Origin of the sequence: Maribacter antarcticus DSM 21422, from assembly GCF_000621125.1 — a bacterium.
GTDB classification, from domain to species: Bacteria; Bacteroidota; Bacteroidia; order Flavobacteriales; family Flavobacteriaceae; genus Maribacter; species Maribacter antarcticus.
This window is the reverse complement of record NZ_JHZC01000012.1, coordinates 57,672-115,342: the sequence shown is the minus strand read 5'-3', so window position 1 is coordinate 115,342 and position 57,671 is coordinate 57,672. Positions and strand designations below refer to the sequence as shown.

Annotated in this window: 50 protein-coding genes, 2 tRNA genes and 1 riboswitch (2 of these 53 cut by a window edge); of the genes, 34 read left to right on the top strand and 18 right to left on the bottom strand. The window is 38.6% G+C overall.

Going from position 1 to position 57,671, the window contains the following annotated elements; translation table 11 throughout:
- The 8 genes from nhaD to Q360_RS0112490 form a co-directional block, all read left to right on the top strand.
- Positions 1-899 carry the 3' portion of a sodium:proton antiporter NhaD gene (nhaD, locus tag Q360_RS0112525; protein ID WP_027077421.1) on the top strand. Its footprint begins 436 nt before the window's first position, so the window shows 899 of its 1,335 coding nt (coding positions 437-1,335); its start codon lies beyond the left edge, outside the window; its stop codon occupies positions 897-899.
- A 52-nt stretch (positions 900-951) separates the two neighbouring features.
- Complete coding sequence (locus tag Q360_RS0112520; RefSeq protein ID WP_027077420.1) at positions 952-1,641, top strand: MotA/TolQ/ExbB proton channel family protein; 690 nt, start codon at positions 952-954, stop codon at positions 1,639-1,641.
- Between the two features lie 9 nt (positions 1,642-1,650).
- A complete protein-coding gene (locus Q360_RS0112515; protein ID WP_027077419.1) occupies positions 1,651-2,037 on the top strand; it encodes an ExbD/TolR family protein in 387 nt (128 codons plus the stop codon).
- Positions 2,037-2,975, top strand: a complete 939-nt coding sequence (locus tag Q360_RS0112510; RefSeq protein ID WP_027077418.1) for an energy transducer TonB — start codon at positions 2,037-2,039, stop codon at positions 2,973-2,975. The genes Q360_RS0112515 and Q360_RS0112510 overlap by 1 nt, the downstream gene beginning before the upstream one ends.
- Positions 2,972-4,183, top strand: coding sequence for a bifunctional folylpolyglutamate synthase/dihydrofolate synthase (locus Q360_RS0112505; protein WP_027077417.1), 1,212 nt, complete (start codon positions 2,972-2,974; stop codon positions 4,181-4,183). Before Q360_RS0112510 ends, Q360_RS0112505 begins: the two co-directional genes overlap by 4 nt.
- 58 nt (positions 4,184-4,241) lie before the next feature.
- Positions 4,242-4,316, top strand: a tRNA-Val gene (locus Q360_RS0112500).
- A 419-nt stretch (positions 4,317-4,735) separates the two neighbouring features.
- Positions 4,736-7,249 carry an Ig-like domain-containing protein gene (locus Q360_RS0112495; protein ID WP_027077416.1) on the top strand — a complete coding sequence of 838 codons (2,514 nt, stop codon included), beginning with the start codon at positions 4,736-4,738 and terminating at the stop codon, positions 7,247-7,249.
- Between the two features lie 65 nt (positions 7,250-7,314).
- Positions 7,315-7,389, top strand: a tRNA-Val gene (locus tag Q360_RS0112490).
- 52 nt (positions 7,390-7,441) lie between these two features.
- On the opposite strand, the gene Q360_RS0112485 is transcribed toward Q360_RS0112490, so the two are convergent.
- Positions 7,442-8,719: a UDP-N-acetylmuramoyl-tripeptide--D-alanyl-D-alanine ligase gene (locus tag Q360_RS0112485; RefSeq protein WP_027077415.1), complete on the bottom strand. Its 1,278-nt coding sequence runs from the start codon at positions 8,717-8,719 to the stop codon at positions 7,442-7,444.
- A gap of 63 nt (positions 8,720-8,782) precedes the next feature.
- Positions 8,783-10,450 (bottom strand): gliding motility lipoprotein GldJ, encoded by a 1,668-nt coding sequence (gene gldJ / locus Q360_RS0112480; protein ID WP_027077414.1) that lies wholly within the window; start codon positions 10,448-10,450, stop codon positions 8,783-8,785.
- A gap of 407 nt (positions 10,451-10,857) precedes the next feature.
- Between gldJ and porV the strand changes: the two genes are divergently transcribed.
- The 9 genes from porV to Q360_RS0112430 all read left to right on the top strand — a co-directional run bounded on the left by porV (position 10,858) and on the right by Q360_RS0112430 (position 21,126).
- The gene (gene porV / locus Q360_RS0112475; protein ID WP_027077413.1) at positions 10,858-12,012 is read left to right on the top strand and encodes a type IX secretion system outer membrane channel protein PorV; all 1,155 of its coding nucleotides are present in this window, start codon (positions 10,858-10,860) and stop codon (positions 12,010-12,012) included.
- Positions 12,013-12,145: 133 nt separating this feature from the next.
- Positions 12,146-12,634, top strand: coding sequence for a cytidine deaminase (cdd, locus tag Q360_RS0112470; RefSeq protein ID WP_027077412.1), 489 nt, complete (start codon positions 12,146-12,148; stop codon positions 12,632-12,634).
- 167 nt (positions 12,635-12,801) lie between these two features.
- Complete coding sequence (gene pdhA, locus Q360_RS0112460) at positions 12,802-13,800, top strand: pyruvate dehydrogenase (acetyl-transferring) E1 component subunit alpha (protein WP_027077411.1); 999 nt, start codon at positions 12,802-12,804, stop codon at positions 13,798-13,800.
- Between the two features lie 5 nt (positions 13,801-13,805).
- The gene (locus Q360_RS0112455) at positions 13,806-15,440 is read left to right on the top strand and encodes a pyruvate dehydrogenase complex dihydrolipoamide acetyltransferase (protein WP_027077410.1); all 1,635 of its coding nucleotides are present in this window, start codon (positions 13,806-13,808) and stop codon (positions 15,438-15,440) included.
- A gap of 413 nt (positions 15,441-15,853) precedes the next feature.
- A complete protein-coding gene (locus tag Q360_RS0112450; RefSeq protein WP_027077409.1) occupies positions 15,854-16,891 on the top strand; it encodes a M28 family metallopeptidase in 1,038 nt (345 codons plus the stop codon).
- Positions 16,891-17,571 carry an SDR family NAD(P)-dependent oxidoreductase gene (locus Q360_RS0112445; RefSeq protein ID WP_027077408.1) on the top strand — a complete coding sequence of 227 codons (681 nt, stop codon included), beginning with the start codon at positions 16,891-16,893 and terminating at the stop codon, positions 17,569-17,571. The genes Q360_RS0112450 and Q360_RS0112445 overlap by 1 nt, the downstream gene beginning before the upstream one ends.
- A 399-nt stretch (positions 17,572-17,970) precedes the next feature.
- Entirely contained in the window at positions 17,971-18,573 is a 603-nt protein-coding gene (locus Q360_RS0112440; protein WP_027077407.1) for a SprT-like domain-containing protein, read from the top strand.
- Between the two features lies 1 nt (position 18,574).
- On the top strand, positions 18,575-19,654 hold the full coding sequence (locus Q360_RS0112435; protein WP_027077406.1) for a mannose-1-phosphate guanylyltransferase: 1,080 nt from the start codon (positions 18,575-18,577) through the stop codon (positions 19,652-19,654).
- A gap of 2 nt (positions 19,655-19,656) precedes the next feature.
- Positions 19,657-21,126: a DUF389 domain-containing protein gene (locus tag Q360_RS0112430; RefSeq protein ID WP_027077405.1), complete on the top strand. Its 1,470-nt coding sequence runs from the start codon at positions 19,657-19,659 to the stop codon at positions 21,124-21,126.
- A 54-nt stretch (positions 21,127-21,180) separates the two neighbouring features.
- Here the strand turns inward: Q360_RS0112430 and Q360_RS0112425 are convergent, their stop codons facing one another.
- Positions 21,181-21,948, bottom strand: a complete 768-nt coding sequence (locus tag Q360_RS0112425; protein ID WP_027077404.1) for an ABC transporter ATP-binding protein — start codon at positions 21,946-21,948, stop codon at positions 21,181-21,183.
- Positions 21,948-22,685: an MlaE family ABC transporter permease gene (locus Q360_RS0112420; RefSeq protein ID WP_027077403.1), complete on the bottom strand. Its 738-nt coding sequence runs from the start codon at positions 22,683-22,685 to the stop codon at positions 21,948-21,950. The genes Q360_RS0112425 and Q360_RS0112420 overlap by 1 nt, the downstream gene beginning before the upstream one ends.
- Positions 22,686-22,796: 111 nt before the next feature.
- Between Q360_RS0112420 and pafA the strand changes: the two genes are divergently transcribed.
- Together pafA and murI are read left to right on the top strand one after the other, a co-directional pair.
- Positions 22,797-24,467, top strand: a complete 1,671-nt coding sequence (pafA, locus tag Q360_RS0112415) for an alkaline phosphatase PafA (protein WP_051554692.1) — start codon at positions 22,797-22,799, stop codon at positions 24,465-24,467.
- A gap of 8 nt (positions 24,468-24,475) precedes the next feature.
- Positions 24,476-25,264 carry a glutamate racemase gene (gene murI, locus Q360_RS0112410; protein WP_027077401.1) on the top strand — a complete coding sequence of 263 codons (789 nt, stop codon included), beginning with the start codon at positions 24,476-24,478 and terminating at the stop codon, positions 25,262-25,264.
- Here the strand turns inward: murI and Q360_RS0112405 are convergent.
- Entirely contained in the window at positions 25,261-25,761 is a 501-nt protein-coding gene (locus Q360_RS0112405; protein ID WP_156950100.1) for a dihydrofolate reductase, read from the bottom strand. The two genes, murI and Q360_RS0112405, sit on opposite strands and share 4 nt — an antisense overlap.
- A 154-nt stretch (positions 25,762-25,915) precedes the next feature.
- Here Q360_RS0112405 and Q360_RS0112400 point away from each other — a divergent pair, with 154 nt between their 5' ends.
- Together Q360_RS0112400 and Q360_RS0112395 are read left to right on the top strand one after the other, a co-directional pair.
- Positions 25,916-27,001, top strand: a complete 1,086-nt coding sequence (locus tag Q360_RS0112400) for an aminotransferase class V-fold PLP-dependent enzyme (RefSeq protein WP_027077399.1) — start codon at positions 25,916-25,918, stop codon at positions 26,999-27,001.
- 152 nt (positions 27,002-27,153) lie between these two features.
- Positions 27,154-27,450, top strand: coding sequence for an isoamylase early set domain-containing protein (locus Q360_RS0112395; protein WP_027077398.1), 297 nt, complete (start codon positions 27,154-27,156; stop codon positions 27,448-27,450).
- Between the two features lie 73 nt (positions 27,451-27,523).
- On the opposite strand, the gene Q360_RS0112390 is transcribed toward Q360_RS0112395, so the two are convergent.
- The 10 genes from Q360_RS0112390 to Q360_RS0112345 form a co-directional block, all read right to left on the bottom strand.
- Positions 27,524-27,805: a DUF427 domain-containing protein gene (locus Q360_RS0112390; protein ID WP_027077397.1), complete on the bottom strand. Its 282-nt coding sequence runs from the start codon at positions 27,803-27,805 to the stop codon at positions 27,524-27,526.
- 9 nt (positions 27,806-27,814) lie between these two features.
- Positions 27,815-28,789 (bottom strand): L-histidine N(alpha)-methyltransferase, encoded by a 975-nt coding sequence (gene egtD, locus Q360_RS0112385; RefSeq protein WP_027077396.1) that lies wholly within the window; start codon positions 28,787-28,789, stop codon positions 27,815-27,817.
- A 16-nt stretch (positions 28,790-28,805) separates the two neighbouring features.
- Positions 28,806-29,966, bottom strand: a complete 1,161-nt coding sequence (egtB, locus tag Q360_RS0112380; protein ID WP_027077395.1) for an ergothioneine biosynthesis protein EgtB — start codon at positions 29,964-29,966, stop codon at positions 28,806-28,808.
- A 318-nt stretch (positions 29,967-30,284) separates the two neighbouring features.
- Entirely contained in the window at positions 30,285-31,505 is a 1,221-nt protein-coding gene (locus Q360_RS0112375) for a porin family protein (protein ID WP_156950099.1), read from the bottom strand.
- Positions 31,506-31,596: 91 nt separating this feature from the next.
- Positions 31,597-32,421, bottom strand: coding sequence for a thymidylate synthase (locus tag Q360_RS0112370; RefSeq protein WP_027077393.1), 825 nt, complete (start codon positions 32,419-32,421; stop codon positions 31,597-31,599).
- A gap of 258 nt (positions 32,422-32,679) precedes the next feature.
- Positions 32,680-33,000, bottom strand: coding sequence for a hypothetical protein (locus Q360_RS0112365; RefSeq protein ID WP_156950098.1), 321 nt, complete (start codon positions 32,998-33,000; stop codon positions 32,680-32,682).
- A gap of 617 nt (positions 33,001-33,617) precedes the next feature.
- Positions 33,618-35,075 carry a NupC/NupG family nucleoside CNT transporter gene (locus tag Q360_RS0112360; RefSeq protein WP_027077391.1) on the bottom strand — a complete coding sequence of 486 codons (1,458 nt, stop codon included), beginning with the start codon at positions 35,073-35,075 and terminating at the stop codon, positions 33,618-33,620.
- 15 nt (positions 35,076-35,090) lie between these two features.
- Positions 35,091-35,723 carry a bifunctional nuclease family protein gene (locus Q360_RS0112355; protein WP_027077390.1) on the bottom strand — a complete coding sequence of 211 codons (633 nt, stop codon included), beginning with the start codon at positions 35,721-35,723 and terminating at the stop codon, positions 35,091-35,093.
- An 85-nt stretch (positions 35,724-35,808) separates the two neighbouring features.
- Positions 35,809-36,777 carry an electron transfer flavoprotein subunit alpha/FixB family protein gene (locus Q360_RS0112350; RefSeq protein WP_027077389.1) on the bottom strand — a complete coding sequence of 323 codons (969 nt, stop codon included), beginning with the start codon at positions 36,775-36,777 and terminating at the stop codon, positions 35,809-35,811.
- A 41-nt stretch (positions 36,778-36,818) separates the two neighbouring features.
- Complete coding sequence (locus Q360_RS0112345) at positions 36,819-37,559, bottom strand: electron transfer flavoprotein subunit beta/FixA family protein (protein WP_027077388.1); 741 nt, start codon at positions 37,557-37,559, stop codon at positions 36,819-36,821.
- A gap of 175 nt (positions 37,560-37,734) precedes the next feature.
- Between Q360_RS0112345 and Q360_RS0112340 the strand changes: the two genes are divergently transcribed.
- The 4 genes from Q360_RS0112340 to Q360_RS0112325 all read left to right on the top strand — a co-directional run bounded on the left by Q360_RS0112340 (position 37,735) and on the right by Q360_RS0112325 (position 44,477).
- On the top strand, positions 37,735-38,712 hold the full coding sequence (locus tag Q360_RS0112340) for a pyruvate dehydrogenase complex E1 component subunit beta (protein ID WP_027077387.1): 978 nt from the start codon (positions 37,735-37,737) through the stop codon (positions 38,710-38,712).
- A gap of 103 nt (positions 38,713-38,815) precedes the next feature.
- Positions 38,816-41,317 carry a DUF5686 family protein gene (locus Q360_RS0112335; protein ID WP_027077386.1) on the top strand — a complete coding sequence of 834 codons (2,502 nt, stop codon included), beginning with the start codon at positions 38,816-38,818 and terminating at the stop codon, positions 41,315-41,317.
- Positions 41,318-41,431: 114 nt separating this feature from the next.
- A complete protein-coding gene (locus tag Q360_RS0112330) occupies positions 41,432-41,959 on the top strand; it encodes an inorganic diphosphatase (protein WP_027077385.1) in 528 nt (175 codons plus the stop codon).
- A gap of 106 nt (positions 41,960-42,065) precedes the next feature.
- A complete protein-coding gene (locus Q360_RS0112325; protein WP_027077384.1) occupies positions 42,066-44,477 on the top strand; it encodes a sodium-translocating pyrophosphatase in 2,412 nt (803 codons plus the stop codon).
- A 137-nt stretch (positions 44,478-44,614) separates the two neighbouring features.
- Here the strand turns inward: Q360_RS0112325 and Q360_RS0112320 are convergent, their stop codons facing one another.
- Positions 44,615-45,316 carry an energy transducer TonB gene (locus Q360_RS0112320; RefSeq protein WP_027077383.1) on the bottom strand — a complete coding sequence of 234 codons (702 nt, stop codon included), beginning with the start codon at positions 45,314-45,316 and terminating at the stop codon, positions 44,615-44,617.
- 226 nt (positions 45,317-45,542) lie between these two features.
- Here Q360_RS0112320 and Q360_RS27195 point away from each other — a divergent pair, with 226 nt between their 5' ends.
- Together Q360_RS27195 and Q360_RS27430 are read left to right on the top strand one after the other, a co-directional pair.
- A complete protein-coding gene (locus Q360_RS27195; protein WP_316931518.1) occupies positions 45,543-46,070 on the top strand; it encodes a hypothetical protein in 528 nt (175 codons plus the stop codon).
- A 214-nt stretch (positions 46,071-46,284) separates the two neighbouring features.
- Positions 46,285-46,503: a phosphatase domain-containing protein gene (locus Q360_RS27430; protein ID WP_394331950.1), complete on the top strand. Its 219-nt coding sequence runs from the start codon at positions 46,285-46,287 to the stop codon at positions 46,501-46,503.
- 39 nt (positions 46,504-46,542) lie between these two features.
- On the opposite strand, the gene Q360_RS0112305 is transcribed toward Q360_RS27430, so the two are convergent.
- Positions 46,543-47,157: a deoxynucleoside kinase gene (locus Q360_RS0112305; RefSeq protein WP_027077382.1), complete on the bottom strand. Its 615-nt coding sequence runs from the start codon at positions 47,155-47,157 to the stop codon at positions 46,543-46,545.
- Between the two features lie 388 nt (positions 47,158-47,545).
- Between Q360_RS0112305 and metK the strand changes: the two genes are divergently transcribed.
- From metK to Q360_RS23095, 4 genes are all read left to right on the top strand, one after another.
- Positions 47,546-48,802, top strand: a complete 1,257-nt coding sequence (metK, locus tag Q360_RS0112295) for a methionine adenosyltransferase (RefSeq protein WP_027077381.1) — start codon at positions 47,546-47,548, stop codon at positions 48,800-48,802.
- Between the two features lie 172 nt (positions 48,803-48,974).
- Positions 48,975-50,912 carry a CocE/NonD family hydrolase gene (locus Q360_RS0112290; RefSeq protein ID WP_027077380.1) on the top strand — a complete coding sequence of 646 codons (1,938 nt, stop codon included), beginning with the start codon at positions 48,975-48,977 and terminating at the stop codon, positions 50,910-50,912.
- A 445-nt stretch (positions 50,913-51,357) separates the two neighbouring features.
- A complete protein-coding gene (locus Q360_RS26350) occupies positions 51,358-51,588 on the top strand; it encodes a sialidase family protein (RefSeq protein WP_051554691.1) in 231 nt (76 codons plus the stop codon).
- A gap of 19 nt (positions 51,589-51,607) precedes the next feature.
- Positions 51,608-52,486 (top strand): sialidase family protein, encoded by an 879-nt coding sequence (locus tag Q360_RS23095; protein ID WP_051554690.1) that lies wholly within the window; start codon positions 51,608-51,610, stop codon positions 52,484-52,486.
- A gap of 52 nt (positions 52,487-52,538) precedes the next feature.
- Here Q360_RS23095 and Q360_RS0112280 read toward each other — a convergent pair whose 3' ends face one another.
- The gene (locus Q360_RS0112280; RefSeq protein ID WP_027077379.1) at positions 52,539-53,408 is read right to left on the bottom strand and encodes a DUF808 domain-containing protein; all 870 of its coding nucleotides are present in this window, start codon (positions 53,406-53,408) and stop codon (positions 52,539-52,541) included.
- 11 nt (positions 53,409-53,419) lie between these two features.
- On the opposite strand from Q360_RS0112280, the gene Q360_RS26990 reads away from it, so the two are divergent.
- The 3 genes from Q360_RS26990 to thrA all read left to right on the top strand — a co-directional run.
- On the top strand, positions 53,420-53,548 hold the full coding sequence (locus tag Q360_RS26990) for a hypothetical protein (RefSeq protein ID WP_262493220.1): 129 nt from the start codon (positions 53,420-53,422) through the stop codon (positions 53,546-53,548).
- A gap of 216 nt (positions 53,549-53,764) precedes the next feature.
- A riboswitch (SAM riboswitch) is annotated at positions 53,765-53,906 on the top strand.
- 124 nt (positions 53,907-54,030) lie between these two features.
- Positions 54,031-55,323, top strand: a complete 1,293-nt coding sequence (locus tag Q360_RS0112275; RefSeq protein ID WP_027077378.1) for an O-acetylhomoserine aminocarboxypropyltransferase/cysteine synthase family protein — start codon at positions 54,031-54,033, stop codon at positions 55,321-55,323.
- 89 nt (positions 55,324-55,412) lie between these two features.
- On the top strand, positions 55,413-57,671 hold the 5' portion of the coding sequence (gene thrA / locus Q360_RS0112270; protein WP_027077377.1) for a bifunctional aspartate kinase/homoserine dehydrogenase I. 1,128 nt of this gene lie beyond the right edge of the window; 2,259 of the gene's 3,387 nt are visible here — the first part of the coding sequence; the start codon lies at positions 55,413-55,415; its stop codon lies off the right edge, out of view.

Genomic DNA, 57,671 nt, shown 5'->3' with positions numbered 1-57,671 from the left:
ACAGGAATACAAGGTTGTGGTTTGCAGGGATGATTATTATTTCCGCAAATGCTGGTGGAGCATGGTCGCCTATCGGTGATGTTACTACCACAATGCTATGGATTGCCAATAAGGTTACGGCAGGGCAGTTGATTTTACATGTGTTGATACCGTCAATAGTTTGTATGGTAATACCGACGTTAATTGCTGGTAAAAAAAAGGCGTTCCAAGGTGTTATTGAAGGAGATTTTGTTAAAGAGACCCAAAAATCTAAATATGGAGCTACCATGTTATACCTTGGTTTAGGAGCAATTGTATTCGTTCCTTTTTTTAAGACAATCACCCATTTACCTCCTTATGTTGGTATGATGCTTTCGCTAGCGGTAGTAGCTGCTTTTGCAGAAATTTTTAGTAATAAAAAATTCAGTATTTCCTCAGTCGATGGCGGAGAACACGATGAAGGAGGTCACCATAGCCCGGTACATAGCTCGCTTTCTAAAATTGAGCTCCCCAGTATCCTTTTCTTTTTAGGAATTTTATTGGCCGTTGGAGCACTAGAATCTCTTGGTATGCTGTTTCATTATGCCGAGAGTCTTAATACCGCCATTCCGAATACGGATATTGTTGTACTTTTATTTGGTGTAGGGTCCGCCATTATAGACAACGTTCCTTTGGTTGCTGCCAGTATTGGTATGTTCGGTGAGCCTATCGATAATCCACTTTGGCATTTTATAGCGTATTCTGCTGGAACTGGTGGTAGTATGCTTATTATTGGTTCAGCGGCAGGTGTTGTGGCTATGGGAATGGAAAAAATAGATTTTTTTTGGTATCTTAAAAAAATAGCATGGTTGGCATTCATTGGTTTCATTAGTGGTGCCGTGGTATTCGTATTGATGAGAGATTTTGTCCTGAACGTATAATAACATTCTTAAAACACCGTTATAACAGCAAATTCAATAATTGAAAAACACTATGTTATTATTCCAAGATTTGGCCCAAGAGGGAGCCGAAGAAATACTTTCTGAGGAAAAGACCTTATCTGTTATAGATTTGGTTTTTAATGGTGGTACAGGAAGTGTGATTATTATTTCCGTACTTTTTCTAATGCTAGGTGTTGCGCTATATATATATTTCGAGCGTCTATTGGCTGTGAATGCAGCTTCTAAAATCGACAAGAACTTTATGAATCAGATACGAGATCATGTCACAACTGGTAAATTAGAGGCGGCAAAATTACTTTGCGCGCAAACCGATTCTCCTGTTGCTAGGTTAACAGAAAAGGGAATATCTAGAATTGGGAAGCCTCTGGACGACATCAACACGGCTATTGAAAATGCAGGGACTTTAGAGGTGTACAAATTGGAGAAGAACGTTAGTGTTCTTGCCACCGTAGCAGGTGCTGCGCCAATGATCGGATTCTTAGGTACTGTAATCGGAATGATTTTAGCCTTTCATGAAATGGCAATTAGTGGTGGTCAGGCACAAATGGGTTCTTTGGCCTCAGGTATTTACACTGCAATGACCACTACGGTAGCAGGTTTGATTGTTGGTATTATTGCATATATAGGGTATAATCACCTAGTGAATAGAACGGATAAAGTTGTTCATAAAATGGAAGCGAATGCCGTAGAATTCCTAGATCTTTTGAACGAACCACTTTAATTCTTCATTATGAAACTAAAAGGAAGGAATAAGGTGAGTCCGGATTTCAGTATGTCATCTATGACAGATATTGTATTCCTGTTGTTAATATTCTTTATGTTAACGGCAAACTCGCCTAACGCATTAGATTTATTATTACCAAAAGCGAAAGGAAAGTCTACCAACACACAGAATGTTTCTGTAAGTATCGATAAGAACTTACAATACTATGTGAACGACGAGAGAATTAATGGGGAGTATATTGAAATTGAACTAAAAAAAGCACTCGAAGGTCAAGACAAACCTACAATTATTCTAAGGGCAGAGGAGAGCGTTGCCATCAAAGAGGCAGTAAACGTTATGGCTATAGCCAATAGAAACAATTATAAGGTTATTTTGGCAGTGAGGCCCAACTAATGGCGTTTCTAGACACTACACATAAAAAGAAATCTTTTACATTAACAACATTACTTCTAAGTGCACTGTTGTTAGTGCTTTTTTATATAGGTCTAACTTACATGGACCCACCAATAGAGAATGGTATCTCTGTGAATTTTGGTACTACGGATTTTGGTAGTGGCAGCGTTCAGCCTAAGGAAAAAATTAAGTCTGAACCATTAGATACGCCCCCTGTGGAGTCATCAAAACAAGAAGTGGCACAGCAAATTGAAGAAATTGAGGAGGACATACCTGAAGAAACTGCTGATGAGCCTGCGCCATCTGAAAAGGTACTTACCCAAGAAAATGAGGAATCCATCCGAATAAAAAAAGCCGAAGAAGCAAAACGAAAAGCAGAAAATACAGCTGCTGAAGCCAAGCGAAAGGCTGATAATGAGGCTAAAAAGTTGAAAACGGAGGTCGCACGTGTAGCAAAAGAAAAGCGTGATGCCGAAGAACTTGCACTACGAGAGCAACAAGCAAAAAAGGACAAGTTGGATGCCCTTATGGGTGGCCTTAATAAATCTGATGGGACCGTTTCTGGTAGTGAAGGAGATAGCAATAACGTCGGTGATAAAGGAAGTCCGGACGGCAATCCGTATGCAACTAGTTATTATGGTAGTCCCGGTTCTGGCCGCGGAATAGGTGGGTACGGACTTAATGGAAGATCTTTGGTCAACAAAGGTAAAGTTCCACAAGAATGTAACGAATCTGGTAGAGTGGTTGTTAAAATTGTGGTAGATAAAAACGGAAAGGTGATTACCGCTACGCCAGGTGTTCGGGGCACCACTAACAATAACCCCTGTTTATTGGAGCCTGCAAAAAAGACGGCTTTTTTGCATAAATGGAATTTGGATTCCAATGCACCTAATCAGCAGGTTGGTTTCGTTGTGGTTAATTTCAAACTGGGAGAATGACCTATACAGAAACTTTGGACTGGATGTTCGCCCAGCTTCCAATGTATCAACAAAAAGGAAAAATAGCGTATAATTCTAAGTTAGATGGCATTCTAACCTTAACTAATCATCTAGATAACCCACAGAAGCAATTCAAAAGTATTCATGTAGCGGGAACCAACGGCAAAGGCTCTAGTAGCCATATGTTGGCCTCGATTCTGCAAGAGGCAGGCTATAGGGTAGGCTTGTATACATCGCCGCACTTAAAAGATTTTAGGGAACGCATACGAATAAATGGAAAGCCTGTAAGTGAAACCTATGTAGTTAATTTTATTGCTGCTCACAAAGGTTTTATCGAAGCACGTAGCTTTTCTTTTTTCGAAATGACCGTAGGTATGGCGTTCGACTATTTTGCAAAAGAAAATGTAGATGTTGCTGTGATAGAAGTTGGGTTAGGGGGTAGGTTGGATTCTACGAATATTATAATTCCAGAGATTACGCTCATTACCAATATTGGGTACGACCATATGGATATACTTGGGGATACTTTAGAGAAAATAGCAGTAGAGAAGGCCGGAGTCATCAAACAGCATGTTCCAGTCGTTGTAAGTGAATATCAACCTGATATTGCTTTGGTATTTCTAGAGAAAGCCAATGAAAAAATGTCAGAAATTACCTTTGCAAGTCAAAAGAAGCTGTCTTTTTATCCTACTTCTTTATTAGGCGATTATCAAAAAAGAAATATAAAAGGTGTGCTAGTTACTTTAGATAAGTTAAAAAATTTCAAGGTAGATGAAGCTCATATCAAGAACGGACTACAAAACGTTGTTATGAATACGGGACTTCAAGGACGGTGGCAACTATTAAGGAAGAACCCAAAGGTTATCTGTGATACGGCACATAACTTAGAAGGCCTCTCTTTGGTTTTAGCTCAGCTTCTAAAAGAGAATTATAAGACCTTGCATTTCGTTTTGGGATTTGTGAAGGAAAAGGATTTGGATGCTATTCTGCCGTTGTTCCCAACAAATGCATGCTATTATTTTTGCAAACCGAATATTCCAAGAGGATTAAATGCTGAAATACTGCTGGAGCAGGCAAAAAAATATAATTTGAAAGGGAGGTGCTATGCTAGCGTTATGGATGCGTATAAAGCTGTAAATGAGCAGGCTTCAAAAGCTGATTTGATTTATATTGGTGGCAGTAATTTTACGGTAGCCGAAGTTCTTTAAATTTTATTGATTTTTCTTTTGGGGTACATAAAACTATTCTATATTTGCACTCCTTTTGGGGCTCTTAGCTCAGTTGGTTCAGAGCACCTGCCTTACAAGCAGGGGGTCACTGGTTCGAATCCAGTAGGGCCCACACTAAAAAACTTCCGAGAAATCGGAAGTTTTTGTTTTAAAATTTCTTTTTTTAAGGATTATTCTACAGTGTCAAAAATTTCATCCACGTACATGTATACCAACTATCATTCTTTACACTCGTAGCGAGATGGTTCTCGTTAATTAAACAACATTTTATAGATTTTGGGAACCACCCTGTGTAGTTCGTCGATTTTTTTCTTTTTTTTTGGTATTTGATAGGCTAAAAAGATACTTTCACCGTATTAAGGTTATAATTCATCAGTACGAATTCATAATTTATTTTAGTTTATTATGAATTCTGAAAATGGGTTATGTGCAAAAGCCTTATAAATTAGAGAATATTTTTATATCAAGGATGTCCCCCAATTCTTACACAGATTAAACATATCAATTAACTCCACTAAGCACGTATTTATTATGAAAACAAAAATTACTTTATTTTTATTACTGCAAGTTTTTTGCTTAAATCATATCAATGCCCAATGTTCGGGTGTAGACTTTGAAGAACAAAATGGTATTGCTATTTTGGAAATGGAATCCAAGAGTAACAGCGGTTTTAAAAATGAGGCGTTCTCAGGTGCATCTAACGGGCGAACTTTGGCATACCGAGGTAGCGACTCCTTCAATAATCCAGGTAGTTCAACTCTAACCTATAGCGTTAGAATAACTTCTCCTGGGACATATAGGTTTGTCTGGCGGAACAAAATAGGAATAATAGCTTCCTCAAATGCTAGTACCGAGCATAATGACGCTTGGTTAAAAATTAATGCTTCTAATTTTTATGGACAACGAGGTTCTGGTAGGGTTTACCCAGGAGGGTCAGGTAAATCACCTGTTGCAGAAGGTTCTACATCGGGAGGTTGGTTTAAAGTCTATACCAATACGATCGACTGGAGTTATACTACAAACACAAGTGATTTTGACGCACATGCTATTTATGCTTCCTTTAATAGCGCTGGCACCTACACGATTCAAGTATCGGGTAGATCTAAAGGGCATTTTATAGACAGAATGGTACTTTACAAAGAAAGTATGTACAGTTCCACTCAGGCCCAAAGTCTTTCAAGAGGGCAAACGAATTGTTCCGGTGGCACACCACCACCGCCACCACCACCACCAACGCCACCGGCAGATAACGTTTCTCCTGTGGTAACGTTCACTAATATTTCTAATAATCAGGTTTTTGATTTAGGAGATAGCGTAACCATTGCTCTAAATGCCAGTGACTCTGACGGAACTGTGGTTAAGCATGAGATATTCGTTAATGGCAGTCTTGTAGATACAGACGGATTAAATTATTCACCTTATCAATTAGTATTTAATCAGCTAACAAATTATACGGTAAAAACTTCTGTTACGGATAATGATGGAGCGGTAACCTCCAACACTGTTGCTTTGGTTATTGAGGGCGATGGTTCAACACCACCACCAGTACCACCCGGGGATAATGCTTCTCCTATGGTAGGGTTCACGAATATTTCTAATAATCAGGTTTTTGATTTGGGAGATAGGACGAGCATAGCTTTGAATGCTGGTGATTCTGACGGAACTATAGTTAAGTACGAGATATTCGTTAATGGTAGTCTTGTGGATACTGACGGGTTAGATTATACACCTTATCTATTAGTGTTTAATCAGCTTGGAAGTTATACGGTAAAAGCGTCTGTCACCGATAATGATGGAGCGGTAACCTCCAACACTGTTACTTTGGTTGTTGAGGACGATGGTTCAACACCACCACCAGCACCACCCGGGGATAATGCTTCTCCTATGGTAGGGTTCACGAATATTTCTAATAATCAGGTTTTCGATTTGGGAGATAGCGTAAGCATAGCTTTGAATGCTGGTGATTCTGACGGAACTGTAGTTAAGTACGAGATATTCGTTAATGGTAGTCTTGTGGATACTGACGGGTTAGATTATACCCCTTATCCATTAGTGTTTAATCAGCTTGGAAATTATGCGGTAAAAGTTTTTGTTACGGATAATGATGGAGCTATAACCTCTGAAACCATTACCTTAATTGTAGGTGAGGATACTCCTCCAACTCCTCCAACTCCTTCTGAAAATAGCTTACCAAACGTAAGCTTTGTAAACTTGACTAATGGGGAAAACTTTAGTGTAGGAGAGACCATAACCGTTAATTTAAATGCTTCTGATGCTGATGGTAGCATAGTAAAACATCAAATTTTTGTAAATAACAATCTAGTAGATACGGATGGGGTCTTATTTACGCCATATTTAATTAATAATGCTCAAGTTGGTGATTTCACAATAAATGCTACTGTAACCGACAATGAAGGTGCAATAGTATCAAAAATAATTACGGTTAAGGTTTCTGATGGTAGTTCTTCACCTTTAAATACAGCTCCTACAGTAGCATTTTTGTCACCTATAGATGGCCAAGTTTTAACTATTGGAAGTGATGTTATAGTTAATTTGAATGCTTCGGATACTGATGGTAGTATAGTGAAATATCAAATTTTTATTAATAATAGATTAGTAGATACTGATGGAGCTAATTTTACACCTTACGTTATTAATAATTTGAAATCAGGTACATATGATTTAAGAGCAGAAGTTACTGATAATGAAGGTACAGTTTCGAGCGCTTCTATAGTAGTATCTGCAGGTGGAATTACTGGTTTTAAACTTCAGGCCTATAATGTAACTGAAGCTACTTATGTCTATCCTAATCCGATTTTTTCAGATGAAATTCTAACTATACAGCTTAACGAAAAAAGTAATGCTCCCTATGATTATAGCGTCATTAGTACAGCAGGTGCTCAAGTAGGGGAAGGAAGTTTCTTAACGATTGATGGGCAGGCAGAAATTGATTTTAATATTCCTTCCTGGGTTAAAGGTGTATACTATGTTAAAGTATTTTCTGCTGGGAAAATTATAGAAACAATTCCATTAATTAGGAAATGATTATTTTTGGGTCTTCATGAAAAGACTAACCCTATGGTTTTTCATGGAGACCCTTTTTATATTATGGGATATTAGCTCAGTTGGTTTAGAGCGCTGCCTTGACAGGGCAGAGGTCACCGGTTCGAATCCAGTATATCCCACTATATTTCAAAGGCTCTGGTAAGGATTGAAACTCTAATTAGGGTGATTTTTTTAAATGGAATCTAACATACGTTCCAAAGCCATTCCTCTAGAACCTTTTATAAAAAGTGTAGCGCCTGTTTGAATGCTATTCGCTATTAAAAAGTCGGCTACTTCATCATATGTTTTGAACTTATTATAGTCGCTCTGTACCTTAAAGAAGTTTTCTCCGATTAGATATGCGTTTTCGAAGCCTAGTTGTTTTGTAAGTTCAGCAATAGCTTGATGTTCTGCGTGGGCTGTATCGCCCAGTTCAAACATATCGCCTAAAAACACTATTTTAGTTTTGGCTTTTAGGTTGGCGAAATTTTCAAGGGCTGCCGTCATACTGCTCGGGTTGGCGTTATAAGCGTCTAAAATAACGGTAAAACCATTTTTTTCTAATACCTGTGATCTATTGTTGTCAGGTAGGTAATTCTCTAATCCTTTTTTAATTTGTGCTAAGGGGACATTAAAATACGTTCCCATAATAATAGCAGCACAGCAATTAGTGAAATTATAACTCCCTATCAATTGGGTTTTAATCGTAGTTCCTTCAACAGTAATTTCTACAAAAGGATCTGCCGCGGTCATTGTAATGTTGTAAAATTTGGAATCTGTTGTGCTAAAACCGTATTTGTGAACATAATGGTCTAATTTCTCTTTTTGAATGGGGTCGTCGGCATTCATGAACACCGCTTTACCATTCGCTGTAAGATAATCGTACAGTTCACTTTTTCCTTTTATAACGCCTTCTACACCGCCAAACCCCTCTAAATGCGCCTTTCCAAAATTTGTAATATAGCCGTAATCAGGTGCTGCAATGCTGCTGAGGAATGCTATTTCTTTTTGATGGTTCGCCCCCATTTCTATAATAGTAATTTCTGTACAGGGGCTAATATCAAGCAGGCTTAATGGGACACCAATATGATTGTTGAGATTTCCTTTGGTGGCAATTGTTTTATATTTTTTAGATAATACTGCGTTTATGAGCTCTTTGGTTGTGGTCTTTCCATTACTTCCGGTTAGTGAAATAACTTTGGTATCGCAATACTGTCTATGAAAGCTGGCTAACTTCTGCAAGGTGGTTAATACATCAGCAACAAGGATAGTCCTTTCGCTAATTGCGAATTCCTTCTCATCTATGATTACATAGGACGCTCCTTTTTCAATCGCTTTAAGTGCATATTCGTTGCCATTGAAATTATCACCTTTCAGCGCGAAGAAAATATCGTTTTTACTTATTTTCCTTGTGTCTGTACTTACGTTGGGATGTAGAAGAAATAGTTGGTGTAATTCGGCTATATTCATAAAATCGAAGATAAAAAAAAGCCCTTTAAAAAAGGGCTTTGTTAGTATCGAAAATGTAAGAAGTTATTTTGCTTTCTTACCTCTTACTGTCTTATTTTTAGTTTTGGATTTAGAACCTACTCTAGACATTGCACATCTAAAGCCAATGTAATCCGTAGCCATATATTGCGGCATATATCTTCTTTGTGCGGGGTCTAGCCAATACGCTCTATCAGTCCAAGAGCCTCCTTTGTAAACCCGTACTTCATCATTAATAAGCGAAGTTCTTGTGTTTGATTCGTCGTATTGTCTTGTAATACTACCGGTAGAATCCCGATCTATATTATGTTTTGGAGAATTGTACATTTTGATTTTGTCAGAACCTTCATCCTCATCGCTGAATCGATTAAAAAATCTAGAGGAGCCTGCGTCACCATCTCTATAATCGATGTTATCACTAGTAGAGAAATTAGTTCTTAAATAAGTTTCATCCTCATCAATAGGAACCATTTTTATTTCGCCTGGGAGGTTTACAGCAATAAGTTTTCCATTAGGTAGGGTGTCATAAACGATAGAATCCCTTAGAATAGTTACCTTACCATCTTCCCCTATAGCACTTTTCATATAAACGTTACCTCTGTAATAGTTGAAATCACTTACTTCATCATCTACAATAGGTCTATATACATCGGCAACCCATTCGGCAACGTTTCCTGCCATATCATATAGCCCTAAATCATTTGGTTTGTAGGACATTACCTGTGCAGTAATATCTGCACCATCATCAGACCAGCCAGCAATACCGCCATAATCTCCTTTTCCTTGTTTGAAGTTGGCTAATTGGTCACCTCTACCCACACGTTGACCGCTTCTTGTGTAATCACCGTTCCATGGATATTTTTTTCTACCTCTATAGTTATTATATTCTCTATTGCCTACTTGAGCCTGGGCTGCATATTCCCATTCTGTTTCTGTAGGAAGTCTATATTCTGGCATTATAATACCGCTGCTTCTTTTTGCAAAAGTAGATGTACTATCCTTTTTCATTTTCCCTTGTAAGGAATCTATTTGTCCATTATATACAGATTCTGGTTTATTTAAATATGCTTCTGTACTAAATGTTCCTACAACCTCTCCGCTCGCAGCTTGGTATTTTGCGTCTTCGGAAAGATACCCTTCACGCTCCAGCATTACCTCGTTTACTCTGTCTGTTCTCCATTCTGCAAATTGTGTTGCTTGAATCCAGTTGACACCTACTACGGGGTATTCTGCATAAGCGGGGTGTCTTAAATAATTATTGGTCATGGTCTCGTTAAAACCTAATCTATTTCTCCAAACTAAAGTATCCGGTAAAGCACCTTTGTAAATATTGGTATATTTTGGATTATCGGGTGGATAAACACTCTTTAAGTAATCTAAATATTCTAAATACATGACATTAGTAACCTCTGTTTCATCCATGTAAAAAGATTGTACATGCTGCGAGGTGGGTGAGTTGTTCCAATCATGCATTACATCATCTTGAACCTTACCTTTTGTAAAAGTTCCTCCTTCTACAAATACCAGTCCTGGCCCCGTTTCTTGCTCCTTAAAATCGGTATTATACTGGAACCCCCCTTCTTTAGCGTTGATATTCCAACCTGTAGCTCTGGAAACATTCTTGGAAGAGGTGGATTTTGAACAGCTTGTGACTGTTAAACCTCCAGCTATAACGGCGCATGAGAGTACACCTTTAATAAACTTGTTTTTCATAAATCTAGGACTTGAGTTCAATCTTTTAATCTAAAATTTCGACGTTTCTTATTTTGTCAACACATTTTACGCCACTTTCGCTGAATAAAACGGTGTTTTCATCAGAATATTTCATTCGCTTTAAATTATTTTCACAATGCGTGTAAATCATAAAATAAATGGATGAATCAGCATCCGGTTAAGATTATAACGAGTTTAATAGAGTTGTAGTATACCTTATCATCCTGTTTTGTTCTCTTAGTTCGGATTATGAAGTAAGGCTTCTGGCTATCTTTAAACTAAAATATTTAGGATTTTGCACAAGATTTCGTTCAAAAGTCCGTTTTTACCGTAATATGACGATTTTTTTAGAGTAAGATAAGCGAAGGCGTTAATTTTACTTCTTTAGAACTAATTTAATATTTTAAATGAAAAATAATTCAATAGTATTTGTTTGTCTGATGCTAGCAGGTTTGACCGTGTGGGCTCAAGAAGACCAAAGAGTGATAACCACTGCAGTGCCATTTTTGACCATTGCAGCAGACGCGCGTTCCGCTGGTATGGGAGATATGGGAGTTGCTACGTCTACAGATGTATTTTCACAACAGTGGAATCCAGCTAAATTTGCATTTGCCGACCGTAAGATGGGTATTGGTGTAAGTTATACCCCTTACTTGGAAAGTATTATTACCGATATCTCTTTGTTGAATGCCAGTTTTTATAATAAAATAGATGATAATAGTGCTTTTGCTCTTAGCTTACGCTATTTTACGTTAGGTGAAATAGAGTTGAGACAGTTTGCCGGCGATCCCGGAACTTTGGCTAAGCCTAACGAATTAGCATTGGATGGTTCATACGCCCTTAAACTAAGCCCTACGTTCTCTATGGCCGTAGCAGGTAGGTATATCCGTTCTAATTTAAGATTACCTCAAAACGGCACAGAAGATTCGCAAGCAGCGAGCACTTTTGCTGTTGATGTAGCCGGTTTTTACCGTTCAGACGAAATAGCCTACAACAGTTTTGATGGGCGTTGGAGAGGTGGCTTTAACTTCTCCAATATTGGAGGTAAGATTCAATATGACGAAGGGGGTCAGGAAAACTTTTTACCAAGCAATTTAAGAGCCGGAGTAGGATTTGATTTTATCCTAGATCAGGATAACGTAATCGGTATTACTACGGAGTTTAGTAAGCTCTTGGTGCCAACACCCCAAGATTTTGACAATGACGGAGATATCGATGCCGATGATAATGAAATCTACCAAAATGAAAGTGGGTTTAGTGGTATTTTTGGTTCCTTTGGGGATGCTCCAGATGGTTTTTCAGAGGAGTTACAAGAATTTACATGGTCTTTAGGAGCAGAGTACACTTATCAAGATGCTTTTATGGTACGAACAGGGTACTTTAATGAAAGCGAAGAAAAAGGATCTAGAAAATTTTTTACTTTGGGTGCAGGATTTAAGTTTAAGTCTGCCCAAATAGATTTATCGTATTTATTCTCTACATCGCAGGTAAGAAATCCGTTAGAAAATACCTTGCGTTTTGGATTAACGTTTAATTTAGGTGAAGAATATTATAACGACTAAAAATTAGTTCAATTATATAATATTAAAATCCCGCTATAAGGCGGGATTTTTTTGTTCTAAAAGCAACGTGAAGATGCACTATTATTTTAGGGAAAGAAATTACCTTTGGGAACACCTTAATTTAATAGACACTATGTCCGAACAAAAAAACATAAGTTTTGATATTACCATTTACGATAGCATAGACGAACTCGCACAGGATGACCAGTCGCTTATGCTAGAGGCTGTTGCAGTAAGAAAAAATGCATATGCGCCGTATTCGAAGTTTAGGGTAGGTGCCGCTGTAAAAATGGCCAATTCGGAGATTGTTATTGGTAGTAATCAGGAGAATGCTTGTTACCCCTCCGGACTTTGTGCAGAACGTGTGGCTATTTTTCATGCGGGCGCTAAGTTTCCAGGTATCTCAGTAAAGACCATTGCGATTACGGCGGCTTCCGATAATTACGAGGTAAGTGTACCGGCGGCACCCTGCGGAAATTGTAGGCAGGCTATTTTTGAATATGAATTTAAACAAAAGCAGCCTATACGGCTATTGCTTATGGCTGAAAAAGGAAGTGTTATCGAGTGCAGAGCCATCGAAGACATACTTCCATTGGGTTTCAATAGTACATTCTTAGCGTAGTTTTAAATACACCTTGGGGCTTTTTTGTGTCAAGAGGTAATTTCTTGGTGCTTTTGCTGTGTTTTTTTTTATCCGTTCATTTATATGTGTATTTTTGTTCTCTTTTGTGGTAAAAATTTGCGCTCGCTTTTTTTGTCCCCTAAATTTGTAATAAATACATAATATCAATGGAAAAAGTCACCAAGGAAACATATTTGAAATGGTACGAGGACATGCTTTTCTGGAGGAAGTTCGAGGATAAGCTTGCAGCCGTTTACATTCAGCAAAAAGTAAGAGGATTTCTCCATCTTTATAACGGACAAGAAGCCGTTTTGGCCGGAGCATTACATGCGATGGATTTGTCGAAGGACAGGATGATAACTGCCTATAGAAATCACGTGCAACCTATTGGAATGGGTGTAGACCCTAAAAGGGTTATGGCCGAGCTTTACGGCAAGGTTACGGGCACCTCTAAAGGAATGGGTGGTTCTATGCATATCTTTTCTAAAGAACACAGGTTTCACGGGGGTCACGGTATTGTTGGTGGCCAAATTCCGTTAGGAGCTGGCATGGCTTTTGGGGACAAATACAACGGTAGCAATGCCGTTACACTATGTTATATGGGTGATGGCGCGGTAAGACAAGGGTCGTTGCATGAGACCTTTAACTTGGCAATGCTTTGGCAGTTACCGGTTGTTTTTATATGTGAAAATAACGGATATGCCATGGGAACATCAGTAGCAAGAACTTCCTATTCCACCGAAATATGGAAATTAGGTTTGGGATATGAAATGCCATGTGGACCCGTGGATGGGATGAATCCCGATACTGTTGCGCAGGAAATGAGCAAAGCGATTGAGAGAGCAAGATCCGGAGGCGGACCAACATTCCTTGAGATGAAAACGTACAGGTATAGAGGGCACTCTATGTCCGATGCACAGCAGTACAGAACGAAAGACGAAGTAGCGGAATATAAAAAAATTGATCCTATCACTCAAGTTTTGGATGTGATTAAGGAGAATAAATATGCGACCGATGAGCAAATCAAAGCGATAGGTAAAGGGGTTAAAACGTTAGTTTCGGAATGCGAGAAATTTGCTGAGGAATCCGATTACCCACCAGTAAATCAATTATACGATATGGTTTACGAGCAAGAAAATTTTCCATTCGTTCAACATAAATTATAGAATACATGGCGATAGTTGTAAATATGCCCCGTTTAAGCGATACCATGGAAGAAGGTACCGTTGCCGCATGGTTGAAAAAAGTCGGAGACAAGATTGAAGAAGGAGATATTTTAGCTGAAATTGAAACCGATAAAGCGACGATGGAATTTGAGTCTTTTAACGAAGGCGTATTATTACACATTGGTATACCGGAAGGCGAAACGGCTCCGGTAGATTCATTGTTGGCTATTATTGGAGATGAAGGGGAAGATATTTCTGGCTTGTTAAATTCAGGTCCTGCCGCTGAGGAAAAAGAAGAAGAACAACCTGCTGCCGATACCAAGATAGAAGAAACTTCCACTTCTGACGTTCCGGCTACAGAAATACCTGAAGGAGTAGAAGTCGTTAATATGCCCCGTTTAAGCGATACCATGGAAGAAGGTACTGTTGCGGCATGGTTGAAAAAAGTAGGTGATACTGTTGAAGAAGGTGATATTTTGGCTGAAATCGAAACAGATAAAGCTACGATGGAATTTGAATCGTTTTATTCGGGAGTCCTATTGTATATAGGAATTCAAGAAGGCGAGTCTTCTCCTGTAGATGCTGTTTTGGCTGTTATTGGACCAGAAGGTACCGATGTAGATGCAGTTTTAAATAGCGCATCTGCTGGCGATAAACCTGCAAGTACGGAAAAGGGAACTACAGAAACGAAGAGCGAAGAAAAAAGTGTTGCTGCGGTTGAAGAAGTTTCAAAACTTGTAAGTGACGGCAAACGTATTTTTGTTTCTCCGTTGGCTAGAAAAATTGCTACGGACAAAGGAATAGATTTAGCTGCTGTTTCCGGTTCTGGAGATAATGGTAGAATTACAAAGAAAGACATAGAGAATTATAAACCATCTGAGGTTAAGGCTACTGCTACTGCCGTTACAGCAGAACGCGTTGCCCCTGCAACGGCGTCTATTGCCTTACCAGTAGGTGAGGAAGGTTCGGAAGAAGTGAAGAATTCCAATATGCGTAAGGCAATTGCCAAGGCCTTGGGGAATTCAAAGTTTACTGCCCCGCATTTCTATTTAACTATCGAGGTAGATATGGATAACGCCAAAGCGTCTAGAGTGCAAATAAATAACTTGCCAGATACAAAAGTATCGTTCAACGATATGGTATTGAAAGCATGCGCCATGGCACTTAAAAAACATCCTCAAGTAAATACCTCATGGAATGGCGCTACCACGCGTTATAATAAACACATCCATATGGGTGTGGCAGTTGCTGTAGACGAAGGCTTAGTGGTTCCTGTAGTAAAATTTGCAGACCAGTTAAGGCTTACCCAAATAGGTGCTATTGTAAAAGATTTAGCAGGAAAAGCACGAGCAAAGAAAATAGTACCGTCCGAAATGGAAGGTAGTACGTTCACAGTCTCAAACCTGGGTATGTTCGGAATACAAGAGTTTACCTCTATTATTAACCAGCCTAATTCGGCAATACTTTCTGTAGGTGCTATTGTAGAAAAGCCGGTGGTTAAAAATGGCGAAATTGTAGTAGGTAACACGATGAAGTTAACCTTAGCATGCGATCACAGAACTGTGGATGGTGCGGCGGGCGCGCAGTTTTTGCAAACGTTGAGATATTTTGTGGAGAATCCAGTAACCATGCTGGCTTAAGTACCATGCAATACTAGTTTTTAAAAGCATCCCGATGTCGGGGTGCTTTTTTTGTTGCCACACTTTGTAGTTCTAGTGGTTTTTGCTTGTAGTGCAATGTAAAGTAAAAAGTGTATTTAGAATCCTTTTTGCCACGATAGCTTTTCGATATATTTTAATTTCCGCTTTTGCTCAATGAAAATGCTCGGAGTGACAATGTTTTATTTATTTACCCCTGTCAGTTCGAGTGAAATCTTGAAATAGACGTTGTATAAAGAACCCAATTAAAGTAATATAAACCATTAAAAACTATCCTCGTTGCGGTGTAACTCCAAGCGTTTTTGAAATGCGTTCATAGAATCTCGAATTGATGCTTTATGATACCTTTTTAACAAGCATCTTTTTCTATCTTTAGCTTTTATTAATACAAACAGATGAAACATATTCTTTTTATTTTTTCTTTACTAGTTTTGATTTCCTGCGGTGCAGGGAAGACGGATAAAACAAGAGTTTCTGAAACTGTTTCTGGGCCAAACGGCCTTACCGCTCGTGTGGTTGAACCCAATGGAGATTCAGAAGCTACGTCACTCAAGTCTGCTTTAAAAGGATTTTCTGATGTGTCAGCTGTAGCGCAATCCATGGAGTTTTTGGCTTCGGATGCATTACAGGGAAGGGATTCGGGTAGTGAAGGTATTGATGTCGCAGCTGATTTTATAGCAAAGCGCTTTGCAGCGCAGGGTATTGAACCATATTTTGAAACCTACAGAGATACCCTTAGTAATTTTAACGAAGCTACCTTCAATGTTGTGGGTGTTTTAGAAGGGTCTGACACCCTCCTTAAAAACGAATATATCCTAGTGGGTGCCCATTACGACCATATAGGTCTAATTACTCCGGAAAACGACGACGCCATTGCCAACGGTGCTAATGATAATGCTTCTGGAACAACGACGGTTCTAGAAATGGCACGCTATTTTGGTAAAGAAAGAACCAATAAGCGCAGTATTATTTTTGCTTTGTTCAGCGCTGAAGAAAAAGGACTTTTAGGATCTAAGCATCTTGCCGAAAAAATAAAAGCAGATAGTTTGGATTTATATGTGATGCTGAATTTTGAAATGGTAGGGGTTCCCATGGTAGGGAAAGGCCATCTTGTCTATCTAACAGGCTATGAGCTTTCCAATATGGCAGCTATAAGCAATGGCTATGCCAATGAAAAAGTAGTTGGTTTTTTACCAAAAGCAAAGGAATTAAGTTTGTTTAAGCGATCAGATAACTACGCCTTCCATACCGTCTTTAATGTGCCGTCACAGACCTTTAGTACTTTTGACTTTACAAATTTTGATCACTACCATAAAGTCGGGGACGAAAACGAGAAAATGGATTACGAGCACATGGCACTTGTAATTAATAAAATGATACCCGTGGTAGAAGGTATCACTAATGCTGCGGTAAAAGAAATTATATATAAATAATGGCAAAGGTTATTATAACAGGTTCAAGTAGGGGTATAGGATTTGAAATGGCACGGCTTTTTGCAGATGCCGGTCACAGTGTTTTGGCATTGTCCAGAAATGTAGAGCCTATTACCGATTTACAACATAAAAACATTCATGCTTTTTCTTTTGATTTAGCCAAAGAGAGCGATTTACAAAAACTAGATGCCTTTATACAAGAGGAATGGCTTAGTGTAGATGTGCTGATAAACAACGCCGGAAAACTAGTCAATAAACCCTTTTTGGAAACTTCAATGGAAGAGTTTAAGGATGTTTATGCTGTAAATGTGTTCGGCGTTGCCGCTGTAACCAAGATAGTGGTCCCATATATGGGCAAGGGTGATCATGTAGTCACAGTAAGTTCTATGGGTGGCGTCCAAGGGAGTGCTAAATTTCCTGGGCTATCCGCTTACAGTTCTAGTAAAGGAGCAGTAATTACCATGACCGAGCTTTTGGCGGAGGAGTTTAAGGAAACAGGCCCCTCTTTTAATGTATTGGCACTGGGTGCCGTACAGACCGAAATGTTAGCCGAAGCTTTTCCGGGCTATCAAGCGCCAGTTACGGCGCTTCAAATGGCAAATTATATTGTGAATTTTGCCTTAACGGGGCAGGCTTTGTACAATGGTAAGGTGTTACAAACGAGTAGTAGTACGCCTTAGGTTTTTTCAATTTTTAAAATACAAAGACAAATATAAAATAGAAGTTTAACAACAGGGTTATTACTCTCTTTGCAGCGTCGCGTATTCTCTTTTTGTCATTCGTAAGTAGATGACAAATGTGGTAATCTTTTTATAGGGAATACCAATGGCTATCTGAGAGACTATGAAGAAGATTGTAAAGTTTCCGCAGCGCTTTCACAACTATATATAAGTATGGTTGTGTTGGTTTTCTTGCCGCCAAGTACAAATGGTTTTCTCCTGTGCTCAACCTATATGAGGGACTCAAAGTGTACCTAGCGTTGTTTGTTTATTACTTTTTCGACTATTTACTTTTTTCGCTAGCTTAAATTCTCACCACAATATTAATCCAATCCTATTTTTTCAGGTATTTTTGTTAGAATGGAAAGCGTCCTTAGTACATATTTGCCCGAACGTGCTGTTGCGCCATGCATGGCGCTTATTAAAGCGAATGCCGTGCATTTAAAAATAGTGAACGAAAGGGTCACGCGACATGGAGATTATAGGAGGCTTGAGAGCGGACAGCATCAGATTACGGTAAATGCCACACTAAATAGGTATCGCTTTTTAATTACGCTAGTGCATGAAATTGCCCATTTGGTCGCTTTTGAAAAATACGGTAAGCGTATTAAGCCACACGGATTGGAGTGGAAGCATACATTTCAATATATGATGCTTCCTTTTATACGACCGGAGATATTTCCTTCTGGCTTACTTCCCTTATTGGCACGGCATTTTAGAAACCCAAAGGCAAGTAGCAGTACAGATGCGCATTTGTCCATAGCCCTAAAAAAGTTCGACGAACAACAATCAGATAAGTCTTACGTTTTTGAATTGCCGGTAGGGAGTATTTTTCGAATGTATAATGGAAAACTTTTTAGGAAAGGCAATAGACGAACGAAAAGATACGAGTGTGTTGAGGTGAATTCAGGAAAAGTATACCTTTTTCAACCCAATGCCGAGGTAGAACTTATAAACAACTAAGATGAACAAGAATTATTATGCAGTATTAATGGCCGGTGGAGTTGGCTCAAGATTTTGGCCTGTAAGCACCTCCGATAATCCAAAACAGTTCCATGACATGTTAGGTACGGGAACCACCTTGATACAAAAAACATTCCAACGATTAAATAAATTTGTTCCTACTGAGAATATTCTCATCCTAACGAACGAACGGTATAACGATTTGGTGCTAGAACAATTGCCTATGGTAAAACAAGACCAAGTTGTTTTGGAACCTGCCATGCGGAATACGGCCCCATGTATACTATATGCAGCCTTAAAAATTCAAAAAATGAATTCGGATGGTGTAATGATTGTAGCGCCAAGCGACCATTGGATAGAGGATGAAGCAGCGTTTGCAAAAGACGTCACTGCCTGTTTTGAGAAATGTGAGCAAGAAGATGTGTTGTGTACGTTAGGCATAAAACCAACCTTTCCCAACACCGGTTTTGGGTATGTTGAATTTGATAAGACGGATGACGCTCAGATCAAAAAAGTAAACCAGTTTCGCGAAAAGCCCGACTATGAAACGGCGAAGGAATTCTTGGCCCAAGGCAATTTTTTATGGAATGCTGGAATTTTTATGTGGAGCGTAAAAACGATTGTTGATGCGTTTAAATTGCATCAGCCAAAGCAGTATGAACTTTTTGCTACAGGGATGGAAGCGTATAATACATCAGAAGAAAGTGCTTTTATTGCAGAGAATTATCCGAAAGCCGAAAATATTTCTATTGATTATGCAATTTTGGAACAGTCCAAGGCCATTTATGTTTTGGCAGCTACCTTTGATTGGAACGATTTGGGCACCTGGGGTTCTTTATTTGATAAACTAGATAAAGACACATCTGGTAATGCCGTAGTAAACGCACAAGTATTGGCCGAGGATGCGTCTGGAAATATGATACGTTCTCCCAAAGATAAGATTGTAGTGGTAGACGGGTTACAGGATTATATTATTGTAGATAAAAATGATGTACTTTTAATATACCCTAAGTCTAAGGAGCAGGATATTAAAAAAGTGCTGAATAAAGTAAAAGATAAATTCGGCGATAAGTACGCATAAGTATGCAAGATAAATCAGGACATGATAATAGCACACCCACAGATAGTACGATCGAAAGTGGGGAGGATGTAAAGAAGGATATACAGGGATTGTTGGGGAGTGCTAAAAAGTTCTTGTCCGAACTTTTGGATATCCGTACCAATACAGATCAGCAAGCAACGAAAGAAGCGATTATAGCTGACATTCCCTTTAAAGGCCACACGTCTTGGATTCTTATCTGCTCTATATTTATTGCTTCAATCGGATTAAACGCAAACTCCACAGCGGTGGTTATTGGGGCGATGCTTATTTCTCCTCTTATGGGGCCTATATTGGGTATAGGTCTTTCTATTGGCATTAATGATATAGATACACTAAAGCGGTCCTTAAAGAATTTTTCGGTCATGGTTGTGCTTAGTGTATTGACCGCATTTTTATTTTTTAAGTTTTTTCCGCTTCGGGATGAATCGTCTGAATTGCTTGCTAGAACCGCACCTGATATTAGGGACGTATTGATTGCTTTTTTTGGGGGATTAGCACTGGTAATAGCGAGAGCAAAAAAAGGAACTATAGCCAGTGTTATTTTTGGGGTCGCTATTGCTACCGCTTTAATGCCGCCTTTGTGTACGGTTGGTTTTGGCTTGGCTATTGGTAATTGGGATTATGCTGGCGGTGCCATGTACCTATTCACCATCAATACCATATTTATTGCTTTAGCTACTTTTTTAGTCATAAAATTATTGCGATTTCCTATGGTGCGTTACGTGAATTCGCAACGGCGTAGGTTCATAGCACGTATGGCATCACTGGTAGCCGTTCTTGTAATGGTGCCTGCAGGGTTTACGTTTTATAATGTCTTTCAGGAATCACTATTCCGTAAGGATGCAACTAGTTTTGTGGAGGAGAAAATTGCCTCCTACCAATTTTCAGGGGAAGGTAGGTTCTTAGATAATTTTACCGATATAGCGTTTAATGAGGGGAACCCCCCCTTGATAGAGGTCGTTTTTATGGGAAATGAGACGATTCCAGAGAATATTATTGCCACTTGGAAAACGCAGATGAACGAATATCCCAAGCTAAATGGGACAACCCTTAACGTTGTTCAAGGGTCCAAAAATGAAGCTACCGACCAGCTGAAATATGTAAACGAATTATATGAGTCCCAGAAGAACCAACTGTCTAGTAAGGATGAAAAAATCTCTTTTTTAGAGTCGGAACTAATGCGACTGAACAAGGGAACGGCAGGACAGATTCCTTTTCCGGAAATAAGCTTAGAGGCTAAAACCAATTATGAGAACTTATCTCGATTGGCGTATTCTTATATGATTTCGACCGACTTTGCAAAAACGGATACGATTCCTGTTTTTGAAGTGACTTGGAAAAAGGAAGCCAAGCGCTTAGACACAGACAAAGATGTCAAAAAATTACATGAGTGGTTAAAGCTTCGATTACGGAACAAAGACCTTCAGATTAAAGAGGTAGTTTCGGATTAATGGCCGTTTATAACAATAGCTAACAATTGGCAGCACTAGATTCGTAGGAACCCTCTAATTTCGCTCCTCAATATACATTTGCCGTACTTTTTTGAAAAGGTCTGAAGAATACACAAAATCGGTAACCGCTTGGTTATCCGTTTTAAAGATTTCATTCTTAGTGCCTTCCCATTCCATGAGTCCATCTTTTAGAAATAGAATTTTCTCTCCAATTTGCATGACAGAGTTCATATCATGGGTATTTATAACAGTGGTAATATCGTATTCCTCTGTAATTTCTTTGATGAGGTTATCTATCAAAATAGCGGTTTTTGGATCTAGGCCGGAGTTTGGCTCATCGCAAAACAAGTATTTAGGATTCATAACAATGGCGCGTGCTATAGCAACTCTTTTTTGCATCCCACCAGATATTTCAGAAGGAAATTTATGGTGTGCATCAACCAAGTTTACCCTTTTAAGAACCGCATCCACCCTATCTATCATTTCCGATTTAGGTTGATTTGTGAACATTTCTAAAGGAAACATAACATTTCCAGCGACCGTCATACTATCAAAAAGGGCACTGCCTTGAAAAACCATGCCCATTTCTTGCCGTAGGTTTCTTTTTTCTTTAGTAGGAAGAGAAGCATAGCTATTTCCGTCATACACGATATCTCCTTTTTCTGGGTAGAATAAGCCTAAAAGACATTTTAAGAACACCGTTTTACCGGAACCACTTTGACCTATAATCAAATTAGTTTTTCCATTCTCAAAAACCGTACTTATGCCTTTTAGCACATGAGTATCTCCAAATGATTTGTGTATGTCGTTTACTTCTATCATTAGCCTAGCAAGAGTTGTGTTAGCAGATAATTTAATATAATAATGACTACACTGGTCCATACAAAGGATGTGGTACTCGCTTTACCAACTTCCAGTGCGCCCCCTTTCATGTAAAACCCATGATAGGAAGGAATAGTCGCAATAACGAAGGCGAAGATTAATGTTTTTATAAAAGCGTAGGCGATATGAAACGGAACAAAGTCCATCTGTAATCCTTCAACAAAATTTGCACTCGTTAGAAATCCGCCAAAAACACCGGCAAACCATCCACCAAAAATACCTACATACATAGATATAGCGATGGCAAATGGATAAAAGAGCATGGCTATTATTTTTGGAAATACAAGGTAGTTTAAGGAATTTACACCCATAACTTCCAAGGCGTCAATCTGTTCAGTAACGCGCATGGTACCTATACTAGATGTGATGTAAGAACCTACTTTTCCTGCCATGATTACCGATACAAAAGTGGGGGCAAACTCTAGAATAACTGACTGCCGTGTCGCAAATCCGATAAGATTGCGCGGAATTATGGGGCTCGTGAGGTTTAGTGCTGTTTGTATGGCAACCACTGCTCCTATGAAAAAAGAAATAAAAATTATAATGCCCAGAGAACCGTAAATGAGTTCATCAATCTCTTTTAAAATCAAAGATTTCATGATGCGCCATTTGGTAGGCTTTTTAAAAACTTCCTGTACCATAACGGCATAGCTGCCAATAGACGCTAAATAGTTCATGCGTTATAAATAGATTTCTTAATGTAAAAGTAACAATAAAGGGCTGGATTTAACCTTGATTTTATCTTTTAAGGTAGATTTTATTTACATTTACCCTACAAAAATATAGGTATGGATTTTACACGTTGTTTCGTTTTTCGTTTCGTTTTTATTGGTCTCTTTTCAGTCTTTACCCTAACTGGGCAAAAGAAGTCTAAGGTGGAAGATGATACCCATTTGAGGGCTAAACCAAAGTTAGTGGTAGGTATTGTAGTCGATCAGATGCGTTATGACTACATAACACGCTTTTACAATCACTACGGAGAAGGTGGTTTTAAGCGCATGATTACCGAAGGCTTCAACTGTAAGAACAACCATTTTAACTATGCGCCAACAAGTACTGGTCCAGGGCATGCATCGGTTCATACAGGAACAACGCCTGCAACACACGGTATTATTGGTAATAATTGGTACGATAAAGAAAATGATGAGACGGTATATTGTGCGGGTGACGATAGTTACACTTCGGTAGGTACTACAAGTGACGCCGGACAAATGTCGCCCCACCGCATGAGGGTTACAACAGTCTCGGACGAACTACGATTGCATACCCAGATGCGAGGCAAGACCATTGCTATCGCTTTAAAAGATAGGGGAGCCGTAATCCCTGGTGGGCATACGGCGAATGCTGCCTACTGGTTTTATGGTGATAATGAAGGGAAGTGGATAAGCAGTACCTATTACATGAGCGAATTGCCGACCTGGGTAGCCGATTTTAATACTTCTGGTGCGGCGCAATCCTATAAAAGAGCCTGGACAACCATAAAGGATATAAGTACGTATACCGAAAGCGGCCCAGATAATAATGCCTATGAAGGGCTTTTAGAAGGTGAGTCTGCACCAACATTCCCTCATAATTCGACCAATTTGCTAGACAAGGATAAAAATTTTGAGATTATAAAAGGCACGCCTTTCGGAAACAGTATTACCGCCGATTTTGCCATTGAAGCTTTAGATAAGGAGGAGTTGGGAATGGATGAGGATACTGATTTTTTAGCCATTAGCTTTTCAAGTACAGACTATGTAGGACACAAATACGGGGTAAATTCAAAGGAAATACAAGACACCTATTTGCGATTAGATGCCGATTTGGAACGATTACTTACTGCTTTGGATAAAAAAGTAGGTGAAGGTGAATACACCGTTTTCTTAAGTGCCGACCATGGAGCAGTCGAAGTGCCAACCTATTTAAAGGATATGAAAATACCCGCTGGTTATGTGGACTACAGCACCATAAAAACTAAATTCTCTGATTTTTTGAAATATAAATACGGTACCGAGGACATCGTTAAGAATTTTTCCAACCTACAAATTTTCTTGGACCATAATATTATCAAAAACCTGGATTTGGACGTAAAGCAGGTGCAAGAGGATATAGCAAAGGAATATTTAGGGTATGAATTTATAGATCGCGTATACACGGGAGACCAAATGTGGCAGAACGAGTATACGAGAGGAATTCCATACATACTCCAAAACGGATACAACCAAAAACGTTCTGGCGATGTGCTTTTGGTGTTGAAACCAGGATTTATAAGCTATGGTAAAACAGGTTCTACGCATGGATCACCCCAAATTTATGATACCCATGTACCGTTGCTTTTCTTTGGGAAAGGGATAAAAAAGGGAAGTACGGTAGAACGCACCGAAATTCCTGATATAGCCCCCACCATATCTGCATTATTGGGTATTTCATTTCCTAGCGGAAGCACAGGAAAACCTATTTCAGTTGTGCTGCAGTAACTAGCGCTATGAACAAGCATCCAATAGGTATTTTTGATTCGGGGGTAGGAGGAACGTCGATATGGAAGAAGATTCAGGAACTGTTGCCTTATGAGTATTGTATTTATTTGGCAGACAGTAAGCATGCGCCCTATGGTGATAAATCTGCAGATGAGATTCTTCAGCTCGCAATAAAAAACACAGAATACTTACTGGATAAGGACTGCAAATTGATTGTAGTGGCTTGCAATACAGCTACAACAAACGCTATTAATTACCTGCGAAATAACTACCCTATCCCTTTTATAGGTATTGAGCCTGCTATAAAGTCTGCAGCGCTGAACACTAGGTCTAAAACCGTAGGTGTTTTAGCTACCAAAGGCACATTGACCAGTAGTTTATTTCACAGCACGATACAAAATCATGCTAGCAACATCACGATTATTGAACAACAAGGAAAGGGTTTGGTAGAATTGATTGAAAGCGGTAATATGAATGCTGACGAAACTAGGATGCTTTTGAAAACATACGTGCAGCCCATGCTAGATAAGGGGATTGACTATTTGGTGCTTGGCTGTACCCATTACCCATACTTGATTCCGCTATTGAAAGAAATGCTCCCAGATGATGTTAAGATCATTGATTCGGGCGAGGCCGTAGCACGCCAGACCAAAGCTATTTTACAAAAGAATAGGCTATTAAATACAGCTAGTACGATAGGGAAACAGCAATTCTTTACCAATACAGACGCCGAACTATTGGAGTATTTTGTGTTGTCCGTTCCGGTGGATAAAGAGGTGCGATTTTTAGACTTTTAAAAATCTTCAACTCTAGCATAGGTTAAATAGGTGAAAGCATGCTTATGTTTTTCATCCTTGGGGTGATGCTCTTCTTTCATAAGTTTCCAACAAGCTACGTCTATTTCGGGAAAGAAGGTATCTGCTTCCATACTAGCATGCACGCGTGTTAACTCTATGACATTTGCAAAAGCCTCCCCTTGTTTGTAGATTTCTCCACCACCAATAATAAAGGCATTCTCTTCGGAAACTTGCTTTAGAGCATCCTCTAAAGAATGTACAATGATACAATCCTCATAGGGGACACTATAGTGGGTGTCTCTTGTGATGATGATATGGGTGCGTTTGGGTAAGGGTTTCGGAAAACTTTCAAAGGTTTTGCGACCCATAATGATTTTGTGTCCAATAGTTAGCCGTTTAAAACGCTTAAAATCATCTGGTAAATGCCATAAGAGGTCATTATCCTTCCCCAAGGCATTATTTTCTGCAACAGCAGCTATTATTGTAATATTGTTCACTAAAATTAATTTTTACAGTATAAGAAATAGAATGGCAAAAAGGATGCTATCAATATGATACTATTTCTATCTTTAGGCTAAAGATACGGTAATTGTGATTTTCACATACCTATTCGTTTGGCGTTATTTAAACAGAATTAAGTATAAACAATAAATGGAAAAAATAAGATCCGAATTTCCGGTTATACGAAAGGGTATTTATGCTAATACTGCAGTCTACGGCCCTATGTACGATTCGCTCTTAGATTGGCGGCAGGAGCATGATTTGGACTTTCTGTTGCACGGCAGCGCCATGCGAGAAAGGTCATTGAAAATTCTCTCCAATACGCGAAGTACGGTTGGGGAATTTTTTAATTGTAAACAAGAAAATGTGGCTTTGGTCTCTAATTTTTCAACAGGACTCAATCTCTTGTTAGAAGGTTTACAACCGAAAACCAGAGTATTGTTGTTGGAAAATGACTATCCCTCGGTAAACTGGTCTTTTGAAAATAGAGATTTTGATATTTCTTACCTCAAAATGGATATAGATATAGAGGAGCGTATCCAAGAAACGATTCGTGCGAATACTATTGAGGTGTTGGCTTTGAGCATGGTGCAATGGTTGGATGGTTTCCTTATGGATACTGATTTTTTCAAGGAGCTGAAAAAGGCCCATCCTAATATAATTATTATGGCAGATGGGACCCAGTTTTGTGGTACCCGAACTTTCGATTTTGCCAACTCTGGTATAGATGTATTAGGTGCTAGTGCTTATAAATGGCTTTTGGCAGGATATGGAAATGGTTTTATGTTATTTTCTAATGCCGTTCAAGAGCGATTTGCAGTGCGGAGTATTGGATTCAATGCTGCTAATGGCGATTTGAGTAAAAAAGATAGTATCCGGTTTGCCAAAAAGATGGAGCCCGGCCATTTATCCTGCCTTAATTTTGGAAGCTTAAAATTCTCCTTGGATTTTATGTCCAACATAGGAATGGATAAAATTACAGCCCACAATAAATCACTGTCCATAAAAGCAAAGCAGGAGTTTGCAGCATTAGGACTTTTGGAACAAGGTATCTTAAAGCGAAAAGGACATAGTACCATTTTTAATATAAAGGGGGATGCAGCTGTTTTTAAAACCTTGTTGGAAAATGATGTACTTTGTGCACAACGAGGAAATGGTATCCGTGTGAGTTTTCATTTTTATAACACACAGGATGAGATAGATGAGATTGTAAGAATAGTAAAAACAGTACGGTAGCATTTACTGACTTATTATTTTTAAAAGCGCTAATTTTCAGACATTTGTTAATTGTTGCCAAATTATTATGAAATTCATAAAAGTGATTCGGATCATTGTAAATGAGCGTCTTAATATAGTAGTTTTGCCGTATATCTTAATAAATACATATCATGGCAATTGCAAAACAATTTTTAAAAACTAAACCCGTCTGTAAGGTAACATTTACTGTGCCAGCAGAAGAGGCGAAAAAAGTGGCTGTAGTAGGTGATTTCAATAATTGGAACCCTAAAGGTAGCACATTAAAGAAATTAAAGAACGGAACTTTTAAAGGAACGTTTGATCTTCCAAAGGAAAACAGCTACGAGTTTAAGTATATCGTAGATGGTGCATTCGTAAACGATGCTGAAGCTGACCGTTACCAGTGGAACGATTATGCCGGTTCTGAGAATGCTGTTCTAGAATTGTAGTTACCTTATACTAAATTACAAAGAGGCATAGTAATTTCCTGTGCCTCTTTTTTTTATAACTACTACAGAAGATTTATTGCTCTAAAGAAACACCTTTCCAAAAAGCAACCCGGCCTTTGATACCTTTTGCCAATTCGCTTACTTCTGGGTAATACCAAGCTGCATCGGGGTTTTGCTTGCCGTTTACTTCTACTGTGTAGTAGGAGGCCATTCCTTTCCATGGACACGAGGTATGGGTGTCACTCGTTTTAAAATATTCTTTTTTGATACTTTCTGCAGGAAAATAATGATTGTTTTCTACGACCAAAGTTTCATTGCTTTCTGCGATTATAGTATTGTTCCAAACTGCCTTCATAATTTTTTTTTAAACTGATTTTGTAAATAGATAATTTTTGTAATAATTCTTTGCGTCACTAAATGTTTCCAACACCTTCAACCCAGACTTTTCCGCAAGCCAATGCACCGTTTTGTCGTCGTATTTTTGGGAAATTTCAGTATGTATGGTTTCCCATGCGTCGAAAGTAACATCCAGACTCAGCTTTTCTATATGTACTTGTTGTGGCGATTGTGCTACCAAATAACTTTTTGCTGTGCCACTCTCCGGATCGTACACTTCCCAATGCATAAAACTATCCATATCAAAATTAGCTTCTAGTTCTCGATTAATTCGTACCAATAGGTTTTTATTGAACCTTGCTGTAATTCCTGTTGTATCGTTATACGCATCCAATAAGATTTGGGGATGCTTTTTCTGGTCAAAACCTATAAACAGTAAGTCATTCGGTTGCATGTATTCCTGTATTTTCGAGAGAAATTCAATCGCTTGGTCATGTAAAAGATTTCCTATATTGGAACCAAGGAAGAGAATGACTTTTCGTTCATCCGTAGCGAAATTGAGTTTTTTTAGCGTTTCAAAATACGTGCCTTGCATCGGTTCCGTAGCTAATTCTGGAATTTCATCTTTTAGATTGGCCTGTAGGGAATCCAATGCATTCTGACTAATGTCGATAGGGCGAAAGGTAAAATCGAGTTTTTTGTCAGTAAAATGATGTAAAAGAATCTTGGTCTTTTTTCCATCGCCAGCTCCCATTTCTATTAAATGAAAAGGTTTTTCGTTATTAAAAAAATATTGGGCAAGTTGTTCCTTGTACGTTTCCAAAATACTGAATTCCGTATTGGTGAGATAGTACTCTGGCATGTTCATAATGTCCTGAAAAAGGGCATCTCCTGCCTTATCATAGATGTATTTGGAGGATAGGAACTTCGGGTATGACGTAAGGCCTTGGTATACCTCTTGTTTAAATTGCGTATCTAATTTAGGTGCTAACTTTTTATGCATGTAGTGTAGGTCGTAATTATTTGGCTAACCTTAATCCGGTAAATTGCCATCTTAAATTAGTTTGAAAAAAATTGCGGTAGGTAGGTCTTGCATGTTTACTGGATGTAGCTACCGAACTGCCGCGAAGAACTTTCTGGTTCACCATAAACTTACCGTTGTATTCGCCCAAGGCACCATCCGCTTTTTTGTAATTAGGGTAAGGTAGGTAGGCACTTTCCGTCCATTCCCATCGCTGGCCCCAGGCAAAAAGATGCTGCGCAGCTTCCCATTCAAATTCTGTAGGCAAGCGGCAACCTTTCCATTGCGCATAGGCAAAAGCTTCAAAATAGGAGAGGTGAGTTACTGGGGTTTCAGTAGTTATTTTTTGCAAACCGTTATAGGTGTAGTGGTGCCAGATTCCGTCTATGATGTGCCAATACAAAGGAGCAGAAATTTGTTCTCTGTTTACCCAATCCCATCCTTCGGCATGCCAAAGGTCAAATTTTTGGTAACCACCGGCTTCTATAAAAGCCATATACTCTGCATTGGTTACCAGCGTATTGGAAATAGCATAGGAATGTAGATACACCTTATGTCTCCCTAGTTCATTATCGTAGCAGAAATCTGTGGATTTGTGGCCTATTTCGTAAATCCCTTCCTCCATGGGGACCCATTCTTGAGCCCGTTCTAAGGAGTTATGTTCTTTGAAATTTTTCGTGTACTTGGGAAGCAAGGGATTATTGCCCAGAATGTACTTGATATCCGTCAATAACAATTCCTGATGTTGTTTCTCGTGATGGATGCCAATTTCTAAAATATCCAAAACCTCTTTTGAATTTTTCTTTTCCAAGAAACTTTTTAAAGCTCCCGTTACATGGTTTCGGTATGCATATACCTTTTCCACGGAAGGCCTGCTCATATTACCACGGTCTGCCCTAACAACTCGTTTGCCAACAGTTTCGTAATAGCTGTTGAAGACAAAGGAGAAATCGACATCAAAAATGCTGTAACTTTTTGCGTAAGGTTTTAAGATGAATTCCTCAAAGAACCACGTCGTATGGCCTAAATGCCATTTGGGTGGACTTACGTCTATACTGGGTTGGACAACGTAATCTTCAATTTCTAAGGGTTTGCAAATGGACTCAGTATACTCACGGGTTTCTAAAAAGAAATCCAGCAGCGAATCGGTAAGGTTCATGAAGGTAATTTGATTTTAAAGATAACCAAATATTATGGCCCCATTTGCTCTTTAACGTTCTTTTAATCCAAATTATACATAGGTAAACTAAAAATAAAAGGCGGTTTTTCATTAGATTTGCTAAGCACAATGATGCTGAAATTGTTCAGCTCCATTATTTTTTTGACCATAGCAAGACCGAGCCCTACCGCCACTTTTTGTTGGCCCGTTTTAGTTTGTCGATGCGTTCAAAAATCAAAGCCTGATATCTTAGTTATAGCTTATGCATATAATTAGGAGAGTAGGTCAAACACAGAATAAATAATTTTTTAACCAACCCTAAAAAAGTGTGTAACCAAAAATTACAGAATAGCTATTAAATTCTGAATCTGCAAAAAGTATAGTTCTGTGTGATAGTGTCAAAAGCCTAAACTCTAAGCTAAATTTATCAAGATATTTATATCCGAAACCACCAGAAAAACTTCCAAATGTTCTAAAGTCTCCAGATCGAAGAACCGTTTCGTCGGCTCGAGTAAATTCAAATTCAGTTTTTATTGTAAAGTCCATCGTATAGGCCATATTAATAAAAAGTTTGGAATTTTTACTTAAAAACATATAGTGTCTAACTCCTAATGGAATTTCTATGGAGGAGTATGCTAGAGTTGAGTTTACTATTCCACCTGATACGTTAGAAGTTTCAAATATATTTTGATTGCTAAATTCTTGATAGGCGGCCTCTGCGATAATACTCCACTTATTCTTATTAATAGGTAGAATAATTTCAGTTTCAATACCGAATCCAAAACTTTGTTTTTGATTCATTGTTAAATTTGCTGATGCGAATGGAGGGCCAGGTGTCATAGTTGATGAGTAGTTCATCCTTGGTCTTAAATTAAGGTTGAATTTTGTTTTTTCCCTCTTTTTTTCAACGTTTGAGGATTCTTGGCCAACACAAGTATTGTATTCCTTAACTATTTTTTGCAGACTCTTTTTGATGTAAACTACCTCTTGCATTTTTTTAAACGAGAACTCAGGACATTTTAAATTATCTAGTAACTGTTCTCTAAAAGTATTGTTCTCTCCAAAATTATTTCTTCCTACCAAATAACGTTTAAAGATTAATTGCTTAATTCTAGAACTATCTTTACTAAAAAAGAAGAGTTCACGGTTATCTTCTATCAAAGAATATAAGTTGACCGGTCCTTTAACGAGTTCGCGTACAAACACAGTTTTGGTTTCTAATATAGGTTTCCAGCTTTTATCTATAGTATTTATACTTTGGCTAGATTGATCTATATCTGCTGTGACTCTTATGAATTTTGCGCTATTATAGATTTCAAACTGCTTAACATCATTAATAGAAAGTCTTACTGTGTTGTTATTTGTAGAAGACCTAAACATTATGTCCGTAGGGTTACTCCTACGACTGTAATTTTTTATTAGACATTCAGTCCTTTGGTTTTGGTTATTTATGTAATAACCTTCTTCAAACGTTACTTGGGAATAGGATGTAAAATATATTCCAACAATCATGGTTAAACTCAATAATAGTCTTTTCATAAAAGAAATTGATACATGAAAGTATTCTGGTTTAACTATTTCTAATAATAAATTAAAAATTTAATGGTGTCGGCAGTTTAAGCGCGTGGGTTTAAATAGCAACTGTCCCTTTAATATGCGGATGCGGATTATAATCGACCAGTGTAAAATCTTCAAACTTAAAGTCAAAAATATCGGTTACTTCTGGATTGATCACCATTGTTGGTAAGGGTCTGGGTTCTCTGCTCAATTGAAGCTCCACTTGCTCCATGTGATTATCATAAATATGGGCATCTCCAAACGTATGTATAAAATCTCCTACTTCGTAACCACATACTTGCGCCATCATCATCGTGAACAACGCATAAGAAGCGATGTTAAAAGGAACGCCCAAAAAGATGTCTGCGCTTCGTTGGTATAATTGACAGCTTAATTTGCCATCGGCCACATAAAATTGAAAAAAAGCATGGCAAGGCGGTAATGCGGCTTTGTTATTTGCAACATTTTCCGCAAAAGATTTGGAGGTGTCTGGTAGTACACTAGGATTCCAAGCGGAGACTAACATCCTCCTACTGTTAGGATTATTTTTTAACGAAAAGACGACATCTTTTATTTGATCTATTTCGTCGTCGTTCCAATTACGCCATTGTTTTCCATAAACGGGGCCTAAGTCGCCATTTTCGTCTGCCCAATCGTTCCAAATACGAACACCATTTTCTTTTAGGTATCCTATATTGGTGTCGCCTTTCAAAAACCAAAGCAGCTCATAAACGATGGACTTTAAATGTAATTTTTTAGTGGTCACCATCGGAAAACCTTTACTTAGGTCAAATCGCATCTGATATCCAAAGACACTTTTTGTGCCGGTTCCCGTGCGGTCTCCTTTTTGATTTCCTTCTGCTAAAACATGCTTTAATAAGTCGTGGTACTGTTTCATCTAGATGCTAATTCGCTAACAGGTTGTTTTAAATTGAATACCTATTTTAGGTGTTCATAAGTAAGATTTTATTCCAGAAAGTGGAATCAAAACAAAAATATGATTTAAGAAGAAGTAAAGTTGTCGAATCTCTTATCGGTTATAAAAATTTATTAACGAAGGTGCCAAATTATCGTTTACTAATTTTTTGATATTCTAAAATCTTGTTTTCACTTTGAATCGCAATAAAGTATATGCCAGATGCTAGTGAGTTGAAATTTAAGGTAATAGTACGAGTATTGGTAAAGGATTCTTTTTGATTAATTGCCTCGTAGCATTAACTATTGTAAGTTCAACCTCGGGGATTAAGACTTCAAAATCTATTTCTATGGTATTTGAAGTAGGATTGGGATACGTTTTGTTTATAATTTCATTAGAAAATGGCCTCAGGACTGCCGATATATACCCTATTATAGGTTTTTCATATGAAATTATAAATTTTTCAACATCTTTAATGCTGTCGTTGTTAGCTCTTATAAACCATAAAGTTTCAGGGTTTACTTCAGCATCTAAATCCCCACAATCTGTTGTTGGAATCACACTATTGGTATACATTGTTCTAGGACTGATGCAGCTTTCTAGTTTGGGCAAAACGGCGTAGCCATCATTATTAGAGTCAAAGCACCAAGTGGAGACTTCGAATACACTGGCATTGGTATCGTCACGATTGGTAGGTCGAATTACTGCTGTTACAGTTTATGTCTAGCACAGAAACATCACTAGGTAATTTTTCGGCGTTGCCACTTAAAAATTCATTGGTGCTATTTCTGCTTGTGGCACATAACCTGTAAAATCATTAGTCCCCATTATCGCGCCGCTCTCCGTTAAAGTCTTACCTCGGGAAATGATTTTTTTAAAAGTATGTGAGTCCGGTATCGTATATTCAGTTGTCCTACTAGTCGGTATTACGGATTAAAAACCCCCAATATTATGCCCAAATAAAAAAGAGCTGTATAGGAAACATAGTAGACTGATTTTCATAGAGGTGTTGGTTGTGTGTGTCAAAAAGATAAGCATACTAATCATTTGCTATAAGGGAAAATGAAAAGTATATTTTTTTATCGTGAAAGAAAAACCAAGGTTTAAAGGAGTTATATATCAGATAAAAATTACCTCTAATGTTCTGTTCTCATGATAAAGAACAAGTGAGTTTTTATCTACCCTAATATCATACCAGCAATTGTTGCTGAAAGTAAGGAGGCCAATGAACCTCCCAAAACCGCTTTCATCCCAAATTCAGAAAGTGTTTTCCGTTGCCCAGGAGCTAAAGAGCCGATACCGCCAATTTGGATGCCAATAGAGGCAAAGTTAGCGAAGCCACAGAGCATGTAGGTCGCCATGATAATGGATTTATTGTATTTTAAATGGGGCATGCTCGCCATATCCTTTAATTCCGCTAATTGGATATAGCCCACAAATTCGCTTGCTGCTAGTTTAATACCTAGTAATTGTCCCATCAGCATAACATCTTCTTTGGCAACACCTATTAGCCACATTAAGGGAGCGAACACAGTACCTAAAATTGCCTCCAAAGAAAATCGTTGATACGATGTGTTTTCGGCAATCCAATCGTTGAGGTTGATTAAATCTCCCGTCCACTCCAAGATTCCGTTGATCATAGCGATAATCGCGACGAATACCAATAGCATGGCACCCACGTTCACGGCAAGTTTTAAACCTTCCGTGGTGCCATTAGCAATGGCATCTAAAACATTGGAGCCTATTTTTTCAGAAGAAACGCTCACGTCTGTATTTACCGCTTCGGTTTGTGGGTATAACATTTTAGAGATTACAATAGCGCCAGGAGCTGCCATTACCGATGCTGCTAACAAATGCTTGGCAAACAAGAGTTGTAATGCTTCGTCTTCTCCACCTAAAAATCCAATATAGGCAGCAAGCACTGCACCTGCTACCGTTGCCATGCCGCCAATCATTACGAGGAGGATTTCAGAGCGGGTCATTTTCTCCAAATATGCCTTTATTAGAAGCGGGGCTTCCGTCTGTCCTAAGAAAATGTTTCCAGCTACGGATAAGCTTTCTGCGCCTGATATACCCAAACTTTTTGATAACAACCAAGCCAATGCTTTTACCACTTTTTGAATCACTCCTAAGTAAAATAATAGTGAGGTAAGTGCTGAAAAGAATATGATGGTAGGCAGCACTTGAAAGGCGAAAATATAACCGAAAGTGCCGGTGTCGACAACCAGTCCTTCAAACAAAAATTTACTTCCGGCACGAGTGAATTCTAAAATACTTACGAAAATCTTTCCTATTTGTTCAAAGATGAGTTGAATGAACGGTACTTTTAATACACCAATAGCGATTACCAATTGTAACGTAAGGCCAACGCCAACAGTTTTCCAATTTATGGCCCTGCGATTAGAGCTGAATAAAAAAGCTAAAAGCAATAGCGACGCCATACCAATTGCACCGCGCCAAAGGCTGTTCAGAGAAAATCCTTCGTTGGGTGCTAGAATCTTGCTTATGGTTGAAATATCGTTGAGAACGGCAGAATCCACAAAAGTCACGATGGTGTCATTGGTTTCTGGGTTCTGAGCAAAAAGAGTAAAAGGGAAAACAATAAAAAAAGAGATTAACCACGTACTTTTCTTCATGTGAAGGATTTGGTTTTAATTCCTTTTGGATATTTCGTCTCGTAGCTTGGCTGCTTTTTCATAATCTTCAGCGGTAACAGCTTTTGTAAGTTCTTTTTCAAGTTCATCTATGGTAAGCTCCGTATACCCATCAGAGGCACCGGATTCTATGTGAACGGTTTCCCCCTCTTGTAGAATCTCATCCACTATGATACTATCTCCGCTAGCGTCATCCGATTCTTTATCCTTGGACGAAAATTTCAGGAAAATTCCTGCTTTGTCCAAGATGGTCTTGTAGGTAAATATAGGAGCATTAAAACGCAATGCCAAGGCAATCGCATCACTTGTACGGGCATCAATAATTTCTTCGATACCATCACGTTCACAGATGATACTGGAATAAAAAACGCCATCTACCAGTTTATGAATAATTACTTGTTTTATAACGATATCAAAACGGTCAGAGAAGTTTTTAAATAAATCATGCGTCAACGGTCGCGGCGGCTTTATTTCTTTTTCCAAAGCTATAGCTATGGACTGCGCTTCAAAAGCACCGATCACAATCGGTAATTTACGGTCTCCTTCAACTTCATTCAATATAAGGGCGTACGCGCCATTTTGGGTTTGGCTGTACGAAATTCCTTTTATTTTTAAACGGACTAAACTCATAATAGTTAAAATAAAAAAAGGACTGTTCAAATACTTGGGTTGCCAATTATTTGAACAGCCCTTTGGGGGCACAAATTAACAAAAATTAAGCGTTTTGGGCTTTAAATTCCTTTAATTTTTCTATCAAAGCTGGTACTACTTCAAACGCATCGCCTACGATACCATAATCTGCCGCCTTAAAAAATGGGGCTTCGGGGTCTGTGTTAATCACTACTTTTATTTTTGAAGAACTTACACCAGCTAAATGCTGTATGGCTCCGGAGATTCCGATAGCGATATACAAGTTGCTAGCTACAGGTTTCCCTGTTTGCCCTACATGTTCTCCGTGAGGCCGCCATCCTAAATCTGAAACAGGTTTTGAGCATGCGGTGGCTGCACCGAGCACATCAGCTAATTCTTCTATTATTCCCCAGTTTTCAGGACCTTTTAGACCTCTTCCTGCTGAAACCACGATTTCCGCGTCTGCAATAGTAGCTTTTCCGATAACCTTATCGATTTCAACTGATTTGGTTCCAAAAGAACCATCTTTCAATGAAATTAGTAAATCTTCAATAGAAACCTCCGTTTTATTTTCATGTATGCCAAATGAATTATTAGAGACTCCTATGACCTTATGGTCTGTATGTATTTGGGTATGTGCAAATCCCTTGTTACTAAAAGCGGTTCGTTTAACCGTGAACGGTGAAGTAGATTCAGGAGCTGCGACCACGTTTGGTACATACCCTGCCTCTAGGGCAGCGGCCAATAATGGAGCCATATACTTAGTATCTGCACTTGAACTTACAATAATCGTAGTAGCTCCTTCTTGTTTGGCTGCCTGAACTACTGCTAGGGCATAAGCATTGGCGTTGAATGTCTTTAATGAATCGTTAGAGATATGCAACACCTTAGAAATGCCATAATCCCCTAAGCTTTCATTTTCGTTTGAATTAAAAGATACTGCCGTGGCAGTTGTTCCAAGTTGCTTAGCTACTTCCGTGGCATAGGAGGCTACTTCAAAAGCACTTTTTTTAAAATTTCCGTTTTCGGATTCTGTATATACTAGTACTGACATATTTTTTAAATTATAATGGTTAACCTAAAATTGGAAATCGATTAAATCGCTTTTGCTTCGTTGTGAAGAAGATTTACCAATTCGTCCACGGTATCAACAAGCTTTATGGACCCTTTAGGTTCTGGTTTGTCAAAGGATACGTCTTGGGTTGCTTTAGTTGCGGTAATAGGCTCTATAACACTCAATTTTTTCTGACGCGCCTGCATAATCCCCCTCATATTAGGGATGCGGAGGTCGCTTTCTTCTACAAGTCCTTTTTGTCCACCAATAACCAAGGGAAGGCTAGTACTCAAAGTTTCTTTACCGCCATCTATTTCTCTAATAGCGGTTGCAGTGTTTCCATCTACGTCTAAGCTAATACAGGTGTTTACAAAATTCATGTCCAAAAATGTGGCTATCATTCCCGGAACCATTCCTCCATTATAATCAATGGATTCCCTGCCACCGATTACTAAATCGTAACCTCCTGTTTTTATGACTTCGGCAAGTTGTTGGGCAACGAAAAAACCATCTACTGGCTTTGCGTTTATTCGTATTGCCTCGTCCGCACCAATGGCAAGCGCTTTTCTCATGGTGGGCTCTACGTTTGCACCGCCCACGGTGGCAACATGCACTGCAGCGCCTTGTTTTTCCTTGAACCACATGGCTCTTGTTAATCCAAATTCGTCGTTTGGATTTATTACGAATTGTACGCCGTTGGTGTCAAATTTTGTGTCACCCTCAGTGAAATTTATTTTTGATGTAGTGTCAGGGACATTACTTATGCAGACTAATATTTTCATTTATGAAATACGTTTAAAATGATGAGTACGAAGATAACCATTAATTTTCAAATTTATTATGCATGCATAATAAATTTTATAACTTTTTTTGATTCTCTCGAGTGATAGTTTGACATATTATTTGTTATTTTTGCTTCCTTTGAAGCGAAACCTTTAGAGTTTAAAATTTAAGCTAATGAAAACCTTACAATTTAGAGAAGCCATCGCGGAGGCCATGTCCGAGGAAATGCGCAGGGACGAGTCAATTTATCTAATGGGCGAAGAAGTTGCAGAATATAATGGTGCGTACAAAGCTTCAAAGGGAATGCTGGACGAGTTTGGTGCTAAACGTATAATTGACACCCCGATTTCCGAATTGGGTTTTGCTGGAATAGGTGTTGGTTCTACTATGACGGGGAATAGACCTATTATAGAGTTTATGACATTTAATTTTGCTATGGTTGGTATTGATCAAATCGTTAACAACGCTGCGAAGATTCGTCAAATGTCAGGTGGACAGTTTCCTTGTCCGATTGTCTTTAGAGGCCCTACGGGTTCAGCAGGCCAATTAGGAGCAACGCACTCACAAGCTTTTGAGAGTTGGTATGCCAATTGTCCTGGTCTTAAAGTTATCGTTCCTTCAAACCCTGCGGATGCTAAAGGTTTATTGAAATCTGCCATTCGTGATGATGATCCTGTTATTTTTATGGAATCCGAGCAGATGTACGGCGATAAAGGCGAAGTTCCAGAAGGTGAGTATACCATACCTATAGGTGTTGCTGATATTAGAAGGGCTGGCACGGATGTGACAATAGTTTCCTTTGGGAAGATAATTAAGGATGCAGACAAAGCTGCTGACGAGCTCGAAAAAGAAGGTATTAGTTGTGAGATAATAGATTTACGGACCGTAAAGCCTTTGGATTATGAGGCAATACTTACGTCGGTCAGAAAGACAAATCGATTGGTAATCTTGGAAGAGGCTTGGCCATTTGGTAATGTAGCTACTGAAATCACGTATCATGTGCAGGCGCATGCATTCGATTATCTAGATGCTCCTATTGTAAAAATTAATACTGCTGATACACCAGCGCCATATTCACCCGTTTTATTGGCAGAGTGGTTGCCTAATCATAAAGATGTAGTGAAGGCTGTTAAAAAGGTAATGTATAAATAATAACATTTTTTTGTAAAAGTAGCTTAGCTTCGTCGACCAAAGTCGAGGAAGCTTTTTTTATTTGGAATGCTATTTGTCCAATACCTCCTGCAGAGTTTTAATAATGAAACAAATATTATCTTTCTTTTTGCTTTTTGGCTTTGTTTGGTTGAATGCCCAGACCAAGGTTGGCGGTATTGTTATAGATGAGGCTGGGGAGTCTGTGGCTTTTGCTAATGTGCTTTTTAAAAACTCCACCGAAGGTACTATTAGCAATGAAAACGGAAGGTTTTATATGGAGTCTAATAATGTGCACGACATATTGCTAGTTTCGTTTATAGGCTTTGAAAATCAGGAAATTATTCTGGAGAATAAGGTAACCTACGGCATGAGCATAATCTTGCTCGAAGCTACGGAGCAGCTGGACGAAGTGGTATTGATTTCTGGTAAACAGTCTAAAAAAAATAATCCAGCAGTAGAAATACTTAAGAAGATATGGGCTAAAAAACGGCAGAATGGTGTTCGTCAATTTAATCAATACGCTTTCGATAAATATGAGAAGGTTGAGTTTGATTTGAATACTATTGATAGTTCCTTGATAAAAAGCAAGGTATTTAAAGGTTTGGAGTTTGTTTTTAAAGATTTGGATACGTCAAGAATCACTGGAAAAACGTATTTACCAATATTTTTGAATGAGACCTTTTCTAAAGTAACCGGGGACAATATTTTAAAAGAAAAAAAAGAGGAAATTTTAGGCAACAAAAATTCTGGTTTTGATAATAATCAGGCTATTATCGCTTTTGTAAAAGACCTGTATCAGAGCTATGATATTTATGATAACTATTTGAAGTTTTTCGATAAAAGTTTCACCAGCCCCTTATCTCGTTCTGGCATAGATACTTATAATTATGCCTTGCGTGACAGCGCCTATATCGACACTAAATGGTGTTATAATATCGTGTACTATCCCCGCAGAAAGAACGAGCTTACCTTCAAGGGTGATTTTTGGGTCAATGATAGTACATGGGCTGTAAAGAACATAAATCTGGAAGTAACGAAAAGTGCCAATATCAACTGGGTAAAAGAAATCTATATTGAGCAGGATTTTGATGTAGTCAACGATTCGGTCTTTCTTCTTAAACGGGATTATATGTTAAGTGATTTCAGCTTTCAAAAGAAGGAAGAATCGAGAGGGGTTTATGGTAAGCGGACCACGGTTTATGATAACTATGAGTTTAATAAACCAGTGCCAAAAGAATTTTATAGAAAATCTAGGAACGTAGTAGATCCAGGTGCGCTAGCTACGGACGATGCGTTTTGGAAGAAAAACAGGCTGGAAGATTTGAATAAGGATGAATCCGGTATCTATAAACTTTTGGATACCTTGAAAACAGTACCTAAATTTAAGTCCTATTATAACGTAGTGAGTATTTTAGGTTCCGGTTATGTTGAGATAGACAAGTGGAATCTTGACGTGGGTACCATTTATGATTTCTTTGGGTTTAACGATGCTGAAGGACCTAGAATAAGGATAGGTGCTCGGACATATTTTGGTCAAAACGATCCCTGGCGTATAGAAGGGTACGGTGCTTACGGATTTACGGATAATAAACTAAAACATGGTATTTCGGGTAAGTTTCTTCTAAATCCTAAGAGCAGACTTATTGTTTCTGGAGGACACAGACGTGATATAGAGCAACTGGGTGTAAGTCTCACCGCTACCAATGATGTATTGGGAAGAAGTGTAGCTTCCTCTTCTCTACTTACGGTAGGAGCCAATAATAGGTTAACCAATATTAATTTAAGTGCACTTAGTTTTGAAATCGAACCAGTTACAAATGTACGGGTTTCGATAGGTGCTACGTTTAGGACCTTAAGTTCAGCATTGCCTAATGATTTTAGCTTGGATTATATAGATTCGGAAGCTTCTTCTGGGGTGTCTTCGGAGGTGAGACAGTTGGATTTTAGCACTATTTTTATATATACACCTGGAAAGCAATCCGTAGGGTATGGTGTGGAACGTAGAGAGGTAAATGATCGCTATAGCACCTTGCTTCTTAATGTTACAAAGGGTACAAACGGATTTTTAGCTAGTGATTTTAATTACACCAAATTACAATTTTCTTACACTAGGCCATGGCAATTGGGTGGTTTTGGCAGGTTGATGACGACTGTGGAACTTGGAAAAACCTTTGGAGAAGTGCCTTTAGGCTTGTTGAGCGTTGTGCCAGGGAACCAAACATTCTTTTCCAATTATGGGACATTTCCAAATTTGGATTTTTACGAATTTGTAACGGATACCTATAGTGCTGTGCATTTAGAACATAATTTTAACGGAAGGTTATTTTCAAGGATTCCATTTTTACGTAAATTAAATCTGAGGGAAATTATCGGACTTAGAGGAGTTTGGGGAGAACTATCCGATGCCAATAGGCTTCTGAGTTCGCCTGCAGCTATTAATACGCCTCTACAGGCACCTTCGGAACGTATTTATTATGAGTACTCCTTGGGGGTTGGTAATATCTTTAAAATTTTTAGAATCGATTTTAATTTTAGGGGTAATTATCTGGATAATCCTGATGCAAGGGCCTTTGGGGTTACCGGTACTTTTGGGTTTAGCTTTTAAACTTCAAGAAAACAGGATAATTTCGGGCGCCAAAAGGCGTTATAATTTTTATAAGTGTTGGATTAACGCCTGAATTTTGGTTTAACTTTTAACGCAATTAAATATGAATAAGATATGAGTGAGAATAACGATGTAACTTTTGATGTGTTAATTGAAATTCCCAAAGGAAGTCGTAATAAGTATGAATATGATTTTACTCTGCATAAGATTAGATTTGACAGAACATTGTTTTCTTCTATGATGTATCCAGGTGATTACGGTTTTATACCAGAGACTTTGGCTTTAGATAAAGATCCGTTAGATGTTTTAGTGATGTGTACAGAGCCAACCTATCCTATGGTAGTTGTTGAGGTAAAGCCAATAGGAGTCTTTTACATGGAAGATGAAAAAGGACCTGATGAAAAAATAATTTGTGTTCCTGTTTCTGACCCTATTTGGAACCAAAAGAATGATTTAGCAGATTTAAATCCGCATAGAAAAAAAGAAATTGAACACTTCTTTCAAGTGTACAAAGACTTAGAAAAAAAGAAAGTTGATGTTGGAGGTTGGGGTAATGTTGATGAAGCAATAAAAATTTATCACGAGTGCGTGCAACGTTATGATGAAAGCGAACATAAAAAGAAGCGGACCTTTACCATTTAAAGAACGGATTCTTAATTTGTAGTCACCTTTATTAATAAAGGTGGCTTTTTTTATTCTATTTTACTACTTTAGCAACCGTTTAAAAAACTATAAACAATCAAATCAAATGGAATTAATCGTAAAATTTTTACCCGTCTTCGGAGTAGTAGCCCTTCTTTTTGTGGCTTGGAAGAACGCATGGGTAGGCAAGCAAGAAGTAGGTGATGAGAAAATGTCACGTATTGCTAAGAATATAGCCGATGGCGCTATGGCCTTTTTAAAAGCTGAGTACAAGGTTTTAGCAATTTTTGTAGCAGCGGTAGCTGTCTTGTTATTTTTTAAAGGAAATTCAGAAGTTGGATCTAACGGTCTGGTTGCTGTATCATTTATTGTAGGTGCTATTTGTTCTGCCTTGGCAGGATTTATTGGAATGCGTGTTGCTACTAAAGCGAACGTAAGAACTACACAAGCTGCAAGAACATCATTAGGAAGAGCATTGGAAGTAGCTTTCGCAGGTGGTGCTGTAATGGGCTTAGGTGTTGTTGGTTTGGGTATTTTAGGCTTAAGTGGCTTATTTATGGTATACCAATCGATTTGGCCTGGAGCTGATAATTTACCTATGGTATTAAATGTGCTTTCTGGTTTTTCGTTAGGGGCTTCCTCAATTGCTTTGTTTGCACGTGTTGGTGGTGGTATTTATACGAAAGCAGCAGATGTAGGTGCTGATTTAGTAGGTAAAGTTGAAGCCGGTATTCCAGAGGATCATCCTTTAAACCCAGCAACCATTGCAGATAACGTTGGAGACAATGTTGGAGATGTTGCGGGTATGGGTGCTGATTTGTTCGAATCTTATGTAGGTTCTATCATAGGAACAATGGTTTTAGGTGCATTTATTTTAACACCTGATTTTGATGGTTTAGGAGCTGTGTACTTACCTTTAGTACTTGGTGCCGTAGGTATAATAATGTCTATCCTTGGAACATTTTTTGTAAAAGTAAAAGATGGTGGAAATCCTCAAACCGCATTAAATATTGGAGAATTTGGTTCTGCTGGTTTGATGGTTATAGCATCTTATTTTATTATTAATGCGTTAATTCCAGAATCGGTAGAAGGTTTGCCATTCGGTGCAATGGGAGTCTTTTGGGCAACAATTGCCGGTTTAGTTGCCGGTTTAGGGGTTGGTAAAATAACAGAGTATTATACAGCTACGGGTAAAAAGCCTGTAATGTCAATTGTGAAGCAATCTGAAACTGGAGCAGCCACAAACATTATTGCTGGTTTAGGTGTTGGTATGATGTCTACCATGATTCCTATTCTTTTGATTGCTGCTGCTATTATGGTATCACATCATTTTGCAGGTTTATACGGGATTGCAATTGCAGCAGTAGGAATGTTAGCAAATACAGGGATTCAATTAGCTGTTGATGCTTACGGGCCAATATGTGATAATGCTGGTGGTATTGCTGAAATGGCTGAATTACCAAAAGAAGTACGTGAGCGGACCGATAAATTAGATGCTGTTGGTAATACTACGGCTGCTGTTGGTAAGGGCTTCGCTATCGCGTCTGCAGCATTAACGGCATTGGCTTTATTTGCTGCTTTTATGAAAACAGCAAATGTTGTTTCTATTGATGTGTCTCAGCCACAAATTATGGCTGGCTTACTAGTAGGAGGCATGTTACCCTTTGTTTTTTCGGCATTATCAATGAATGCTGTTGGGCGTGCCGCAATGGCGATGATTGAAGAAGTTAGACGTCAATTTAGAGATATTCCTGAATTGAAAGCGGCGTTGGTAGTTATGCGTAAGTATGATTCTGATATGACTAAAGCTTCAGTAGCAGATAGAAAAATATTTGACGCGGCGGATGGTGTTGCGGATTATGGAAAATGTATTGACATTTCTACCAAAGCATCTATTAGAGAAATGGTGTTGCCAGGATTATTAGCAATCGTTGTTCCTGTAGCTGTTGGTTTTATTGGAGGTGCTGAAATGTTAGGGGGATTACTTGCTGGTGTTACCACTTGTGGTGTGCTTATGGCAATATTCCAATCTAATGCTGGTGGTGCTTGGGATAATGCGAAGAAAACTATTGAGGAACAAGGGAAGAAAGGAACAGACGTTCATAAAGCAGCTGTTGTCGGTGATACGGTTGGAGATCCTTTTAAGGATACATCGGGTCCTTCGTTAAACATCTTATTGAAATTGATGTCGGTTGTTGCTTTGGTTATCGCGCCAAGTATTGCGTTGAACGCAGATACTATAACAGCTTATAATGAGACTAAGACGGCAACAGAAGTTGTGTTCGCTCAAACGGAAAAAAACGTTGCCTTAAGTATGAACAACAATGAAGATGGTACCTCAAGAGCAGTAGTTATTACTACAGTTATAGAAAACGGTAAAGAATCGGTTTCAGAGAAAGTTTTTGAAGGAACGGAAGAGGAAGTAAAAGCTAATGTAGTGGCTTTTAATAAATCTTCTAAAAACGTTAAGGTTCAAGTTCAACATCTAGCAGAAGAAGTAAAAGAAAAAAGGAACTAAAGCTTAGTTTCCTTTTAGTATAAAAAGCCCTTCATGTTTTGCATGAAGGGCTTTTTTGATTTTATTGCTATCTTATTTATACGCATAACTGTGAATTTTAGTTCAGCGTAAAGAATGGCACAATGTTAACTGTTTTCTTACTGCAACTTAAAGGTGATAGGGATAGCGAAAGATACCTTTACGTTTTGGTCTCGCTGTTTTCCTGGGGTCATTTTAGGTAGCTTTCCAATGATTCGTGCAGCTTCGTTTTCAAGATTGTCGTTGGGACCTCTCATACGTATATTGCAAATAGTACCGTCCTTTTTAATATCAAACATAACGTTCACCCTTCCTTGAATGCCTAATTCTTGCTCTTGTTCTGGATAGCGGAATACGTTACTAATATGCTTCTGTATCATTTTGCCAAAACAGGCTCTTTTGTCCGTTTTGTTTTCACAACCTGGAAAAACTGGAACTTCTTCAATGTTTACCCAATTTACCTCCGGCTCAAGTTCATGCTCTATGACTTCAATATCGGATACTTCTCGTATTTTGGTATCCGGGTCCGCTTCTGTAGATTGTATTTCGGCTTCTATTACCTCAGGGTCATCGGTTACAATCTCAATTTCTAGTGGTAGTACTTGCTTTATTTTTGGCTTTTCAACCGTAAACTTTTCTATATATTCCTCTTCTATGATATCATCTGGTTTACTTAGTTCATAGGCATAGGTATTTGGTTTGTCATAGGTCTTCCATTCTAATGCCTCGTAGGATAGAAGCATAACGGTAACTAATCCAATAGCGAAATAAACACCACTTCTTTTGTTTATGTCTTTGCTAGGGTTCTTTTTAAGTTTCATGCTTGTACTTGTTTGTGCTGCCAAAAGGCGAACTGGTTTATAGTATTTTGATTTACATTTAAAGCTACCTTTTGTGTGTTGCTTATAAAATAGGGAATGAGGGAACTAGGGGTTTCGATGTGGGAGTGCGTTGTTGATCCTAGGGTTTCTATCTATTTAGAGTATTTTTATTATCGGATAGCGTTAACGATTCCTATTATATATCTTAATTTTAAGCTATGGGGTAATGAAAAAAGATAAACTACAGATTATCTGTTTTCAAGGATACGGAACTAATGATAGACTTCCTCTTCGCGGTAGGGCTTTGGAAGACGAAATAATCGATTTGGAACAAAAGGGGTTCTTAGCTGTAGTCTTGAACACGTGGAAACGATTTGAAACCGATGAAATCAAACACGCCAAAATAAAAGTAAAGGCTGGAGGTTCGATTACCCTAAAAGCCAATACGGATACTAATGGCTATTATTTGAAAAATGAATTTGTTGAATATTTTTCTAGGTTCGCTAATACCGAGGGCTGGTTACCGGTAGCGGCTTCTTTTGCAACTGACAACTTGAATAGAAGCGTCAATGATAATAATTGTTTTGTTGGTGAAATGCTTATTCCTTGTGCGGATGCAGATTATGGTGTGATAGACGATACCATACTTCATACGGGTGTGGTCTCTTCTTTAAAATGGAGAGTCCTTGTTAATACTATATTTAAAAGAGCCGGGAGCCCGGATGCATTGGAAGGAACAGCAGATTTATCATAAATTACATCAGGGAAAATCAGGCTTAAAATTGAATCCTATTTTTTATGTGAGCCATAGTCCATGGAACCTTTATCGCTATTAAAACTATTTCTAAAAACAAATAATTTTCCTAAAGGGCCAATGTTATTACGTAGTATCTCGAGTTTCAGGGCAAAAAACAGAAAAGGCCCGACTCCGCAAAAACAACATGAAATCGTTGCTATTTTAAAGACCTATACTAGTTTATCCTCTATCCTTTATTCTTATTGGGGATGGCGGGGAAAAGGGCGGGGATATTTATATAGATATCGCAAAGAAGTTTCTTGGGCAGGTAAGAGCTATATACCTAAAAAGTGTAGCTGATAAAAAAGGAGTTGAGCGTGTATCACAGTTGTTCAAAGAGTTTAAGAAAATTCCTTTTTTACTTGTGAATAAAACTGATGACGCCATATAACATACAAAAGCGAACGGATTTATTTAAAAGTTATATAGTTTAAAACAAGCCGTGTATTTCTGCATCGATTCTGTTGATCACGTTTCCAAGGTCTTCAGGGTTATCTACAAAGTCTAACTCATCAACATCAATAATCAATAGATTCCCTTTTTCGTAACCATGTACCCATGCTTCGTAGCGTTCGTTCAACCTACTTAAATAATCGATTGAAATCGTATTTTCATATTCTCTCCCACGTTTGTGTATCTGTTTTACCAAATTTGGAATGGAACTTCTAAGGTAGATAAGCAGTTCTGGGGGTTCTACTAGACTCTCCATCAATTCAAATAAACTGGAATAATTTTTAAAATCTCTATTGGTCATCAAACCCATCGCATGTAGGTTAGGCGCAAAAATATGGGCATCTTCGTATATTGTTCTGTCCTGGATAACACTTTTTCCACTCTCTCTAATCTGTAAAATTTGGCGGTATCGGCTATTTAAAAAATAGATTTGAAGGTTAAAACTCCAACGTTCCATTTGGTTGTAAAAGTCATCTAGATACGGGTTGTCTACCACTTCTTCTAAATGCGCTTCCCATTTGTAATGTTTGGCCAATAATTTAGTTAAGGTAGTTTTTCCTGCTCCTATATTTCCGGCTACGGCAATGTGCATTTTGGTTCTCTTTAATGGTTAGGTTTGGTAAAAGTTGTGCCGCGCAATATACGAAGGAATTTAAGTATCTGGAAAAATAGTAGATGAAAAACATCGAATAATTCATAGCAAACATGTGATAAACGTTAATCGATATAAAATGAACTTCAATAATTTTTGTAACCTAACTATTTTCATACTTTTGTACTGTAACAAAGAGGAAGGATTTGACTGATTGCAACCTCTTACTATGAAACCGATTCAGGACCTAGTTTTGTAAAACTAAAAGCTGAAATAATTTCAATGTTAAATGCTAAAGCAGTTTGTTCCGAATGTTTGTTCGGAAACTTCCCTAAGGAAAATAAGCTTCTTTTTTCTGTCAAATCCTTTGTAGAATTAAATTTTTGAAATGGCGTATTTATTTACATCAGAATCCGTTAGTGAAGGACACCCGGATAAGGTAGCAGATCAGATTAGCGATGCACTTTTAGATCATTTTTTGGCTTTTGATTCAGAGAGTAAGGTGGCTTGTGAAACCCTAGTGACTACCGGTCAGGTAGTGTTGGCTGGAGAGGTAAAGAGCGATACATATTTAGACGTGCAGACCATTGCTCGGGACGTTATTAACATGATAGGGTATACAAAAGGCGAATACCAGTTTAGCGGTGATTCTTGTGGCGTTATTTCGTTAATACATGAGCAATCCCAAGATATCAATCAAGGCGTTGACCGTGGTTCCAAGGAAGAACAAGGCGCCGGTGACCAAGGAATGATGTTTGGCTATGCAACAAAAGAGACCGAAAATTACATGCCTTTGGCGCTTGATATTTCGCACAAACTTTTATATGTATTAGCAGAATTGCGAAAGGACGGAACTGAAATACCATACCTAAGGCCAGACGCCAAGGCACAGGTTACCATAGAGTATTCTGATGACAATGTGCCGCAACGAATAGATACTTTGGTAGTTTCTACACAACATGATGCGTTTGATGCGAACGATGATAAAATGTTAGCTAAAATAAAGGCGGATATTATTTCTATTTTAATTCCTAAGGTAAAAGCTCAATTTCCCAAAAACATACAGGTGCTGTTTGACGATCAGATTACCTATCATATTAATCCTACTGGAAAATTTGTTATCGGTGGACCACATGGAGATACTGGACTTACAGGAAGAAAAATTATAGTAGACACCTATGGAGGCAAAGGTGCCCACGGTGGTGGTGCTTTTAGCGGAAAAGACCCAAGTAAGGTAGATCGCAGCGCCGCCTATGCAGCTAGGCATGCTGCTAAAAATTTGGTCGCTGCAGGTGTAGCGGACGAAATTTTGGTACAGGTAAGCTACGCTATTGGTGTAGTGGAACCCACCTCTATCTATGTGGATACCTATGGGACGAGTAATGTAGATTTAAGCGATGGTGCTATTGCAAAAAAAGTAGCCGCTTTGTTTGATATGCGACCTTTCGCCATAGAGGCCAGGTTGAAATTGAGAAATCCAATTTACTTGGAAACTGCCGCTTACGGCCATATGGGTAAAACGCCTACCACGGTAACAAAGGTATTTGAATCCCCTTATAACGGCAGGGTAGAAAAGGAAGTGGAGCTTTTTACTTGGGAGAAACTTGATATGGTAGTTGAAGTGAAAAATGCCTTTAATTTATAAATCAAGTTGTTTCTATTGGATTATAAGCAGTAGAAAATTTCAACTTCTCGGTTTTAAAAGATTTAACCGGCCTCATCGTGATAAATAACTTAAAAAGGAACCTAATTGGGTTCTTTTTTTATTTCTCCAATTTAGGAATCTTCACTAGCTTTAGAACATAAAATTATACATTATGTCAAAGTTCTCTTTTAGATATATGCTTGTGCTATTAACGGTAGTATGTATCTCCTTTTCTTGTGCCAGAACAGCTAAAGTTGTAAAAGGTGAAGTTTCGGAAACCTATGTTTCGGACAATTACACCAAAAAGGAAGTAAAAATAGAAATGCGCGATGGTGTATCGCTGCATACTACTATTTATTCGCCTAAGGATACAGCTAAAGAATATCCTATTATTATGCAGCGTACGCCTTATAGTTCAGCACCTTACGGTAATGGGGAATTCAAAAAGCAGATAGGGCCAAATATTCACCTCATGCAAGAAGGCAATATTGTGGTATACCAAGATGTACGTGGAAGATGGCTCAGTGAAGGGCATTACGAAAACATGCGAGCTTATATTCCTAATAAAACCTCGAATAAAGATGTTGATGAGAGTACAGATACGTATGACACTATAGATTGGTTAGTGAACAATGTGGAGGGTAATAACGGTAATGTTGGTGTTTGGGGTATTTCGTATCCGGGTTATTATGCTACATACGCCACAATAGATGCGCATCCCGCTTTAAAGGCATCTTCGCCACAAGCCAGTATCGGAGATTTTTTCTTTGATGACTTTCACCATAACGGAGCGTATATGTTGAGTTATTTTAGGGCTACTTCCCTCTTTGGTACCCCAAGGCCAAATGGAGACCAGCCAATTGACACTGCATGGTACGCGCTACCCAATTTACCAACGGAGGATCAATACCAATTCTTCTTGGACAAGGGGCCCTTAAAGAACTTGAATTCTTTATTTGAATATGATTTAAAAGATAAAGTTAGCATTGCCCCTGATGGTATGACCGATGATTATTTCTGGAACGAACTTAAAGAGCATCCTAATTACGATGAACTTTGGCAAAGTAGGGGTTTGATTCAACATTTGGATAAATCCAAGTCGCACGTGGCAACTATGGTCGTTGGTGGTTGGTTTGATGCGGAAGATTTGTATGGCCCTTTGGAGACCTATAAGAATATAGAAAAGAATCAAAACAGCTATAATACAATGGTATTTGGCCCTTGGGACCATGGCCGATGGGCGCGAAGAAGCGGAAGAAACTTAGTGGGTAATTATTATTTTGGGGATTCTATTTCTGAATTTTTTCAAGAGAAAATAGAGACCAAATTCTTTAACCACTTTTTAAAGGGTGTAGGGGATGTAAATAGCGGTTTACCGGAAGCTTATGTTTATGATTCTGGCAGAAAAGAATGGAAAGAATACGATGCATGGCCTCCAAAGGGAACCACTAAAAAGAACTTCTTTCTTTCCGATAATCAAGAATTAACGCCCGAACTAGAAAGCACTACGGGAATCGAATTTATTAGCGATATTAAAAAGCCCGTTCCTTATTCAGAGGATGTTAAAACGGTATTTACACCACGAAAATATATGACTGACGATCAGCGCTTTTCCGCTCGCCGTCCAGATGTACTCGTTTTTGAGACCGAAGTCATGAAAGAAGACTTTACTTTGGCTGGAGATATGCTTGCGAAACTAAATGTAGCGACTACTGGTACCGCAGCGGATTGGATTGTAAAGGTCATAGACGTACATCCCGCAGATGCGGAAACCAATGAAGAGATGCAGCCCCATTTAAGAATGAGTAATTATCATTTAATGGTGCGTAGTGAAGTTATGCGAGGCAGGTTCCGCAACAGTTTCTCCAATCCCGAACCCTTTGTAGCAAATGAGAAAACGGAAGTCAACATAAAACTGCAAGACGTATTTCACACCATTAAAAAAGGGCACAAGCTACAAGTGCAAGTACAAAGCACTTGGTTTCCGCTGATTGACTTAAACCCACAAACCTACGTAGACAATATATTTAAAGCAGATGAAGCCGATTTTAAAACTCAAACACATACCGTGTTTACGGATAGTAGTTTGGAGTTTATGGTGTTGGAGTAAAGAGGTGAACTATCATTAAATTAGGAAAATAGTATGTGACAAAAGAATTATGTCTTGAAGCTGGGCCCCAAATTGGATTCTTGCTTTCTACTGATTAACGACGTAACGATATACAAGAGAGTTTTATTTCTGTACATTTTGGAGTGAATTTTAATCTACGGTTTAAATGGGACAGTTGATTCAATTTCGGTAACCAATACAATATTGGATTATCCGATATACGTGTTTCGGACAGCAATAGTGCAATCCTATTTTATATGGGCTATTTCTTTTTGTAAACGATTAAAAGCCCACAAATAAACGAAGGAAAGCTTCTGCGGTTTTTTTGTGTCAATTTTCAACGAACTTAGTTAAATCCAGAGAATAATCTTTGTGGTGGATAGTAGTAAGGGTACTTGAATCATAGTACTATATTGACACCACACGAATAACGTATAGTTACAAGATGAAACCTATATTAATCTGTTTGTTTTTAGGCATAGCTTTCTCAGTTCATGTGCAAGTAGGACCCATACAAGATGAGAGTAGCTCACTTCAATTCACTAATTTATTCGATGCTACACAGAAAGCGGAGGTAGCTTGTTACAGAATACCGGCCATGGTTACGGCACCAAACGGAAATGTGCTTGTGGCCATAGATGAAAGAATACCATCTTGTGCAGATCTAAAGAAGTAATAGGGATATCAATATTATCATGCGCCGCAGTGCGGATAATGGAGCTTCATGGTCTACTATTGAAACAGTAGTGGATTACTCGGATGGGAAATCGGCCTCGAACCCTTCAATGATTGTTGATACGACCACAGGTACAATTTTCATCTTCTTCAATTATATGGATTTAGACAAGGAAAAAGAGGTCTGTTATTTTAAAGTAGTAAAAAGCCTTGATAATGGGAAAACTTGGAGTACTCCCACAGACATAACATCGCAGGTATCAAAACCGGAATGGCATCAAGATTTTAAGTTTATTACGGCCGGTCGGGGCATACAAAATGCCAATGGGACCTTGTTACATACCATTGTGAATTTGGATAAAGGGTTGCACGTTTTTGGAAGTTACGACCATGGGGATAGTTGGTACTTCATTGACACTCCTATTGTACTCGCCGATGAATCTAAGGTAGTGGAACTAGCGGATGGCACTTGGATGATAAATAGCCGAGTGAACGAGTTAGGCGCACGCTATGTACATACGTCAGCTGATAAGGGCAGAACATGGGAGTCTAGCCCGGAGACATTGCTCGTAGATGCTGGATGCAATGCTAGTATTATTCGGTATACCTCTGTCCAAAATGGAGATGATAAAAACAGACTTCTTTTTTCAAACGCAAATTCAAAAAATAACCGGAGTAATCTTACCGTAAGAATAAGTTATGATGAAGGTGAAGCTTGGTCGGGTGGTAAAACGATTTATAGCCAAGGTGCTGCTTATTCTTCTATGACTATACTTTCAAATGGTGCAATTGGTCTGTTCTTTGAGAAAGACGATTATCAAGAAAATGTATTTGTGGAACTCATACTAGATTGGTTATCAGATGGTGCTGATAAATATATATCAGCTGAACAAAAATAAGCCTATAACTATAATGAAAACACAAAGTCAAAATAGAAGTTAAGAGATAAATTTAGTTTCTTTTAAATATTTTTTTGATTCCTTTATAAAGTAGCAGCATCAAAAATCCCGTCAAAAATCCCACTAAAAATTCAACGATAATACCTGGAATCGCTGGAAAAATATCCTGAAGAAAATCCACGTTGTGTACAAATATGCCACCTGAGACTAGGAGCAAAGCAATGGTGCCAATAACGGATAGTGATTTAATAACCATAGGTAATGCGTTAACAAAAAACCGCCCTATTTTATCGGAAATACTGTTTTCGCTTTCATTAAGGTTGATGAGTCTAAGTCCAAATTCATCCATACGAACGATAAGTGCAACAATTCCGTAAACTCCTACTGTTGCGAGTAGCGCAACGATAGACACCACAACTATTTGAGTGGAAAGTGGTTCGTTTAAGACGGTGCCCAAGGCGATGATAACAATTTCAATGGACAAAATAAAATCCGTTACAATGGCGGACTTAATCTTTGTTTTTTCCAGCTCTAGGATATCACTTTCACTAGGAACTTCCATTCCTGATGGAATACTTGCTTTATCATGTACGACAAAGAATTCATATATTTTTTCTGCGCCTTCAAAGGCGAGGTAAAGTCCACCAAGAACTAGTACGAGTGTTACTGCCCAAGGTAAAAAGGCACTCAGCAGAAAAGCAATAGGTAGAATGATAACCTTGTTAAGTAGAGATCCTTTGCTAATGGCCCAAAGAACGGGCAGTTCCCGTTTGGAAACAAAACCGGATGCTTTCTCTGCATTTACGGCTAAGTCATCTCCTAGAATTCCCGCTGTTTTTTGAGTGGCGATTTTACTCATTGCTGCAACATCGTCTAATAGCGCTGCTACATCATCTAGAATTGCAAAAAATCCGGAAGCCATAGTGTATATTTATGAATTCAAAGATAAATCAGGTTATCGGAATAGCGGAATTCATTCGCAACAAATACGAACTCAAAGCGAATTTTGTGGCTTCATATTACGCTGTTTCTAACAAAGCGTCCTTGTTTTATGTGTTGTAGATTTTCTTCGATTCTTTTTTTTTAGAAGGAAAGAAAAATATTTAGTGTATTAGGCTGTTGCATAGCTCAAACAAATAATGTGGTAAAGGTGGAAAGCATGTAAGCGATATATTATCCCATCAAAATACTAGGATTTTGTGAAATTTTTAAAAATCATTAGGTTTTTAAAAGTTTCTGAGCTTAATTTGTACTTTCAAAGTTCAAACATTTATTGAATAGTTATCAAGAAAGGTGGAGGGATTAGACCCTTTGAAACCTTAGCAACCCTTTGTTTCAGGCAAAGAAGGTGCTACATTCTATCTTCAAGCTGAACCCGTTTCAGTGTCTACGTTTTAGTGGACTGGAGTATAGATAACGAAAAACCAATTGCCTAAGGCAATTTTTTCACTTTCTTATAGCTTTTTGATTTTTCCTAACTGCAACGTCGGCTGGCTAGGGTTTGGCTTTTAAATAATTTATTTAACTATTTAAAAAACAAAATCATGAGTACACACAAATTAGCAACGAACGCTTTACACGCAGGTCACGACACAAAGCAAAACGGAGGTACCCGAGCGGTTCCTATTTATCAGACATCGTCCTATGTCTTTAAGGATACAGATCATGCTGCAAAGCTTTTCTCCTTGGGAGAATTGGGCTTTATCTACACTAGATTGAACAATCCGACCAACCAGATTTTACAGGACAGGCTTGCTGCTGTGGAAGGTGGTGTAGGTGCGGTAGTTTTCGCGTCTGGGACAGCAGCAATTTCTACCGGATTGCTAACGCTATTAAAAGCGGGAGATCATATTGTAGCATCTAGTAGTTTGTATGGAGGAACTTTTAATTTATTAAATGTCACCCTTCCACGCTTGGGTATTACCACCACCTTTGTAGATGCATCGGAACCAGAAAAATTTAAGGATGCCGTACAGGAAAATACAAGAGCATTTTTTGTGGAATCCTTAGGGAATCCAAAATTAGACGTGTTGGATTTAAAAGCGATATCTAAGCAAGCTAAAGCAGCAAAAGTGCCATTTATAGTGGATAATACAGTTGCTACCCCAAGTTTATTGAATCCTATTGAGCACGGAGCGAATCTTGTAATTCATTCCCTAACAAAATATATTGGAGGACAAGGAACAACCCTAGGTGGTGCCATAATCGATGCCGGTACCTTTGATTGGACCAACGGAAAATTTCCAGAGTTTACGGAGCCATCCGCAGGCTATCATGGATTGGTGTACAGCGAAGCTCTCGGAGCTGCTGCATTTACCTTCAAACTAATTTTGGAAGGCTTACGAGATTTTGGAGGAGCTTTGAGTCCCTTCAATGCGTTCCAAATCATACAGGGACTAGAAACCTTACCGGTGAGAATTAAGCAACATAGTGCTAACGCATTAGAACTGGCAACCTGGTTAGAAAGTAGGGATGAGGTTGCTTGGGTAAATTACCCAGGTTTAAAAAGCAACACATACTATGATTTGGCACAGGAATATTTACCTAAAGGCCAGAGTGGCTTGGTAACCTTTGGTGTAAAAGGTGGATTTGAAGCAGCAAAACAGTTTACAGATGCTACCGAGATATTCTCTTTGGTGGCAAATATTGGGGATACAAAATCCTTAATTATTCATCCGGCAAGTACTACGCACCAGCAATTAAACGCTGAGCAGCAGGAGAGTGCGGGTGTAGGTCAAGATTTAATTCGTTTATCAGTGGGATTGGAGGATATAGAAGACTTAAAGACCGATTTGGAAAATGCTTTTGCTAAAGTGGATAAGGCCATTTTGGTTTAAAGCTGGTAGTACTGACATATCGAGCGCAGTCGAGATATATTTTTGTCTCGACTGTTTTTTAAATTATAGAGACACTTTTTAAGATTGCAATGCTACAACCGTTACAGATAAAGGACTTCCGCACCATAAGTGGCATAACACAAGACATTCAACTTTCGTATCAGATTTTTGGTAAGGAGTTGCACACAGCACCTATTGTAATGGTGAATCATGCACTAACGGGTAATTCTAATATTACGGGTCCAGAAGGATGGTGGTCTACCCTAATCGGGGATAAAAAATGTATCGATACGCAGAAATACACCATACTTGCCTTTAATATTCCGGGCAACGGACATGATAAATTTATCATAGAAAACTATAAGGATTTTGTGGCTGGCGATATGGCAGCTATTTTCTTAGTGGGACTGGAGCAGTTAGGTGTAAACAAGCTGTTCGCTATTATCGGGGGTTCTTTGGGTGGTGGTATCGCTTGGGAAATGGCGGTCTTGCGCCCTAATTTAACGGAGCATTTGATTCCTGTGGCTTCCGATTGGAAATCTACCGATTGGTTGATTGGCAACTGTCAGATACAGGAACAGTTCTTGGTAAATTCTAAGCAACCAGTGCATGATGCCCGTATGCATGCCATGCTTTGCTACCGAACGCCGGAATCTTTTAAGGAACGTTTTAAAAGGAGTACCAACGAGGAACTTAAAGTCTTTAATGTAGAGAGTTGGTTAACGCATCATGGCGAGAAATTACAGGAACGGTTTCAGTTATCGGCCTATAAATTAATGAACCAATTGCTGAAAACGATTGATGTCACCCGAGACGGAGAGGAAAAGTTTATCGCCTTACAAAACAGTGATACCAACATTCATATTGTGGGTGTGGATTCTGATTTGTTCTTTACTGCGAAGGAAAACAAGGATACGTTTAAACAAATTGCGCAGGCCAATAGCAACGTGACATACGGAGAAATTCAGTCCTTACATGGTCACGACGCCTTTTTGATAGAGTTTCAACAGTTGGAAAAATTACTGCATACTGTTTTTAATGCCAACGGAAAAACTGGAAAGCCAAAGGTGTTAAAGTTCGGGGGAAAATCCTTGAGTAACGGAGAAGGATTGGAGCTCGTACTAAGACTTATCTGTGATAAGGTTTCTGATGGGGAGCATATTGCCATTGTGGTTTCCGCTAGAGGAAACGCAACCGACCAGTTGGAGACAATATTGCAAAACGCGGCCAAGTGCAAGGATTACGTTGTAGATTTTGAAGCCTTTGAGAAATACCAACAGCATACCTATGGTAATGTAGACCTTTCGAAGGAATTTAAAGGTTTGTCCAAGTTGTTTGAGGGTGTATCGCTCTTGGGTGATTACAGTGCTAAAATCAAGGACGAGGTGCTGTCATATGGAGAGCTAATTTCAGGGAAATTGGTCACTAAATTATTAATAGGAAAAGGAGTGAAGGCTAGTTTCATAGATTCGCGTACTTTTTTGATTACGGATGCAAGCTTTGGAGATGCTAAAGTGTTAGAAAAACCATCCAGAGAAAATCTGATCAATATAATTGCAGCGTTGCCAGGGGATACCGTTCCTGTAATTACAGGATTTATAGCGGCCACAGCCAATGGTCAAACGACCAACTTGGGAAGAAACGGAAGTAATTATTCCGCGGCGCTATTGGCTAACTTTTTAGATGCCGAAGAATTACAAAATTACACCCATGTTGACGGTATTTTTACGGCGAATCCAGATTATGTGAAAGAGGCAAAACGGCTGTCACATCTGTCCTATGCTGAAGCCAATGAACTTGCTAATTTTGGCGCAACCATATTACATGCCAAGACTATTATCCCGCTAATCGAAAAAAATATTCCCTTACGTATTCTAAATACCTACAATTATGATAGTGAAGGAACGCTGATAAGTGCTAAATCTAGTAAGGAAGGAATCAAGAGTTTGTCGGTCATAGAAGATATGGCTCTGGTCAATTTGGAGGGTAGGGGGCTCTTGGGTAAAGTAGGTATAGATGCCCGTATTTTTAAGACCTTGGAATCCAATAATATTAGCGTAAGTATTATTTCTCAAGGCTCATCGGAACGTGGTATTGGACTTGTAGTAAAACGACATAAGGCGCAAAAGGCTAAGGAAGCGCTGGAAGAGGAATTTGCTGGAGATTTTCAATCCAAAGACATTAATATAATAAAAGTAGTGGCCGAAGTTTCGGTCATTTCTATTGTTGGTCAGGACCTGAGTACCTTTCACAAACCCTACAACGCGCTTATCAAAAATCAGATAACGCCCCTCTTGTTTAACAATACGGTGTCTGGTAAGAATGTGAGTTTAGTAGTCAATAAACAG

Excerpts from the sequence above, each read along its gene's own strand:
- Q360_RS0112335 (WP_027077386.1), top strand. The coding sequence starts at position 38,816 with ATGAAACAAATATTATCTTTCTTTTTGCTTTTTGGCTTTGTTTGGTTG.
- Q360_RS0112360 (WP_027077391.1), bottom strand. The coding sequence starts at position 35,075 with ATGAAGAAAAGTACGTGGTTAATCTCTTTTTTTATTGTTTTCCCTTTT.
- pdhA (WP_027077411.1), top strand. The coding sequence starts at position 12,802 with ATGGAAAAAGTCACCAAGGAAACATATTTGAAATGGTACGAGGACATG.
- murI (WP_027077401.1), top strand. The coding sequence starts at position 24,476 with ATGAACAAGCATCCAATAGGTATTTTTGATTCGGGGGTAGGAGGAACG.
- Q360_RS27195 (WP_316931518.1), top strand. The coding sequence starts at position 45,543 with ATGAAAAAAGATAAACTACAGATTATCTGTTTTCAAGGATACGGAACT.
- Q360_RS0112320 (WP_027077383.1), bottom strand. The coding sequence starts at position 45,316 with ATGAAACTTAAAAAGAACCCTAGCAAAGACATAAACAAAAGAAGTGGT.
- Q360_RS0112400 (WP_027077399.1), top strand. The coding sequence starts at position 25,916 with ATGGAAAAAATAAGATCCGAATTTCCGGTTATACGAAAGGGTATTTAT.
- Q360_RS0112290 (WP_027077380.1), top strand. The coding sequence starts at position 48,975 with ATGTCAAAGTTCTCTTTTAGATATATGCTTGTGCTATTAACGGTAGTA.
- Q360_RS0112510 (WP_027077418.1), top strand. The coding sequence starts at position 2,037 with ATGGCGTTTCTAGACACTACACATAAAAAGAAATCTTTTACATTAACA.
- Q360_RS0112330 (WP_027077385.1), top strand. The coding sequence starts at position 41,432 with ATGAGTGAGAATAACGATGTAACTTTTGATGTGTTAATTGAAATTCCC.
- Q360_RS26350 (WP_051554691.1), top strand. The coding sequence starts at position 51,358 with ATGAAACCTATATTAATCTGTTTGTTTTTAGGCATAGCTTTCTCAGTT.
- Q360_RS0112275 (WP_027077378.1), top strand. The coding sequence starts at position 54,031 with ATGAGTACACACAAATTAGCAACGAACGCTTTACACGCAGGTCACGAC.
- Q360_RS0112505 (WP_027077417.1), top strand. The coding sequence starts at position 2,972 with ATGACCTATACAGAAACTTTGGACTGGATGTTCGCCCAGCTTCCAATG.
- Q360_RS23095 (WP_051554690.1), top strand. The coding sequence starts at position 51,608 with ATGCGCCGCAGTGCGGATAATGGAGCTTCATGGTCTACTATTGAAACA.
- Q360_RS0112420 (WP_027077403.1), bottom strand. The coding sequence starts at position 22,685 with ATGAACTATTTAGCGTCTATTGGCAGCTATGCCGTTATGGTACAGGAA.
- egtB (WP_027077395.1), bottom strand. The coding sequence starts at position 29,966 with ATGAACCTTACCGATTCGCTGCTGGATTTCTTTTTAGAAACCCGTGAG.
- Q360_RS0112455 (WP_027077410.1), top strand. The coding sequence starts at position 13,806 with ATGGCGATAGTTGTAAATATGCCCCGTTTAAGCGATACCATGGAAGAA.
- Q360_RS0112430 (WP_027077405.1), top strand. The coding sequence starts at position 19,657 with ATGCAAGATAAATCAGGACATGATAATAGCACACCCACAGATAGTACG.
- Q360_RS0112340 (WP_027077387.1), top strand. The coding sequence starts at position 37,735 with ATGAAAACCTTACAATTTAGAGAAGCCATCGCGGAGGCCATGTCCGAG.
- Q360_RS0112305 (WP_027077382.1), bottom strand. The coding sequence starts at position 47,157 with ATGCACATTGCCGTAGCCGGAAATATAGGAGCAGGAAAAACTACCTTA.
- Q360_RS0112370 (WP_027077393.1), bottom strand. The coding sequence starts at position 32,421 with ATGAAACAGTACCACGACTTATTAAAGCATGTTTTAGCAGAAGGAAAT.
- Q360_RS0112485 (WP_027077415.1), bottom strand. The coding sequence starts at position 8,719 with ATGAATATAGCCGAATTACACCAACTATTTCTTCTACATCCCAACGTA.
- Q360_RS0112355 (WP_027077390.1), bottom strand. The coding sequence starts at position 35,723 with ATGAGTTTAGTCCGTTTAAAAATAAAAGGAATTTCGTACAGCCAAACC.
- Q360_RS0112345 (WP_027077388.1), bottom strand. The coding sequence starts at position 37,559 with ATGAAAATATTAGTCTGCATAAGTAATGTCCCTGACACTACATCAAAA.
- Q360_RS0112325 (WP_027077384.1), top strand. The coding sequence starts at position 42,066 with ATGGAATTAATCGTAAAATTTTTACCCGTCTTCGGAGTAGTAGCCCTT.
- gldJ (WP_027077414.1), bottom strand. The coding sequence starts at position 10,450 with ATGAAAAACAAGTTTATTAAAGGTGTACTCTCATGCGCCGTTATAGCT.
- Q360_RS0112450 (WP_027077409.1), top strand. The coding sequence starts at position 15,854 with ATGAAACATATTCTTTTTATTTTTTCTTTACTAGTTTTGATTTCCTGC.
- Q360_RS0112495 (WP_027077416.1), top strand. The coding sequence starts at position 4,736 with ATGAAAACAAAAATTACTTTATTTTTATTACTGCAAGTTTTTTGCTTA.
- Q360_RS26990 (WP_262493220.1), top strand. The coding sequence starts at position 53,420 with ATGAATTCAAAGATAAATCAGGTTATCGGAATAGCGGAATTCATTCGC.
- Q360_RS0112515 (WP_027077419.1), top strand. The coding sequence starts at position 1,651 with ATGAAACTAAAAGGAAGGAATAAGGTGAGTCCGGATTTCAGTATGTCA.
- Q360_RS0112440 (WP_027077407.1), top strand. The coding sequence starts at position 17,971 with ATGGAAAGCGTCCTTAGTACATATTTGCCCGAACGTGCTGTTGCGCCA.
- egtD (WP_027077396.1), bottom strand. The coding sequence starts at position 28,789 with ATGCATAAAAAGTTAGCACCTAAATTAGATACGCAATTTAAACAAGAG.
- Q360_RS0112350 (WP_027077389.1), bottom strand. The coding sequence starts at position 36,777 with ATGTCAGTACTAGTATATACAGAATCCGAAAACGGAAATTTTAAAAAA.
- Q360_RS0112395 (WP_027077398.1), top strand. The coding sequence starts at position 27,154 with ATGGCAATTGCAAAACAATTTTTAAAAACTAAACCCGTCTGTAAGGTA.
- porV (WP_027077413.1), top strand. The coding sequence starts at position 10,858 with ATGAAAAATAATTCAATAGTATTTGTTTGTCTGATGCTAGCAGGTTTG.
- Q360_RS0112375 (WP_156950099.1), bottom strand. The coding sequence starts at position 31,505 with ATGAAAAGACTATTATTGAGTTTAACCATGATTGTTGGAATATATTTT.
- metK (WP_027077381.1), top strand. The coding sequence starts at position 47,546 with ATGGCGTATTTATTTACATCAGAATCCGTTAGTGAAGGACACCCGGAT.
- Q360_RS0112425 (WP_027077404.1), bottom strand. The coding sequence starts at position 21,948 with ATGATAGAAGTAAACGACATACACAAATCATTTGGAGATACTCATGTG.
- pafA (WP_051554692.1), top strand. The coding sequence starts at position 22,797 with ATGGATTTTACACGTTGTTTCGTTTTTCGTTTCGTTTTTATTGGTCTC.
- cdd (WP_027077412.1), top strand. The coding sequence starts at position 12,146 with ATGTCCGAACAAAAAAACATAAGTTTTGATATTACCATTTACGATAGC.
- Q360_RS0112390 (WP_027077397.1), bottom strand. The coding sequence starts at position 27,805 with ATGAAGGCAGTTTGGAACAATACTATAATCGCAGAAAGCAATGAAACT.
- Q360_RS0112435 (WP_027077406.1), top strand. The coding sequence starts at position 18,575 with ATGAACAAGAATTATTATGCAGTATTAATGGCCGGTGGAGTTGGCTCA.
- Q360_RS0112445 (WP_027077408.1), top strand. The coding sequence starts at position 16,891 with ATGGCAAAGGTTATTATAACAGGTTCAAGTAGGGGTATAGGATTTGAA.
- Q360_RS0112520 (WP_027077420.1), top strand. The coding sequence starts at position 952 with ATGTTATTATTCCAAGATTTGGCCCAAGAGGGAGCCGAAGAAATACTT.
- Q360_RS0112280 (WP_027077379.1), bottom strand. The coding sequence starts at position 53,408 with ATGGCTTCCGGATTTTTTGCAATTCTAGATGATGTAGCAGCGCTATTA.